Here is a 41,970-nt window from a genome sequence, read left to right as displayed (position 1 = left end):
CCGCGGAGCTGGCCCGCACCGTGCGCCTGGAGAAAAGCGCGTACGGGCACGAGGCGCTGGCCGTGGGTCGGATCGAGCTGGCCGACCCGGACGCCATGGCGCAGGCCGCCGCACTGGTCCCCGTCCCGGCCTGACCCTAGCCACCGAAGCCCCCGCCGGGACGTTCCCGGCGGGGGCTTCGCGCTGTCCGACCACCGGGCGCCAGCCGGCACTTCTCCCTGGTCACACGCCTAACAGTGACTGATGATTGGCCAGATTGGCTGAATCTCGCCGGACCCCTCTGATGCGCCTTCCCCCACGCCTGGAGAGACGATGCACTGCGCCCCCGACCCCGACCCTCTCCCCGCACTCCGCGTACTTCTCCGGGCCGCCCGGCGAGCCCGCGGGCTGTCGCAGCAGCAGGTCGCAACCGCCCTCGGTGTCGACCTGCGCACGTACCGCCGCTGGGAGACCGGCGGGCGCCGCATGCCACCCGCTCGGGTGGACGCCGTGGCTACGGTGGTGCGGATGACTCTCACGCAGCGTGACCGACTCCATCAACTCGCAGTCGGCCGATTGCCGGATCCAGAGCCCGTGCAGGCCGCCGACCCGGCCCTGGTGGACCCTCATTACCTGGCGATGATCGCCGCGCAGACCACACCGTGCTACCTGGTGACAACCGGGTGGAACCTGATCGCCGCGAACCAGGCGTTCAAACAGTTTTTCTGGTGGGTGAACTTCGACGACGTTCCGGTGAACCTGGTGCCGGCCGTGATCGCGCCGGAGGCCCAGCAGGCGCTCGCCGACTGGGAACGTTCCTGGGGCGGCCCGATCATGGCGCAGATATGGGCCGCGCACCTCGCGCATCCGCATCACCCGGTGCTGCGGCGGGAGGTGGCCCGCTTGATGGAGTCTCCAGATCCGGCGGTGCGGCGCGCGTGGGCCGCGCGGGAGCAGTACTCCGTCATCCACCCCGACACGTCGGAACGGCCGATCCGGCACCCTGCGCACGGCGGCCTTATCCGGGTCGTCATCCTGTCCAGCGTCCCGGAGAGCATGCGGGAGAGGGGATTCCGGCTGCTGGTGTGGCGGTACCTTACTTAGGAGGGCCTTAGTGGACCCTCCCGGTCATCGGGGATGCCGTGTAGGAATGGTGACCGACTCGCGAAGGGCATCTTGGTGGAGCCTCTCCAGTCGTGCCGGGGGCTCACGGAGTGCCCCCTCTCGTAGGTCCCGGCACAGGTACCGGCCCTCCCCTCTCCCAGGGGAGGGCCGGTTGTCGTTCACCCCGCCCGTGACCTGCACTTCCATCATGATCATTTAGGAGATTTTCCGGAGACCGCATCGGGTACTCCGGACGTAGCGCCAACGTAGCGCCAACGTAGAGCTGTGCACGGCGACGACAAAGGCCCACCCCGGAGGTACCTCCGACGTGGGCCTTTGCGTCTTTCGCTGCTGGTCTCACCGTGCCCCAGGCAGGATTCGAACCTGCGACACCCGCTTTAGGAGAGCGGTGCTCTATCCCCTGAGCTACTGAGGCGGAACCTGTCGGAAAGCCGGTCCGTCACCCGCCCCGGGTGGGCGGTCCTTCTCTGGCTTCCCGGCAGTTGCGGGGGTTGCGCAGGCGCTGACGCCTGTGCCACCGGCGACAGTGTAGCGGGTGGCGGATCAGCGGTGCGGCGGGACGGGGCGGCCCCTGCGGGCGGGGCTGGCCGGGTGCCCGGCCCACACGGGGCGCGCTCGCCCGTCCTGCCCCCGGGCGTTGTCAGACCCACCTGGGACGGTGTGGGTGCGGGGAATTGCCGGTTCGGTGCTTGGGGGGCGTGGTGACGGGGCGGAGTGACGACGGCTGGGCGGGCATGTGCTGGGAGAGCTGGCAGGACTACGGCGACGTTCGGCGGCGCCTCGACCTGGGAGCCGATCCGGAGGCGTTCGGAGGGGGGCGCCCCCTGCACCTGGCAGCGATGTCGGGGTCCCCGCAGGTCGTTGCGGAGCTGGCCCGGCGCGTCGCGGACGTTGACGCGCTCGAGAACGGCACGACCGCGCTGTGGGAAGCCGTCCTGTTCGACCGACCGGACAACGCGCGGGCCCTCGCCGCGGTGGGTGCCGATCCCTGGAGGCCCCTGCTCGGTGGCTGGTCGCCGGGGCGGCTCAGCCTGGCCGGACCGACGCCGGACCTGTTCCCGGTGCCTGAGGGGGGACCTCGGCTGACCGAGGAGGAGCACGCGGCGGCGCGGGAGGGCAGCCGGCTCGTCGCGGCGCTGGGGGAGTTGCACTGCGACGGCACGGGGCTCGCATGCGTGGCGGGGATCGACGCCGAGGAGGCGATACGTCGCCTGGAGGCGACACCGGCGGACAGCGAGGAGCTGGACGAGGTGCTGGAGGATCCCTATGCGTACGACATGGACGAGATATCCCACATCGTCGGTGTGACGACCGTGCCGGGGGGCTGCGTCGTCACTCAGCCGTGGGGGTACGCGCCGAAGATGCCCGGCGTGCTGGTCCGGCTGTCCGTCGGCACCGTCTGCTACGGCCTGTACGCCAACCCCAAGAGCGGTAACCAGGGCAGCGTCGTCCGCAACGGCGTGGTCGAGGGCTGGGACCTCCACCCGGGCGGCGGGCCGGACGTGGGCTTCACGCCCGAGGAGGTCCTGGTTTCCTATCTCTACCGGGGCAACGCGGTCGCCCATGCGTGCGCCTTCGCCGGGCTGCGGCTGACCGACGCGCGCGCCGTCGTCGGGCCACCCGACAGGTGGGTCGAGCTGCCGCGGCGTGAGTACTGGAGCGACTGACGCGGGAGCCACGGCGAACGGCTGTTGGTGGTGCCGGTCGTCCGCAATCCCCGGATCGGGTGGGGATGTCCGCCCGGGTGGTTCGAACTGTGCGCCATGGCGCTTCCGGCCAGCTCCGGTGGGAGAGGCACGAGGCGCTCGAACTTTTGAACGGCAGATGGCCCGTTACGTGCCACTGATCAGCACCGTTGTTCAGGCGCCTGTCCGACTCGCCGTCCAGCCAGGAGCCCTCATGCACCCGCACCCCACCGTCGTCGGCGTCCACCCGGTGTTCGAACGAACCGGCACGGTGTTCCTCGGCCCGCGGTCGCCCACCGGAGGCGGGGGGACCGGCAGCCCCGGAAAGGGGACCGGCAGCCCCGCACGCGGTTGCAGTCCCGGGACCTGGACCACGTCGGAACGCCGCTGATCCACGAACCCGACAGTTGCGCGGAGTCGGGCTGGTGGCCGTGCGCCGCTCTGTCCGAGCCGCTGGTGGACCACACCGTCGTCGCGCTGACCCGGGTCGCTGCCGAGCGCACCCACACGGAGAGGAGGTGGCCCTCGTGACGGCGGCGGGGCCCGGCGAAGGGCAGGCACGCACTCGTCAGGCCCAGCGAGGAGGACAACTCCGATGTGGACGCGCACGAAACGCACCAAGGGACACCCGAAGGGGGCACCCGACCCCCAGGAGGACGTGTCGGACTCAGAACGGCTGCTGTTCGGTGGACCCCTGCGGAACGAGGCCGGGTGGAACCAGCACGACGGCTCGTTCCTCGAACTGGGACTGCGTTCCGTGGTCGGGCAGATGCCGCGGCTGGTGGGCTCCACCATCCGGCTGGCCCACCGCGCGGACCCGCGTGCGCTGCGCGTGGTCGCGGCGGCGGAACTCACCAGCGGGGTCGTGCAGGCCGTCGGGCTGGTCGCGGTCAACCGGGTGCTCGCCCACCTCCTGGGGCCCGGAGGGACCGGTGAGCGCCTGTCGGCCGCCGTTCCCGCGCTGGCGACGGTGGCCGTCGCCGGCGTGATCGGCGCCCTGCTGCGGTCCGCCTCCACCGCCGGCACGGGTCGACTGGAGCCGAAGGTGTTCCGCGTGGCCACCGAGGAGTACCTGGAACGGGCGGCACGTGTGGAACTGGCCGCGATGGAGGACGACGAGTTCCACAAACTGCTCGACTCGGCCCAGTGGGGCGCCGAGTCCTCCCGCCAGATGATCAGGCTGTGCTCGTCGGTCATCACCGCGGTGACCGCGCTGGTAGCGGCGGCCGGCGTGCTGACCGTGCTGCACCCGGTGCTGCTCCCGCTGCTCGCCGTGATGACACTGCCGAGCGCCTGGAGCGCGCTGACCATCGCGCGCCGCCGCTACGTCTCGTTCCACACCTGGATCCAGCACGCCCGTGCCGCGAGGCTCCTGAAGCAGTTGCTGATCGACCCCCAGGCCGCGCCCGAGGTACGGGTCCACAACGTCGGTCCCTTCCTGTTGAGGCACTTCCGCACCATGGCGGAGACCGGCGAGCGGGAGCAGACCCGGCTGGCGTCCCTGGCCGCCCGCACCGGCCTCGCCGCCTCCGCCTGGACCGGCCTCGCCGCCACCGTGATGTACGGCGTGCTGGGTCTGCTGCTGTGGGCCGGCGCGATGGACCTGGCCGTGGCCGGGACCGCGGTGATCGCCGTCCGCACCGGCTCGTCCAACCTCGAGACGCTGGTCATCCACCTCAACCACCTCTACGAGGAGTCCATGTTCGTCGCCGACCTGGACCGGCTCTGTCAGGAGGCCGACCGCCGGCTCATCCCCACCACCGGTCTCCCTCTGCCACGGGAGGTGCGCGCCGTCCGTTTCGAGAACGTCACCTTCACCTACCCCGGCGCGTCGACGGGGCCGGCCCTCAACGGGGTCGACGTCACCATCCCCACGGGTCGGATCGTCGCCCTCGTCGGCAGCAACGGCAGCGGCAAGTCCACCCTCGCCAAGCTCCTGTGCGGCCTGTACGCCCCCGACACCGGTCGCATCCTCTGGGACGGCACCGACGTCACGAAGGCCGACCGCGCCGAGGTCTTCGACCGGGTCGCGGTGGTCACCCAGGACTTCTTCCGCTGGCCCTTCACCGCCCGGATCAACGTCGCGATCGGCCGTCCGGACGCCCCGCACGACGACGAGCTCCTGCACTCGGCGGCCGAGTACGCGGGTGCCGGGGAGACCATCGCGTCACTGCCGCGGGGATGGGACACCCTGCTCGCCCGGGGCTACCGGGGAGGTCACCAGGTCTCCGGCGGCCAGTGGCAGCGCCTCGGCATCGCCCGCGCCCGTCACCGTGACGCCGAGGTGCTCGTGGTGGACGAGCCCACCAGTGCCCTGGACGCCGAGGCCGAACAGCGGGTCTTCGACCGCATCCGCAACCTCGCCGCCGAGGGCCAGACGATCGTCCTGATCACCCACCGCCTGCACAGCGTCCGGCACGCCAACCACATCTACGTCATGGACCACGGCCGTATCGCCGAGCACGGGACTTTCGACGACCTCATGCGCCTGGGACACGGCCCGGGTCTCTTCCGGCGCATGTACCTGACGCAGTCCGACCAGTACCGCCTCGACGGCCACGCCGTGCCGGCACAGCACGACGGTCACGAGGTCGGCTCGGACACGGCCACGGGCGGTGAGGGCGCCGGGGTCTGACCGGTCCGGTCCCGAGCGCCGCTGGCCCGTCCACGGGGGGACGGGCCAGCGCCGGGCGTGCGGAGCGCTGGTGGGAGCGGTCAGCCGGCGAGAGCGGCGAGGGTGGCGTCGAGGTCGGTGGCGCGCGGCCGGTTGTGCGGGAGCTTGGCCAGGAGGTGGGCCATGCCGCAGGTGTTGGTGAGGGCGGAGAAGACGAGCCCGCCGGCGACCCCCGCGGACAGCAGGCGGGTCTTCGGCCAGCGCAGTCCTGCGACGAGCCCGGTCAGGACGAGGGAGCCGGCGGCGAAGCGGACCTGGCGTTCCATGGCCCAGGGCGCGCGGGAGCCCGCCGGGCGGTGGAGGTCGTGTCCGAGCTGGGTCCACGCCTGGGTGCCGCCCACCAGGGTGGCGGCGGGTACGCCGTCCCCGGTGAGGCGTTCGCACGCCTGGGCGGAACGGCCGCCTGAGGCGCACACGACGAGGAGGTCGCCGCGGGCGGCAGCGGCCCTCAGCGCGGGAAGCGCCGCCTCGAGGTGGTCCAGGGGGACGTTGTGGGCACCGGGGAGGTGCCCGGAGGCGTACTCACCGGGGGTGCGGACATCGATGATGGTCAGTTCGTGGAGGCGGGCGTGCGCCTGCTCCGGAACGAGGGAAGTGGTGGCGGCCATGCATTTTCCGTTCTGTCTCGGGTACCCCCTCCGACCAGGATACCCAGCGGGGTATGAGTGACAGGGTGGGGGAACTGCTGGTGCTGTTACCGCACCGGGCGGAGGGCGGGGGCCCGTGGCCGGTCACACCAGGGTGTCAACGAGCATGAAGGCGGCGACGGCCAGCAGCGTGCCCCCGAAGACCCGCTGGAGCAGGGCCCCGGAGACCTTGCTGGCCAGGCGTTTCCCGTCCCAGGCGGCCAGGATCGCCGCCGCGGCGAACGGAGCGATCACCGACCAGTCGAGTCCGGAGAAGGTGGCGCCCCGGGTGCTGAGGGAGGCCAGTGAGTTGGCCGTGATCACCAGCAGACTGGTGCCGATGGCGGCCTGCATGTCGAAGGCCAGCACGGTGACCAGGGCGGGGACGGCCAGGAAGCCCCCGCCGACGCCGAGCAACCCGGTCACCACTCCGAGGCCGGCGCCGACGGCTGCGGCCTTGGCCGGGTGGACCTCCGCGGCTCCCCGCCCGGCGAGCGCCCCACGGGGCCGCAGCATCCGGATCGCCGCGAGGGCGGCGAAGGCGGCGAAGGCGATGGTCAGCGCCGCCTGGGGGAGCCGGGCCGCGGCGGCCCCGGCAGCCGCGGCGGGCAGCAGGCCGGCCGCGGCGAAGAGCCCGCCGGCCTTCCAGCGGACGTGTCCGGCCCTGCCGTACGCGGACAGGGCGGTGGCGGAGGTGACGGTGACGATCAGGAGGCTCGCGGTGGTCGCCGCGGCCGGGGTGAAGTCGAGCAGGTAGATCAGCGCGGGCACGGCCAGGACGCTGCCTCCTCCGCCGAGACCGCCGAGCGCCAGGCCCACCACGGCACCGGCGACCAGGGCGAGGACCAGCGCGGTCACCCGGTGACCCCACCGGTGACCGGCGTGGCCGCCCGGGCCCGAGCGGCCAGCGGTGGGGGCGCGCCGGCCAGCCGGCGGCTCGGCGGCGGGTGGAGGCCGCCGGGCGCGCGTTGGCCGGCACGCCCGGTGGCCTCGCGGACGTCGAGCAGGACGGCCTGCCCGTGGGAGGCACGTTGGTGAGCCTGTGCCGGGCTGAGGCGCGCCCGGCCGCGACGGAGGAGCATCGGTTTGATCACCTTCGCGGGGAAGCCTTGGGGGTGGGGTTCTCCGGCCCGCCGTCGCGGTCGGAGCGGACGAGCCCTGCGGCGACGGCGGCGTCGAACTCGTCATCGATGGCGACGACCTCACGTCCGGAGGCGTCCAGCAGGGACGCGCCGATCGTCGCGCGCATGCCAGTGGTGCAGTGCACCCAGACCACTCCCGGCGGCACCTCGCCGAGGGCGCGGGGGAGTTGGTGGATCGGGACGTGCACCGAGCCCTCGACGAAGCCGCCGGCGCGTTCGGAGTCGCGCCGCACGTCGAGGACGACGATGTCGCCGTCGCGCCGTCCGGCCGCGGCCAGGTCGGCGAAGGTGGCGCGGCGGAAGGAGGCGAGTGGTTCGCCCTCCCGTACCCAGGTGGCGGGGTCGCCGGTGGCGGCCGCGGCCGGGCGGTCGATGCCCACCCGGGCCAGCTCCCGCTGGGCGCCCGCGACCTGCTCGGGGGTGTCGGCGAGCAGGGTGACGGGCTTGCCCCAGGGGATCAGCCACGCGAGGTAGGTGGCCAGTTTCCCCTCGCCCTCGACGTTGAACGTCCCGGCGACGTGCCCGTCGGCGAACGCGAGCCGGTTGCGCAGGTCCACCACCCACTCGCCGGCCGCGAGCCGGGAGGCGATCTCCTCCGCGTCCGCCCGCCGGGGCGGGGTGAGGTCCACCGGGGTGGGGCCGGCCGCGTTGGCCGGTGCCATGTACGCGTAGTAGGCGGGGACGTCGTCCAGTCCGGCGAGCAGTTCGGCGACGAAGGTGTCCGCGTCCTTGGTCAGCGCGTCGTTGTTCCGCCGTTCCGCGCCGATCGTGGTGGCGTCGCCCTCCGCCTGCGAGCTGGAGCAGAAACTGCCGAAGCCGTGGGTGGGCAGCACCGGGACCTCGTCGTCCAGTTCCTCGGCCAGCCGGTGGGCCGAGGCGTGCTGGGCGCGGGCGAGCTGCTCGGTGAGCCGCGGTTCGACCAGGTCGGGACGCCCCACCGCGCCGATCAGCAGCGAGCCACCGGTGAAGGCCGCCACTCCCCTGTCGTCCTCCTCGAGGACGTAGGAGGTGTGGTGCGGAGTGTGCCCGGGGGTGGCGATCGCCCGCAGCGCGAGGCGCTGGTCAACGGAGACGGTGTCGCCGTCCGCGACCCGAACGCACGGGAAGGTCACCGACGCACCGGCCGGCACGAGGTAGTGAGCACCGACGACGCGGGCCAGTTCCGGACCCCCGGTGATGTAGTCGTTGTGCACGTGGGTCTCGACGACGTGGCTGATCCGCACTCCCCGGCGGGCGGCGGCCGTCAGGACCTGGTCGATGTCCCGTGGTGGGTCGACCGCCACCGCGAGGCGCGGTCCCCCGGCCAGGTAGCTGCGGTTCCCCAGCCCTTCCAACTCCAGGGTGTCGATGAAGAACACGACTGCGACTCCTTAGGCAGGTTACCCCCTGGGGTATTCATTCGGCACCCTAACAGCAGGTACCGCGGGGGGTGTCTCAGGGAGTGGTGCCAACCCGGCATCGTCTCCCCCTATGCGGGTACCCAGCCCCTGCGACTGACCCGGGAGCCCAGCGTGTCCTACCACCGCACCGTCCGCCTCGACGCCGACTTCGACACCGCCGTCGCCGCCGCACGGCGGGCCCTGGCCGACCAGGGGTTCGGCGTCCTGACGGAGATCGACGTACGGGCCGTGCTGCGCGCCAAACTCGGTCACGACATGGAGGAGTACCTGATCCTCGGCGCCTGCAACCCGCTGCTCGCCCAACGGGCCATCGAAGCCGACCGCACCATCGGCCTCCTGCTGCCCTGCAACGTCATCGTGCGGCGGGACGGCGACAGCACCCTCGTCCAGGTCCTCGACCCGACCACCATGGTCACCCTCACCGGCCTGTCCGCCCTCCAGCCGGTCGCCGACGAGGCCACCGCACGCCTGGACGCCGCCCTCGCCGTCCTGGCCGCCGGGGTCTGAGCCCGTGGGGCTCCAGGACCGCCGTGGCGGGCGACGGGCGGTTTCCAGCGAGGTTCTCACGCGGGGTTCACCCTGTTCTCATCCGCCGGCGTCAGGCTCGTACCGAGGGACGGGACCGGGCAGCGGTCAGCGGTCAGCGGTCAGCGGCAGCGGTCAACGGAGCCGCGGCGGTGACGGCGGCGCCTGCCCGTCGCGCCCCGGACGCGGACAGGACGCGGTGACTTCGGGGGCGATGCGTCGGGCGGGGCCGATCCCCCGGTGGCCCCGCCCGATCCCGTGTGCGCGTCTGCCTGATGCGTCCGGGGCACCGCCCTCCCGCCGGCGACCCGGAGGGGGCGACGCCCCGGACAGCGGTACGTGCTAGGCCAGTCGGGTCAACCGGGTGCCGAACGACGGCTCGGCCAGCGCGTCACCGAGGGCCACCGGGACCGAGCGCTTGCCGAGGCCGTTGCCCACCACCAGGGTGCCGACCCGGTCGCCCTGCTCCCCCGTGCTCGGGGCCTCCCCGTCGGTGGCCCTCAGGTCGATGCTCACCCTGAGCCCCGGCCACCCGACCAGCACCAGGTCCTTGGTCGCCACCACCGGCGTGGTGCCACCGAGGCCGTCGTCCACCTCGCCGACGACCTGCCCCTTCTTGATCAACTTATGCGAGGTCAGCACCTCCTGGGCCTTGATCACCAGGGCCTGGCTGGCATTGGCCGCCTCCTGGGCGGGGATGGGGCCGCGCTGGCCGAGGACGGCGCCGACCACGAGCTGCTTGGTGCCGCCGACCTCCTTCTCCGCCGCCCAGAGCAGGTTCGCCCCGGCCGCGGTGCTGTTGCCGCTCTTCAGGCCGATCACGTTGTTCTTCAGCAGCAGCAGGTTGTGGCTGTAGATCGGGGTGTCGTACAGCGCGGGCTGGTACTGGCCCAGGCCGACGATCTGCCGCAGCACCGGGTCCTCCATCGCCACCTGCCCGAGCTTCACCTGGTCCTCGGCGGTGCTGACGGTGCTGGCGTCCAGCCCACTGGGGTCGGTGTACCTGGTGTCGTCCATCCCCAGTTCCTTGGCCGTCGCGTTCATCTTCGCGACGAACGCCGCCTCGGAACCGGCGTCCCAGACGGCCAGCCGGCGGGCGACGTTGTTGGCCGAGGCGATCAACACGTCCTGCAACGCCTCGTACAGGGGGATCTGCTGGCCCAGCTCCACCTTGACCACGGACTCGTTCTCGGCCAGTCCCGTCTCGTAGTCACTGACCGCCTTCTGGTCCATGGTGACCTTCGGTCCCTGCTGCCCCAGCTTCAGCCGGTGTTCCTTCAGCAGGACGTACGCCGTCATCACCTTGGTGACGCTCGCGATCGGCCGCGGCTCGTCACCCCCGGAGCTGCCGAAGCTGCCCAGCCCCTTGGCGCTCACCGCCGCCTGGCCCTGGTCCGGCCACGGCATCTCCGGCTTGCCGCCCTCGAACACGTACGACGGGGCGGCCGTGAGCTCCAGCGTCGGGTCCGGCAGCGGGCGCACCGCCTGGGCCACGCAGAACACGATCGCCAGCAGGAGCACCAGCGGCGTCCAGATCTTGACGCGACGCAGGGCGCTGCGCAGCGGCGTGTTCGGTGGTGGCGGGGTGTTGGTGAGGTCCGCCAGGAGCTTGAGCGGGTCGGCTGGACCGGACAGGACCGGTTGCTGGGTGGTGACGTCGGAGGCAGGGGGCCTGGGGCTGCCGTCGGTGTCCCCGGGCGGGGGTGGCAGCGGGAGCGAGCGGGCCGGGGGCGGGGCGGTGGCCGCCGATCCGGCGGGCGGCTTGGGCCTCCTCAGTTGGTGGGTGCGGGTGGAGCTGCCGGAATCGGTCCCGCCGGGGGCGGGGGAAGGCGCCGGGCCCTTGGAGAGCTGGGGGCCGCGCGCACGGGACGGGGGCGTCCCGGGTTCACCGGTCCCGGCCGGCTCACTGGTCCCGGCCGGCTCACTGGCCCCTTCGGGTCGGGAAGGCCTGGGCACCCGCAGTTCTCGGGTGGGGCCCCCGGGAACGCCTGCTGCCCGGGGCCCGGAGGGTGCCGGGGCGCCGGCGTCCTGCTCGGGGTCCTGCTCCGGGTCCTGGGGCGCCTGCTCGCGGTCCCGGTCGGCGTCCTGCCCAGGGTCCGACTCGCGGTCCTGGTCGGCGTCCTGGTCGGCCGCCTGTGGTGCGTCGGGCTCGGCAGCCGTGGCTGACGGGGCCCCGGTGTCCACGGCGGAGCGCGGCTCGGCGGCCGGGGAGGTGCCACTGTCCTCGGTGGCGCTCTCCCCGGTGGCGCTCTCCCCGGTGGCGCCCTCCTCGGGCGGGTCCTCGGAGCTGGTCGGGTTGGGGTCGGGCGGGGTCTGCCCGCTGCTGGCGGCGGGCACCGCGGTGGGGCGGTCGGGGGAATCGGACGGGGGCTCGGCGGGGGCCGGGTCCTCGGGCGAAGCCGTGGATCCCGCATCGGACGGGGTGGACCCGGTCCGGGCCGGCTTCGAAGCGGCGGACTTGGCGGCGGCGGACTTGGCCGCGGTGGCCTTGGCGGCGGGCGGCTTCGACGCGGTGGAGTTCGGGCCGTCGGGGTTGCCGGAGCCGGTCGTCCCGGGGCCCTCGGCTGCTTCCGCGTCGGTGGCGCTCGTCCCGGTTGTGGTCGGGGAGTCGGTCGCCCCGGTGCTGACGGCCTCGGACTTGGCGGTGGCCCGGGCGGCCCGTGTGCCCGCGCCCTTCGCCCCCTCGTCCTTCCGGCTCGTCCCCTTGACGGCTCGCGGGGCGGTGTCCTCCCCGGGCGTCTGGGTGCGGCCCGTCGACCCGGTGTCCCCGGTCTCGCCTTCGACCTCGGCCGGGCGGGACGCGGTGGTCTTACTGCCAGCGGCAGTCTTGGGCCTGGCTGCGGTCTTACGCGTGGCTGCGGTCTTGGAGGTGGCTGCGGTCTTGGAGGAGGTCTTGGAGGAGGTCTTGGATGTGGCGGCCTTCTTCCGGCGGGCCGGGACCCGCAGGTCCGAGGTGGCCGACCCGCCGGCGGGCGGCTGGTCGTCGGCGGTGGACCCACCCGGGGAGCCGGCCGTGGGTTCGGTTGGGGAATCGGTCGTCGAGGACCCGGTGGAGGAGCCGACGGAGGCGGGCCCGGCCGTGGACGGCCCTTCCGCGTCACCGTCGGAGGCACTCGCGCCCCCTGATGCGCCGTGGTCCTGCGACGCGCCGGTGGCGAACACCTTGCGCGGGTCGACGCCTGCGGTGTCGGCGCCCTCGTCACTGCCCGGCTCGTCAGTACCAGCCTTCCCTGCCACGTCAGCAGGGCGCGCGACTGCCGCATCAGCACCAGTGGACTTCCGGGAATCCGGCGACTCCTGGCCCCCGTCAGAAGCCGCATCTGACGTAGCGGTACTACGCCTGTCGTCTATGAGTTCCGCCTTCCCTCGGGGACTCCCGTCAGAGGTCTCCTCGGCCTCGCCCGCGTTCCGGTCGAGGGTGGTCAACTGGACTGTCGCCGTGGAGGCCGCGGCCTCGTCCGACCCGCTCCCCGCCCCGAACACCAGGCGAGGATCCACCGGTTCTGCTGCGGTTGTCTCCCCCGAGGGCTCGTCGCGCCTGGACCTGCCGGGGGACTCGTTCAACACCAATACCTCCTCCACCGCAGCGGTACGGGGCGCCATGACTGCGACGACGCCCCGTACCGACCGGTATCCCCAGAAATCCACTTATCGTTGGCGGGCTGCCGATCACCCAGCGGACCTTCCGAGACACGACCGCCCCCTGGGTAGACGACAAAGACATACCTACCGGTTCCCACCCATCTCCCCTAGGCACTCTCGACAGCGGAGTGTGAGAGGCGTCACCCTGTGACTCATCCACGCGGGGAGGCATGGATGGGCAGGAGCCGCAGAACACTTCCGGAAGAGCTTCTGCTGCTGGCACTGGACCCGGCCACGGGTACCACGGCACAGCCGCAGTCGCTCGACCTTGGCCTGGCTGGAGCGCAGCTTGTGGAGCTGGCGCTGGCCGGACGGATAGCCCCTGACGGGGATCGTATCGCCGTGGTACTGCCACGGCCGACAGGTGATCCGACTCTGGACACCGCTTTGGAACTACTGCGCCGCCGGGGCAGCCCGGTGCGGGCGGTGCACTGGATAGGCGGGCCTCGGCTGGGGCTGCGCCAGACCTACCTGGCGCACCTGGAACGCTGCGGCATGGTGCACGCCGTGCCGGGCCAGGTGTGCGGAGTGCTGCCGACGACCCGCTACCAGGCGTCGGACGACGTGGCGAGCCGCGAGATCAGGCACCGCGTGGACACCGCGATCCGCACCGGTGTACCGCCGGACCCACGGACCGCGGCCCTGGCCGCGCTGGCCCACGCCGTCGGCCTCGGCAAGCACCTCTACCCGGGCAACGAGGGCCGCTCGTCGCGTTCCCGGTTGCGGGACCTGATCAGGTACGACCCCATGGGCGGCCTGGTGGCGCACGCCGTGATGGACGTGCAGAACGGGGTCGCCGCGGCGCCTCGCCGCCAGCCCGCCGCACGCGGCTCGACCGGACGGACAGCGAGCCAGCAGGCCGGCTCAGAACAGGGCGCCCGACGTGGCATGGCCCGAGCCGGGGCACGCTGACTCAGGCCCCCGCTGTCCCCATTGCGCCGAATCGATCCACAACGGGACCCACCGGCACGAGGGACGGTGGGCTGGAAGCCGCTGCTTCCGGCCCACCGTCCCTTGCGTGTCCCCGGAGCCCGGTGCCGACCACGCACCGCCGGTTTCCCCGGCGAACAGTGATCGTGAGTGGCACGCTGCTGAACCAAGGCGGTACCGAGATGCGCCAGTCGAGGACCCGGGCCGAACCCCGGGGTCGGCGAAGACATCCGGAAAAACCTTCAACCCGGAGGTGGGTTCATCGATGGCGACCAGTGTCAATCCCACCGTTCGGCGACGCCGGCTGGGCGCGGAGCTGCGCAAGCTGCGCGAGGCCAGGGGCATGACCGCGGAGGAGGTCGCGACCAGACTCCTGGTCTCGCAGTCCAAGATCAGCCGGCTGGAGAACGGCCGGCGCAGCATCAGCCAGCGCGATGTGCGCGATCTCTGTCAGGTCTACGGCGTCGAGGACAGGCGGATCGTCGAGTCGTTGATGACCATGGCCCGGGAGTCCCGGCAACGCGGCTGGTGGCACGCGTTCGGGGACATTCCGTACAGCGTGTACATCGGACTCGAGGCGGAGGCGGCATCGATTCGTACATACCACTCCCTGGTCGTACCCGGGCTGTTGCAGACTCGGGCGTACGCGGAGGCAGTGGTGAGCGGAACCGGGCCGGAGAACACCCCCCAGCAGGTCCTCAAGCAGGTCGAGGTCCGGATGAAACGACAGGATCGGATCCGCGAGGCGGAACCGGTCCGGTTCTGGGCCGTGTTGGACGAGGCGGCGTTGCGCCGGGTGGTCGGAGATCCGCAGACGATGCGGGAGCAGCTCGAGCACCTGGTGGACCTCAGCATGCTTCCGCATCTCACGGTGCAGGTGATCCCGTTCTCCGTCGGTGCGCACCCGGGAATGACGGGGGCATTTTCTATCCTGGAGTTCCAAGAAGCTAATGATTCGGATGTTGTGTACCTCGAAGGAGTGACAAGTGATCTCTATTTGGAGCGAGAAGCGGATGTTCACCTCTATACCGTGATGTACGAGCACCTGCGCGCGGAGGCACTGAGCCCCGAGCAGTCGCGGGCGCTGATCGCCCAAGTGGCTAAGGAGTACTCACGATGATCGACAAGGCCGCGGGCCCGTTGCGGTGGCGGAAGAGCAGCCACAGCATGAACGGGGGTGAGTGCGTCGAGTTCGCCGTCCCCGGCACCTCCACTGTCGCGGTACGCGACTCGAAGGACCCACAGGGACCAAGCCTTCTGTTCTCCAGTGATGCCTGGACCGCGTTCGTCACCGAGGTGGGCCAGGGCAGGTTCGACCCGGCGTAGCGGTTCCGCCGCGGCGTGGTGGCCGTTGCACACCGGTTCCCACGACGTGGTTCAGCACGACGCACAGCACCACCGTGGAGCCCTCTCGATCGGCAGCGCGTTCCCCCCGGTCGAGGGGGCTCGACGCATGTCCGCGGGGGGCACGTTCCTCCGGCACGTCAGCGCGCGGCGGCGCCGAGCGCCCCGGGGTCGGTATGCGCGACCGCGGGCACAGCGGGGGCGTCACGGTGAGGGTGCGACCGGGGTCAGGACGGGCCCGGGGACGGTCAGGTCCCTGGGTAGCGGTCCAGCCAGCCGGCGCCGTCCACCCCGGTGCCGGTGAGCCCGGGCCCGTGCAGCGCGGCGGACTGGGTCATCTCCATGGCGAAGTCGTCGGCGAGGGTGAGGATGGTGCCGCGGCCCTCCAACTCGGCGACCCACCCCGGCGGGAGCGCGGTCTCCCCGTGCTGGACGCCGAGGAGGTTGCCGCAGACCGAGCCGGTCGAGTCGCTGTCCCCCGAGTGGTTCACGGCGAGCAGCAGCCCGTGGGCCACGTCCTCGGCGACCAGGGCGCAGTACACGCCGATGGCCAACGCCTCCTCCGCCGTCCAGCCCTGGCCCAGGGACTCCACCAGCTCGGCGGACGGGGGGCCCTGGCGGACCGCGTTCACCGCGCCCTGCAGCGCGCCGGTGGTCTCCTGGTGCCCGTCGCGCTCGGCGAGCAGGGCCAGTGCCCGCTGCACCGCCGGCTCCAGCGCCGAGCCCTGGGCCAGCGCGTGGACGACCACGGCGAAGGCGCCCGCCGCCAGGTACCCCGTGGGGTGCCCGTGGGTGTGCACCGCGCACTCCACGGCGAGTTGGAAGACCAGGCCCGGGTCCCAGCCGACGAGCAGTCCGAACGGGGCCGAGCGCATCACCGCGCCGCACCCCTTGGAGTCGGGGTTCTTCGGGTCCTGGAGCGTGCCCATCCGGTCGTCGGCGAGTCCGGACAGGCAGGCGTTGCCGGGCGCGCGCCGGGAGTACAGCCACTCCTCCCTGGCCAGCCAACCGGCGTCGGCCCGTCGTTCGTCGGGGCCCCAGTCGCGCTGGGTCGCCGCCCAGCGCAGGTGCGCGCGGTGCACGTCCGTCGGCGGGTGCCAGGCACCGGTGTCCTTGCGCACCTGGGCGCGGATCAGGCCCTCCACCGTGAACAGGGTCATCTGGGTGTCGTCCGTGACCGCCCCGCGGCGCCCGTAGGCGGGCACCAGGTCGGTGACGCCCCGTTCGCCGTACGTGGAGCGGATGCCGGCGAGCGATTCGAACTCGACGCCCGCGCCCAACGCGTCCCCGATCGCGCCGCCGAGCAGGCATCCCCGCACCCTGCTGCGGAAGTCCTGCTGCTGGACGCGTCCCCACAGTGCCGTCACGGCGTTCCCTCGTTCCCCCTTCGCGGTGGCTCGCCTCGGCGGTCCGGCGACCCGTAGCAGGGTAATCGAACACCAGGGCCTCGCCGGGGCTGCCCACCGCGATGTGCACTAGCTCTCCAGAACCGGAAGCAGCGGGGGGAGCCTGCCGTCCGAGGCCAGCGCGGCCGCCCTGCGCTCAGCCGGAACCTCGCCGTAGGTCGTGGTGCGCTGCCGGGCCGGGCGTCCCGCCGCCGCCGCGATCTCCTCGAGCTCGCTGACCGAGCGGTGGGAGCCGTAACCCGAGCCCGCCATCCGGGAGATGGTCTCCTCCATGAGCGTCCCGCCCAGGTCGTTGGCGCCGCAGCGGAGCATCTCGGCTGCCCCCTCGGTGCCGAGCTTGACCCAGCTCGTCTGGATGTTGGGGATCCTGCCGTGCAGCAGCAGCCGGGCCATGGCGGTCACCACGCGGTTCTCCCGCCGGGTCGGGCCGGGCCTGGCCAGTCCGGCGAGGTAGACGGGGGCGTTGGTGTGGACGAACGGCAGGGTGACGAACTCGGTGAACCCGGCGGCCCCCGCCTCGACGGCGGCGTCCTGGACCCGGGCCAGCACCCGCAGGTGGGCCAGCCAGTGCCGGGGCTGGTCCACGTGCCCGTACATCATGGTGGACGAGGACCTGATGCCCAGCCGGTGCGCCTGGCTGATCACTTCGATCCAGGTGGCGGCGGGCAACTTTCCCTTGGTGAGCACCCACCTGACCTCGTCGTCCAGGATCTCGGCCGCGGTCCCGGGGATGGAGTCCACCCCGGCCTGTCGGGCCTCGCTCAGCCACTGGCGGACGGAAAGCCCGGTCCTGGCCGCCCCGTTGGCCACCTCCATCGGGGAGAACGCGTGCAGGTGCAGGCCGGGGACCCGCTCCTTGATCGCCCTGGCCAGGTCGAAGTAGGCGGTGCCGGGCAGGTCGGGGTGGATTCCGCCCTGCACGCAGACCTCGGTGGCGCCCAGTTCCCAGGCCTGGGCGGCTCGCTCGGCGACCTGGTTCACGGACAGGGTGTAGGCGTCCGCGTCGGTGCGGCGCTGGGCGAACGCGCAGAACCGGCAGCCGGTGTAGCAGACGTTGGTGAAGTTGATGTTCCTGGTGACGCAGTAGGTGACGGTGTCCCCGACGGCGTCCCGGCGGACCTCGTCGGCGATCCGGCACAGGGCGTCGAGCGCGGGCCCGTCGAGGTGCAGCAGGGTGAGGGCCTCGTCGTCGTCGAGCCCGGCCGGGTCGGTGGAGGCGGTGTCCAGCGCCGCGCGGACGTCGGCCGGCAGGCGCTGCGGCACCACGCCGGCCCCGAGCGGGGCCCGGGACCCGGCCGCGACCTGTTCGCGCAGGGCGTCCCAGTCGCCGTAGACCTCGTCGAAGTCGTCCCGGCGGTCTTTCGTGCGGCCCTCGGTGTCGATGGCGACGTGCAGGTCGGTGCGGCCGGACGAACCGTACTCGTCGGGTTCCTGCCAGGGCAGTGGGGTCGGGACGCGGCCGGGCACGGCCAGCCCGGTGTCCGGGTCGGCGAGCGCGGTCACGTGCGGCACGATCCGGGGGTCGAGCCACGGCTCGCCGCGCCGGACGTACTCGGGGTAGACCGTGAGCCGTTCGGCGAGGACGAACCCGGAGTCCGCGGTGATCCGGGCCAGGTCGTCCAGGTGCGGCCAGGGGCGTTCGGGGTTGACGTGGTCCGGGGTCAGCGGGGACACACCACCCCAGTCGTCGATCCCGGCCCGGATCATCAGCGCGTGCTGGTCGCCGACGAGGTTGGGCGGGGCCTGCACGTGGGCGCCGGGGCCCAGCAGCAGGCGGGCCACGGCGACGGCCGCGGCCAGCTCCGTCAGGTCGGCGTCCGGGGCGGCGCGCATCGCCGTGTCCGGCTTGGCCCGGAAGTTCTGGACGATGACCTCCTGGATGCCGTGGTACTCGCGGGCCACCCGGCGGATGGCGAACAACGACTCGGCCCGCTCGGTGGGGGTCTCCCCGATGCCCAGCAGCACCCCGGTGGTGAACGGCACGTTGCACCGACCGGCGTCCTGGAGCACCCGCAGCCGCACCGCCGGCTCCTTGTCCGGCGAACCGTGGTGCGGGCCGCCGGGCTCCGACCACAGCCGGGTCGCGGTGGTTTCCAGCATCATGCCCATCGACGGCGCGACCGGCTTCAGTCGCTGGAGGTCGGACCAGCTCAGCACCCCCGGGTTCAGGTGCGGCAGCAGCCCGGTCTCCTCCAGCACCCGCACGGCCATCGCCCGCACGTACGCCAGGGTGTCGTCGTAGCCCTGCTCGTCCAGCCAGGCGCGGGCCTGCGGCCAGCGGTCCTCGGGCCGGTCGCCGAGCGTGAACAGCGCCTCCTTGCAGCCCAGGGCCGCTCCCTGCCGGGCGATCTGGAGCACCTGGTCGGGGGACAGGTACGGGCTGTCGTGGCCGTCCCTGCGGAGTTTCCCGGGAACGGTGGCGAAGGTGCAGTAGTGGCACCGGTCCCGGCAGAGCCGGGTCAGCGGGATGAACACCTTGCGGGAGTAGGTGATCACTCCCGGGCGCCCCGCCGCCCGCAGCCCGGCGTCCCGGACCCGGGCGGCGGCGGCGCACAGTTCGGCGAGGTCGTCGCCCCGCGCCTGGAGCAGAACGGTGGCCTCGGTGATGTCGAGGGCCACCCCGTCCCTGGCCCGGCGCAGCGCCCGGCGCATCGCGTTCGCGGTCGGACCGGCGGGCCGGTCGGGCGCCGGCGGGCTGCTACTCGTCATGGATGAGACCCCTCGGCTGGACGACTGTTCGACAGATGGTGCCGTTCGAGAATAAGTGCGCGGGTTCGTTCACGATCGTCCGCTCCGTCGCTGACACGGCGGCAGCCCGCCGGGCGCCGCCGGCCCGGTGCCGCCCTCGGACGGGGCGGTCTGAGCGCCCGAGCCCGGCCCGCCCCGGCGCACCGCCGACCACCCGTCAGAGGAACTGGGCGTAGGCGTCTAGGGTGCGCAGGACCTCGTCGGTGCCCGCGCTGGGCAACTGGGCCGTGATCTCGGCCACCCCGAGGTCGCGCAGGCGGGCCAGCTTGCCTGCGCTCGGCTGCACCGACACGGGGAGCACCTGGAGCGCCTCCGGGTCCCTGCCGGCCTCCTGCCAGACCCGGCGCAGGCGCGGCAGGGCCTCGGCGAGCCCGCCGCCACCCACCGGCATCCACCCGTCGGCGTACTCGGCGACGTGTGCGAACAGGACCGGTCCCGCGCCACCGCCCAGCAGGACCCGCGGCGGCGGACTGGGCTTGGGGTGGGCCACGCTGGGCGCGACACTCACGTGGACGCCCTGGTAACCGGTCGGCTCCGGTGCCCACAGGGCGCGCATCAGGGCCACCTTCTCCCGCACCACGTCCCGCCGCGCGGCCCAGTCCACCCCGTGGTCGTCCGCCTCCTCCCGGTTCCACCCGAAGCCCACGCCCAGGGTGAACCGGCCCCCGCTGAGCAGGTCGAGGGTGGCGACCTGCTTGGCGAGCGTGATCGGGTCGTGCTGCGCCACCAGGGTGATCCCGGTGCCCAGGTGGAGTCGTTCGGTGACCGCGGCGGCAGCGGCCAGCGCGGCGAACGGGTCGAGGGTGCGGCCGTACTCGCGGGGCAGCTCCGCCCCTCCGGGCCAGGGAGTCTCGCGGCTGACCGGGATGTGGGTGTGTTCCGGGACGTACAGCGCGTGGAAGCCGCGCTGTTCCAGCTCCCGGGCGAGCCGGGTGGGTCTGATGCTCTCGTCGGTCAGGAAGATGGACGCTCCGATCCGCACCTCGGCCTCCTCGTCGGTCCCCTACCGGGTGTTCCTCCTTCATACCGGTTTCCCACCGGATGTGGGACATGTGTGTCGGCTTTGGTCCGCGAACCGACCCTTCATCAATTTCTTGAAGACACTGGACACAAGCCTCTCCAGGCGTGTCCACTTCTTCAATGCGAAACCGGCGCCGTCGAGGGTTCGGCCGTCGGAGCGCTGACGAGCTCGGCCACTCGGCCGCACCCGAGGGGCCGGGCTCATTGCCTGAGGTCGGGGCAGCGGGTACAACGAGATTCCGCCCAGCCGACTTCGGGAGGCCCGATGAGCACGGCGGACCCCGCACCCGGCACCGACCCGGCCACGCCGGTGGGCCGCCGTGACCTGCTGCGTTCGTCCGTGGTGGGTGGTGTGGCAGCGGTGCTCACCCTGTCCCCCGTCGACTTCGCCGGGGCCGACGGCTCCGGCGGCGGGCAGGAGACCCGCGAGACCACCGGGCACCTGCCCCACGGCGTGGCCGACTGGGTCCACCTGCCGGTCCGGGTGCCACCCGGGGTGCGGCAGCTCCGCGTCTCGTACTCCTACGACCGTCCCGAGGTCCCCCCCGGCGTCCCGGGCAACGCCTGCGACATCGGGATCTTCGACCAGCGCGGCACCACGCTCGGCGGCGACGGGTTCCGCGGCTGGTCCGGAGGGGCCCGCAGCACGTTCGGCATCGGCGGTACCCAGGCGACCCCGGGCTACCTGCCGGGCCCGATCGGGGCGGGAACCTGGCACGTGGTGCTCGGCCCGTACTCGGTGGCACCGCAGGGCCTGCGCTTCCACGTGGCGATCACCCTGGGGTTCGGCCCGCCGGGACGGCCCCCCGCACCCCGCTACCCCCCGGAACGGGCCGTCGGCCGGGGTCGCTCCTGGTACCGGGGCGACGGTCACCTGCACTCCGTGCACTCCGACGGGGCCCGCACCCTCGGTGAGCTCGCCGCCGCGGCCCGCGCCGCGCGGCTCGACTTCGTCGTCTCCACCGAGCACAACACCCACACCGCGCACCCGTTCCTCGGTGACCACGCCGGGCCCGACCTGCTGGTCCTCGCCGGCGAGGAGATCACCACCCGCAACGGCCACTGCCTGGCGTACGGCACCGCCCCCGGGACCTGGGTGGACTGGCGGTACCGCGCCCGCGACGACGCGTTCCGCGGCGTGACCCGGCGGATCCACCGCGCCGGCGGACTGGTGGTGCCCGCGCACCCGTACTGCCCGTACCTCGGTTGCGCGTGGAAGTTCGGCCACCAGGAGGCCGACGCGATCGAGGTGTGGAACGGGCCGTGGGGCGCGGACGACGAGATGGCGGTCGCCGAGTGGGACGCGCTGCTGACCCGGGACCCCGGGCCCGGCCGCCGTTGGACCCCCGCGGTGGGCAACAGCGACGCCCACCGCGAACCCGACGTGGTGGGCCTGCCGCAGACCGTGGTCCTCGCCGACGACCTCGAGCGGCACGCGCTGCTGGCCGGTATCAGGGCCGGACGGTGCTGGATCGCCGAGTCCGCGGAGGTGGAGCTGTCCTTCTCCGCGACCGGGGGACGGGGCCTGCACGCCGGCATCGGCGAACGCCTGCCGACCCGCGCCGACGACGAGGTCGCCGTCCGCCTGGAGGTCAGCGGCGCCCCCGGGGCACTGGCCCGGCTGGTGACCGACGAGGGCCAGGCACTGCTCACCCCGCTGCCCGCCGCACAGCCGGCGACGGTGCTCTGGCGCACCTCGTCCTCCAGGGCCGCCTACGTCCGCGCCGAGGTCCGCCGACCGGCCGGGGACGGTGGCGCGTCCGGGCTTCCGGGCGCCATGGTCGCCATGACCAACCCGATCTTCCTGGGCGGTCAGTGACGCCGGACGTCGCCGGGGCGGTGGCCCACCCAGCCACCGCCCCGCCCCTGTCACATCACCCGGCCCAGCCCCGGGGCCGCCCGGCACGGCGCCCGCGTCAACCGACGGGGTGGTGGAGCCCCCGGAACACCGGAAGCAGGACCCGCCAGCCAAGCTCGAGGCCGTGGACCGAGGCCAGCCATCCCAGGTGCCGCTCGTCCAGACCGAGTCGGGCCGTCCTGGACAGCAGGAGCAGGGTCGTCAGCACGTCGGTGTGGGTGAACTCCGCCTCCCGAGCCTCCTGTTCCACGTAGCGCAGGTAGGCCCCCGAGGTCGGCAGCACCCCGACGGGCCGCCACTCCTCGGTGAGGCGCCCCACCGGTTCGCCGTCCACGTGGGTCCCGTCGGTCACCATCACCCTGACCCGTCCCAGGTCACCGATCTGGTACGACCAGGACGGCGTGGTCAGCAGCACCTGGGGCGCGCAGACCGCCACGGCCCGTTCCACGAGGGGCAGCGGTTCCGTTCCGCCGAGTCCCGGCACCGGGACCGCCACCATTCCGGCCAGGGCGGCCCCGTAGAAGGCCGCGGCCTGGTCGTCGCCCGGGGGGTGGGCCAGCATGACGCGGCTGCCCGGTGGCGTGGCCGCGCCGAGTCGGGTGGCCACGGCCTGGGCCCGCACCAGCAACCCCGCGTAGGTCATGGCGCTGTTCGGGTAGGGCCGGGCGTCCGGCTGTGCGGCCACCTGGCGGCGGAGCATGACGCCGAGGGTGCCGCTCGGGTGAAAGGCAGGCGGAGGAAACGCAGTGATCGGCTGCATGACTTTTCAGACAACTCTTCCGTAATCAGGCTGGTCATGAGGGCGGTGGGATTGCCTGCGGGGTGAGGCGCCGGGCGGTTCACAGGCGTACGCTCAGATCCAGCTCAATCGCGTTGACAGGGTGGGTTTGTGACACGTGCACTGGTCGGCGGGGGCCCTGCCCCCGAGGTACCGGGCGGGGCGCCGTGAGCGCGTGTGTCAGTCAGGCGGGTTCCGGCGGCGGTGCCGGGCGCGGTGGTGGGCGGACGGTCGTGGGAGGCAGGCGTGCGGAGCGTGGGCGCGGAGAGCGTGGGTGCGGGGAGCGTGGGTGCGGGGAGCGTGGACGGTGCGGGAGCCCCGCTGGGATGACACGGTCCCAGCTCTCGATGGACGATTGATGGACGACGCATTCCGAGGACTGCGATGGGACGCGAAGGATCACTGAACCTGCGTTTCGCGGTGCTGGGGCCGGTACGGGCGTGGCGCGGCGAGGTCCCGTTGAATCTCGGGGCGCCGCAACAACTCGCGGTCCTTGGGGCACTGCTGTTGCGGGGCGGCCGGACGATCACCTCGGGCGAGCTGGTGGACGCGGTCTGGGGCGACGAACCGCCCAACTCCGCCCTCGCCACGTTGCGGACGTACGCCTTCCGGCTGCGCAAGGTGCTCGGCGCCAACGCCCTGGCATCGGTCGCCGGTGGCTACGCGATGCAGATGGACTCCGGAGCCCTGGACCTGGCGGTGTGCGAACGGCTCGCGGCCGAGGCGGAGAAGCTCCGGGCCTCCGGGGAGCCGGCCCGCGCCAGGGAGTTGCTGCGCGAGGCCCTGGACGCGTTCGCCGGGGAGCCCCTGGCGGGTGTCCCCGGGCCGTACGCCGAGAGCCAGCGCAACCGGCTGAGCGAGTGGCGCCTCACCCTGCTCGAGTGGCGGCTGGAGCTGGACCTGGAGCTCGGCGGCCACGCCGAGGCGGTGTCCGAGCTGACCGCGCTGTCCGCGGAGTACCCGGTGCGGGAGCGCCTGCGGGCGCTGCTGATGCTCGCGCTGTACCGGGGCGGGCGTCAGGCCGAGGCGCTGGGCGTGTTCGCGGACACCCGCCGGTTGCTCGGCGACGAGCTCGGGGTGGATCCGGGCCCCGAACTGACCGAACTGCACCAGCGGGTGCTCGAGGCCGACCCGGCCCTGATCCCCTCCCCGCCTCCCCTGGTGGCCGTCACGTCCGCGGCCGACGACCGGGAGCGTCCCGCCCCGAGGCCGGCGCAGCTCCCCGCGCCGGTGTCCGACTTCACCGGTCGGACGGCGTTCGTCAAGGAGCTGAGCGATCAGCTCGCCAGCGCCGAGGGCGGCAGGGTGATGGCGGTGTCCGCGGTGGCCGGGATCGGCGGCGTGGGCAAGACGACGCTGGCGGTGCACGTGGCGCACGCGGCCCGCGAGCACTTCCCGGACGGCCAGTTGTACGTGGACCTGATGGGCGCCGGGCCCAGCCCGGCCGAGCCGGAGGTGGTGCTCGGCGCGTTCCTGCGCGCGCTCGGCACGCCCGACTCGGCGATCCCGGAGGGCCTGGAGGAGCGCGCGGGGCTCTACCGGTCGCTGCTCGCCGGGCGGCGGGTCCTGGCCCTGCTGGACGACGCCCGGGACAGCGCCCAGGTCCGTCGGCTGCTTCCCGGTTCTCCCGGGTGCGCCGTCCTGATCACCTCGCGCAGCAGGATGATCGACCTCGCCGGCGCGCACCTGGTCGACCTGGACGTGATGAGTCCCGACGAGGCGCTGGCCCTGTTCACGCGGATCGTCGGAGCCGACCGGGTCGGCGGGGAGCAACGGGCCGCCCTCGACGTCGTCGCCGCCTGTGGCTTCCTGCCGCTGGCCATCCGGATCGCCGCTTCCCGCCTGGCCAACCGCCGCACCTGGACGGTCGCGCTGCTGGCCTCCAAGCTGGCGGACGAGCGTCGCCGGCTCGACGAGCTGCGCGCCGGGGAGCTCGCCGTCACCGCCACCTTCGAACTCGGCTACGGCCAGCTCGAGGCGGACCAGGCACGGGCCTTCCGGCTGTTGGCGCTCTCCGAGGGCCCGGACATCTCGTTGGCCGCCGCGGCGGCCCTGCTCGACCTGGACCCCTACACCGTCGAGGAGATCCTGGAGTCCCTGGTCGACACCAGCCTGCTGGAGTCCGCGGCTCCTGGCCGCTACCGCTACCACGACCTGCTGCGGTTGTACGCCCGTTCCCGCGCGGAACAGGACCAGTCCCCGGTGGAGCGGCAGGACGCGCTGGCCCGGCTGCTGGACTTCTACCTCGCCACCGCGGCCCACACCTACCACCGGGAGAACCCGGGCGACCGCCTGCTCGACCACCTCACCCCGACCCACCACCCCGGGATCGCCTTCGACCACGACGAGGCCGCCCTGGACTGGCTGTTCACCGAGGCGCCGTGCCTGCTGGCCACCGTCTCGCACACCGCGACCGACAGCCGGTTGCTGCGTCCCGCGGTCGATCTGCTGCTCGTCGTCCAGGACCTGATGGAGTCCGGCGCCTTCGCCCGTTCCTACGAGTTGGCGACCAGGGCCGTGATCGAGGCCGCGCACCAGGTGGGGGACGCCCGCTGCGAGGCGCGGGCGCGGGCCCTGCTGGGCCAGTCCCACTGCATGTCCGGCCGCTTCGACGAGGCCAACGAGGAGGCCCGGCGCGCGCACATGCTCGGCATCACCGCCCGCGACCAGCTGATGGCCTGTTACGCGCCGAACCTCCTGGGCATCACCGCGCTGTACCAGAACCGCTTCGAGGACGCCCACGAGTGCTTCACCCTGGCCCTCAACGCCTTCCGCACCGACGGGAACCGGCTCGGCGAGGCCAGCGTGCTGAGCAACCTGTCGCGGGTGCGGCTCAGTCTGGGCCAGGCCACCAGCGCGGTGGCCGCGGCGGAGCAGGCGCTGGGGCTGCACCGGGACATCGGCGGCGCCACCCTGCGCCTGGGCAACGGGCTGTACGCCCTGGGCATGGCGCTGACCCGGGCCGGCCGGCACCAGGAGGCGCTGGCCAGGCTCACCGAGGCGCTGGAGATCCACCGGGGGGCCCGGCAGCGCCTGTGGGAAGGGATGACCGTCTTCCGGATCGCCGAGGTGCTGCTCACCGCGGGGCGTCCGGCGGACGCGGCGGCCCACGCCGAACAGGCCCTGTCCCTGCTGCGGGACATCGGTGGAGAATGGCGTCGCGCGCAGGTCCTCACCTCGCTGGGCCACGCCCTGACCAGGATCGGGCAGGCGGACCGCGCCCGTGGCTGCTGGCAGGAGGCGTACGCGCTCTACGACAGGGTCGCCGCCCCGGAGGTCGCCCAGCTACGGGCGCTGCTCGACGACGATGAGCGTGGCGCGGTGACGCTCTAGTCAGCAGTCCTGAGGACCACGTCTATCCGATGTCTATCGGCTGCTGATGCCCCGGGGGCACTGTCGTTGTCACAGATCCGCCGCTGCATCGCTCCGAGACCGCAACACCTCGGGGATCAGCAGCTCTCGGTTCGGCGTCGCGTGATTACAGTGGCGCGACCGCCGGTGGCCCGCACAGGTGACTCACGGGGGTAGCCACCGCGCGAGGCCGACGGACCCGGCGCGCCCGGGTCCTTCCGGGAGCGCAGCGACATGACCGACTGGGAGAAACCAATGAGCACACCGACTCCGGAGAGCGGCGCGGACAAGCCGGAGGCTACCGAGACCCCGCGGCCGGACAACTGGCAGCCGACCAGCGAACCGGTCAGGACCGCGAACTGGCAGCCGACTGGTGAGCCCGTCAAGCCCACCAACTGGCAGCCCACCAGCGAGCCCGCACAGGGGAACTGGCAGCCCACCGACGAGCCGAGCCAGCAGGTCTGACGAAGAACCGGTAACCGCTGGTCGAGTGTGCTCGGGGGGGCACACGGGGGAACAGCGGGGGGAATCCCCGTAGGGGAAGTGGGGCCGGCTGTGGCGGTCGGAGGGGGAGCGCCGCGGCCGGCCTCCGCGGTGTCGTGGGGAGGGGCCACGACACCCGACGGCGAGAGTTCGCCGTCAGGGGACAGTCCGGTGGCAGGGCTGTCCCCTCCACACACGCCAGCCGGCGGACCCTTCCGTGAACGTCCGCCGGCTGGCTCTCGCGTGCCACGGCCCGGGCCGGGTCCTCCACGGCGGCCGGGCCCGGCGCCGGCGCCGGCCCGACGGGGGCGCCGGGCCGACGGGGGCTTCCGCCCGACGCGCACCGAATCTGCCCAGGGAAGAATTCCTTACGGTTCGGGCCCACGCCGGGAGAGGCTCGTGCCATGAAACTTCTGGTACTCGGTGGTTCGGTGTTCCTCGGGCGGCACACGGTTGCGGCTGCTCTCGCCCGCGGTTGGGAGGTGACCACCTTCAACCGCGGGGTGACCAGCGCCGACGTGCCCGGGGTGCGGGTGGTCCGCGGTGACAGGACCGAGCCGCGGGACCTCGCCCGGCTCGCCGAGCAGGGGCCCTGGGACGCCGTGGTGGACGTCTGCGGGTTCGTCCCGCGGTACGTCGGGGCGGCGGTACGGGCGCTGTCGGCACAGGCGGGCAGCTACGTGTTCATCTCCAGTGTCTCCGCCTTCCCCGGCTGGCCCGCGGAGGCGGTGGACGAGGACTCCCCGCGGTTCGCGTGCTCCCCCGACGCCGGGCCCGAGGACGGCGACTACGGGACGCTGAAGTCGGGGTGCGAACGGGCGGTGGAGCGCGACTTCCCCGGCCGGGTGCTGATCATCAATCCCGGCCTGATCATCGGTCCGCACGAGAACGTGGGCCGGGTGCCGTACTGGCTGCGCCGCGCCGCCCGCGGCGGGGACATGCTCGCGCCCGGCCCCCGCGACCGGCCGTTGCAGTTGGTGGACGCCCGGGACATCGCCGCGTTCACCCTGGACTCCCTGGAGCGGGAGCGCACCGGGCGGTACATCACCAGCGGTGTCCGCGGGAACTGCACGTGGGGCGAGCTCGTTGACACCTGTGTGGAGTTGACCGGTTCCCTGGCGCGGCCCGTGTGGGTGGACGACGACTTCCTGCTCGGGCACGAGGTCGCCGTGTGGAGCGGGCTGCCCCTGTGGATGCCCGACCGGCCGGAGTTCGCCGCCGTGTGGGCACCGGACTCCAGCCGGGCGCTGGCCGCCGGGATGTCCTGCCGTCCGGTGGTGGAGTCGCTCCGCGACACGTGGGCGTGGCTGAGCGGCGACGACGTCCCCGAGGTGCTGCCGCGTTACCGCGGGGGCCTGCCCGACAACGGCATGGAGCCGCAACGCGAGAGGGACGTCATCGCCGCCTGGTTCGACCGTTAGGGCCGTCCGGCGGGGCCGGTGCGTCTCCGGCTCAGCTCGACGGGTACTTCGTCGCCGCCGTCACGCTGCACTCGAAGGTGGTGTACTCCTGCAGCGGGTAGTAGGACTTGGACGTCACGTTCTGGCTCGAGCCGGCGGTGAGGCTGTTCAGCGTGACCATGTCGGTGGCCAGCACGTTGCCGTTGGTGACACCGCCTTCGGTCTGCTCGACCTTCACGGTGATCGTGTAGTTGTAGGAGCCGGAGGAGGCGGAGTTGGTGACCGTCAGGTCGGAGTACAGCTCCTGGGTGTTCTCGTCGTAGTCGCACGAGGTGATGTCCACCTCGTCCAGCGCGTCGGGGTCGTCGATGGTCTCTGAGGGGGCGATGGCCGGCTCGGTGGCCGGGTCGTAGGTGGGCGGCTCGAACGTGGGCGGCTCGATGGTGGGCATGTCGATGTCGAAGTCGTCGCCGCTGCCGCCGTCGGTGGAGCCGCCAGGGAAGCCGCCCGAGGTGCTGGAGCTGTGCGAGTTGTCGTTGTCGTCGTCGCAGCCGCCGCCGCCTGACCGGCGCGCACCCGTGAGGGTGACGAGCACTATCAGGAAGACTGCGACAGCTCGGACATGGCGACGGGTCATGAGTCCCCCGCTGAAACGTTGCGAATTGTGGTCAATCATTCACCCAACGGAAATACCTGAAGTAAGGGGCTATTCCTGGGTGATGGGTGCACGACAGGCTAGCAGTCTGGCCCCTACGACGCGGACGGCCGCACGGCTGGTTCCCGACGGTCCACGGGCGGGTCGGACGGGGGCCACGCACCGCGCCCGTCCCGCCGGGAACGTTCACCGGTGGGGCCCCGGGGCGGCCGTCCACGGGGCCGTCCTCCGCTCGCGTGGCGGGTTCGGACGGGGAAGCGTAGCGTCAGACAGAGGGATACGCGGAACGTGAGGTACTTACGATGCGTAACCTTCCCGGCATGCTGCTGGCGCTCGTAGCGGCGGCGGCAGTGATCGTCAGCGCTTTCCGCCCGTGGTACGCCGGCCGTGACGGGTCGGACATCCGGGTCGGGGACCTGTTCGACACGATGACCACGGCCCGGCCCGACAACCTGATGGTGTCGCTCTTCCTGCCGCTGCTCGTCGGCGCGGTGCTGGCGGTCCTCGGAGCGCTGCTGCGCTCCCGCACGGTGCTGTTGCTGGCCGCTCTGGTGGCGCTGGCCACCGCCGCGCTGTGGGCCACCCGCCAGTCGCTCACCCCTCAGGCCCTGCGGTCCGACCTCCTCGGTGACGGGCTCGCCCTGGTCGTGGGTGGGGGCTTCGCCCTGCTCCTGGCCGCCGGCACCACCCGTCGGCGCAGGGGCGGGCGGCACAGGTACGGGGACCGGCGACTGGATGTGGCGCCCCCCATGGGCCCGGACCAGCCACCGCACGAGGGTCCCGGTGATCAGTGGCGGCACCCCGGCGACGCGGCCTGAGCACGCCCCGGGGCCAAGGGGTGCCCCGCCCGGGGTGCCGTCCGACCGGCCCCGCACGGACGCCGGCCCGACCGGGGCACTCCCCGTCGGGCCGGCGGCGTGAGCGGTGCTCAGCGAGGGAGCGGGCTCGTCACAGTCGTTCGATGATCGTGGTGTTGGCCTGGCCGCCGCCCTCGCACATGGTCTGCAGGCCCCACCGACCGCCGGTGCGCTCCAGGTGGTGCAGCAGGGTGGTCAGCAGCTTGGTGCCGCTCGCGCCGATCGGGTGCCCCAGGGCGAGCGCCCCGCCGCACGGGTTGACCTTCGCCGGGTCGGCGCCCGTCTCCCGCAGCCAGGCCAGCACGATCGAGGCGAACGCCTCGTTGAGCTCGATCGCATCGAAGTCGTCGATCGACATCCCGGTCCTGGCCAGGGCGTGGGCGGTGCCGGGGATGGGCGCGGTGAGCATCAGCACCGGGTCGTCGCCGCGGACGCTGAGGTGGTGGATGCGGGCGCGGGGGGTGAGACCGTGCTGCCGCACCGCTTCCTCGGAGGCCACCAGCACCGCGGAGGCGCCGTCGGAGATCTGCGAGGACAGCGCGGCGGTGAGCACTCCGTCGGGGGCGAGCGTCTTCAGCGACGCCATCTGTTCGAGGTTGGTGTCCCGGCGCGGTCCCTCGTCCACCGCGAGCTCGGCCAGTGGGGCGATCTCCTTGTCGAACCACCCGTTGTCCATGGCGTGGACCGCCCGCTGGTGGCTGCGGAGCGCGTACTCCTCCATCTCCGCCCGGCTGAGGTCCCACTTGCGGGCGATCAGTTCGGCGCCCCGGAACTGGCTGATCTCCTGTTCCCCGTAGCGCTTGCGCCACCCGGCGGAGCCGGAGAACGGGTCCTCGAAGCCGAAGTGCTTCCCGGCCAGCATCGCCGAGCCGATGGGGAGCTGGGACATGTTCTGCACCCCGCCGGCGACGACCAGGTCGGCGGTGCCGCTCATCACCGCCTGTGCGGCGAAGTGCACCGCCTGCTGTGACGAACCGCACTGCCGGTCGATGGTCACGCCCGGGACGTGCTCCGGGTAGCCGGCGGCCAGCCAGCAGGTGCGCGCCACGTCCCCGGCCTGGCCGCCGAGCTGGTCGATGCAGCCGAAGATCACGTCCTCGACCGCACCGGGGTCGATGCCGCTGCGCTCCACCAGCGCGGTCAGCACATGCGCCCCGAGGTCAGCCGGGTGGATGCCCGACAGCGCGCCCCGGCGCCGGCCGACGGGGGTACGGACCGCTTCGACGATGTACGCCTCGCCCATGTGTGTGCCCCTCATTACCGATGAGTAGGTGTCGGCTCCCAGTGTGCACCCGACTCATGGAAATGACGGAGCGTCAGTTGACGAACGGCTTGCGGGCGCCCGTCCACGCCCGCCCGACCGCCCGGTCCCGCCGCGGTGGTGAACCACCCCGCCCACGGCCCGGTCGCCAGGGCCGCGACCGCGGGGGCGACAGCGCGCAGCGGCCCCCGGATCGTTTCGTCCGTAAAGCCACAGACACGGCGAAACGCCCCCCGCTTCGCAACGAGTGCCCCGGACAGGAAGAATCATTGCCGTACCCCCGGGCCGGTCCGCAGTGAGACGCTGCACGGGGGACCCGACGGGGAGGTGGCACGCAACGTGGAGCAGCTTTCGCAGCACGACCCGAGACGCATCGGCCCTTTCGAGGTGCTCGGCCGTCTCGGTGCCGGCGGCATGGGGCTGGTCTATCTCGCCCGCTCGGCCTCCGGCCGGCGCGTGGCCATCAAGACCGTGCGCGCGGAACTCGCCGAGGACCAGCTCTTCCGGGTCCGGTTCACCCGGGAGGTCGAGGCGGCCCGGGCGGTCGGTGGCTTCTACACCGCGGCGGTGGTGGACGCCGATCCGCGCGCCGCGGTGCCGTGGCTGGCCACCGCCTACGTACCGGCGCCCTCCCTGGAGGAGATCATCGAGCGGTGCGGGCCGCTGCCGGTGCAGGCGGTGCGTTGGCTCGCCGCCGGCATCGCCGAGGCGCTCCAGTCCATCCACAGCGCCGGGCTGGTCCACCGGGACATGAAGCCGTCCAACGTGCTGGTCGTCGAGGACGGGCCGCGGGTGATCGACTTCGGGATCGCGAGCGGCGTCTCCAACACCCGACTGACCATGACCAACGTCGCCGTCGGCACCCCCGCCTACATGTCCCCGGAACAGGCCAGGGACAGCCGGAGCGTCACCGGCGCGAGCGACGTGTTCTCCCTCGGTTCCACCCTCGTCTACGCCGCCACCGGCCACGCCCCGTACCACGGCGCCAACCCGGTGGAGACGGTGTTCATGCTGCTGCGCGAGGGCCCGGACCTGTCCGGGCTGCCGGACGAGCTGCGGCCCCTGATCGACTCCTGTCTGAAGACCCAGCCGGAGAACCGGCCGAGCCCGGTGGACCTCCAGGCCCAGCTCGCCCCGCACCTGTTCGCCGCCGACCACGACGGGAGCGAGGCGTCGGCGTGGCTGCCCGAGCCGGTGGTGGCGCTCATCGAGTCGCGGCGGGGTCGCAGGGTCGCCGCCCAGCCCAGGGCGGACGCGGTCGGCCCGCCGCCGCCCCCGGACTCCCCGCCCGAGCCGATGCCCCCCGACCGGCTCCCCGCGGAGCCGGGCCCGCCCGCGCAGCGGTCCCCCGGCCACCGGGACCGGGGCGGCGAGCTGACCCGTGAGCACGCCCCGGTCCGGCTGCCCGGCTCCGACGTGGCGATAGGCCCCGGGCCCCGGGTCGCCGACAGCGTCGGCCACGGGGCCCCGCCGACCGCGAGCACCGACTGGGTCCGCCGCGGCGCCGCCCCGCACGGCCCGGCCCAGCGCGGTCGGCACAGCGCCGGCCCCGCCAGCCACACGCCCCGGCCCGCGGGGGCGGTACCGGCGAACCTGCCGGGCCCCGGCGAGCACCGCGGGCCCGCTGCCCCGGCCCGCTGGCGCCCCTGGCGGTTCCGCATGTCGAACGACGTGTGGGGGACCCCGATCGTCTCCGAGGGCCTGCTGTACGTCACCTCCTTCGAGGTGCACGCGCTGGACGTGGCGACCGGGCGTCGGGAGTTCCGCACCCGCGACGTCGCCTGGACCATGGCCGTGGCCCAGGGACAGCTCCTCGCCTCGGACGGGGCGAGCCTGTACGCCCTCGGCGCGTCGGACGGCAGTGACCGCTGGCGGGCCGCCCCCGACGGCTGGGTGTACTCCCTCCAGGTGGAGGCCGGATCGGTGTGCACCGGTATCCGGGGCGGTGAGGTGCAGGTGCGGGACGCCGCGACCGGGGAGCTGCGCTGGAAGAAGACGGGCGGCCAGACCACCTTCGAGTCCCCCGAGTCCGGGCCACTGGTGGTCGGGGACACGGTCTACTACTTCGGAGGGGGGCTGCTGCACGCCGTGGAGGCCCGTTCGGGGCGGCAGAAGTGGTCCTACCCGGTCGGCGAGGACTGCCCGGCCCAGCCGATCGAGGCCGACGGCTCGGTGTACCTCACCGCCGGCACCCGCGTCCTGGCGCTCAGTGCCGCCGACGGCCGGGAACGCTGGCGCTTCGACGCGCCCGCCGGGCTCTTCACCCGCCCCACCCACGTGCCCGGTTCCGGAGTGACCGGCGGCGGGGTCTACGTGGTCGACTACCTCGGCACGGTGTACGCGCTCGACCCCGCCAGCGGGCGCGACCGGTGGCGCGTGGCCACCGAGAGCCGGCAGGGCGCCGAGCCGGTCGTGGTCGTCAACGGCACCGTCCACCTGGGCAGCGGGAAGGCCCTCTACACCATGGACGCGGTCAGCGGCGCCCCCCGCTGGCGCTTCGCCGCCCAGGACGACCTGGTGGGCTCCCCGGTGATCGCCGGGGGCCGGGTGCACTTCGGTTCCAAGGACCACTGCCTCTACACGGTGGACGCCGACGGCGGCCAGCTCCGCTGGAAGCTGGAGACCGGCGGGGAGATCACCGGTTCGCCGGTGGTGGCCAACGGGGTGGTGTACGCGTGCAGCAAGGACCGGTGCGTCTACGCCCTCGACGCCGGCAAGGGGGCCCCGACCCGCGCGGCGAGCCGTGCCTGACGGTGCCGTTCCGTCCCCGCCCGGGGCCCGCCCGCCGGAGGGGCCGGAGGGGAACGACAGGCCTCGTCCCGCGCCGTGCGAGGATGGGCGCATGGCTGAGTTGTGGACGGGGCACACCGCCGAGTTGGACGCCGCGGAGCTGGCCGTGGTCCGCACCCTGTTGGACGAGGTGTTCGAGGGTGACTTCTCGGACGCGGACTGGGACCACACGTTGGGTGGCATCCACACCCTGGTCCGGCACGACGGCGAGGTGATCGGCCACGCCGCGGTGGTGCAGCGGCGGCTGCTGCACCAGGGCCGGGTACTGCGTACGGGTTATGTGGAGGGCGTCGCGGTCCACGCGGACCACCGGGGCCGGGGGCACGCCGGGAGGATGCTGGAGCAACTCGAACGGGTCATCCGGGGCGGCTACCAGGTGGGCGCGCTGAGTGCCAGTGACGACGGCGCCGGGATGTACGCGGGTCGGGGCTGGCAGCGCTGGCGGGGGACGACGTCCGCGCTCACCCCCACCGGAACGGTCAGGACCAGCGAGGACGACGACTCCGTGTTCGTGCTGCCGCTGGGTGTTCCGCTGGAGCTGACCGGCGAGCTCACCTGCGACTGGCGCGAGGGTGACCTGTGGTGACGGCTGCCGCGCCGGTCATCTCCGTTGCGGAACGCCACCCTCCCCATTTGCCGCTGCCGAATCGCGCGCTGATCACGCGCCGGTAAACTGACGGCATGACAGGACAAGTAAGAACCGTCGACGGCAGAGTAGCCGGGCGACGCGGGCAGGCGACGCGGCAGAAGCTGCTCGACTGCCTGCGGGACATGCTCAGCAGCTCTCCCTACCGGGATGTCAAGGTCATCGATGTCGCCCGGATGGCGGGCACGTCCCCAGCAACGTTCTACCAGTACTTCCCCGACGTCGAAGGCGCCGTTCTGGAGATCGCCGACGACACGGCCAAGGACAGCGCCGCGCTCAGCGGGTTCGTCACCGACCGGTCGTGGGCGGGCAGGGCCGGCTGGACCTCCGCGGAACAGTTGGTGGACGGCTTCCTCGCCTTCTGGCGCAAGCACGACGCGATCCTGCGGGTCATGGACCTCGCGGCGGCGGAGGGCGACAAGCGGTTCGCCCGGGTCCGCACCAAGGTCCTCGCCCCGGTCACCACCGCGCTCCAGGACACGATCAAGGACCTCCAGGCCAAGGGCAGGGTGGACAAGTCCATCAGCCCGGGAGCGGTCGCCGGCTCCCTGGTCTCCATGCTCGCCGCGGTCGCCAGCCACCAGAAGGCGTTCAGCGGCTGGGGCGTCAAGCAGGCGGAGATCAAACCCAACCTCGCGGTGCTGGTCCACCTCGGGGTGACCGGTCGCAAGCCGACTCGCTGACCGGCGCGGCTGTCAGCCGTCCCCCTGTCCGTACCGTCCCCCACGCCCCCGCACACCGGCCGGGCCACCGGGGGCCGCACCCCTCGCCGGGCCACCGCCGGCCCGCAACCCCTCCCCCTCAGCCCCTTCCCGGGCCCAGCCGATCCTGACTGCCCTCCGCTCGCGACGCCGGGCCCGTCCCTCCGTCCCCGGGCACCGACCAGGGAGCGCAGCAGCTCCTGGCCGCCTCCCCCAGCGCACGCCCGTCGTCCGGCCCCACTGCGACCGACGAACCGACGAGCAGACCCTCCCCAGCCCGCCCACACCGACGGCTTCCCGAGGCCGCCGTCCGTGTGCCCCCGTCCCACGCCGGTTACCGGCGACGTTGACGTTCCCCCCGCCGCAGCGGTGGCCCGGACACTGCCCGAAACCGTGGGTGCGGGCATGCTGGACGCACATGGTGTTCGACCGTGCCGGGAAGGGCGCGGCCGGCGCGTGCCTTCTCCGGTGTGAGAGGCAGCCGATCGAACGTGTGCCCCGGGGCCTTCCTGATGAGTGGCGCCGTCCGCCCGGAGGGCGCGGGTCTCAGACAGGCCCCGGGACGGCTACCCACGGCCGGAAGCGTCAAGTGGGCCTCCACCGCCTCCCGTGCGCACCGGCGGAACCTGTCCACCAGCGGTAGGCACCCGCATCGTGGTGACACCAGTTGGTGGCACCGACGGATGGTGGCACCGGTCTCGTCCTGTAGACGGCGGACGACACCGGAGGCCCGTTCGAGGAGAGAGCCACGATGCGGTTGGAGTCGCCGCCCGCACGCGCGAACCGAACCCGAGTCCGGTGTCCGCGGCGGGCGGCGAGACCCACGGCAACGCGTCTTCAACCGGCCGTCGGGCGTGTCGTCAGCCGGTCACACGAACGACCCGACCGTCCGTGCCCCGGCCGCCGAGCGCGGGTGCGGCCCGGTCCACCTCACACCAGATCCGCTTGCCGGCCCCCTCCGGTTGCCAACCCCAGCGGTCGGCGAGCCCGTCGACCAGCTCCAGGCCACGCCCGCCCATCTCGTCGCTGGCGGCGCAACGCGGCAGCGGGGGCCGGGTGCTCGCGTCGGCGACCTCCACCCGCACGGTCCCCCGGCTGGGGCCCGAGGAGCCCACGCTGAAGAGCATCCGCAGCACGGCGGGGCAGCCGGTGTGCACCACGGCGTTGGTGACCAGTTCAGAGATGATCAGAACCAGCGTTTCGACCAGCGGCTCCTCCGGGGCGACCCCGCTCTTGGCCAGCCGGGAACGCGCCCAGCGTCTGGCCCGGCCCACTTCGGCCGGGTCTGGTTCGACCGTCAACTGCACCTGAAGAACCTGCACTGCTACAACACCATCCGAACCGGCGCACACACAGCCCAACGCCCTCGCAGCGCTACCGAGAGTGACTTACGTGTCGACCAGAATGATCGACACAGAGTCACGTCGACAAGCACTTCAGTGATATTCCAGCGCAAAGGTCGAAGCATGCGGCATACTTCGCCACTTGCCGGGGTCGCCACGTTCCGCCGGCCGGTCACAGGTGTCACACCAGCGGCGTTTCTACGCAACAGAACCCCTCGCACGCGAGGGAGCGTACCCGAGTAGACCCCCGACTCCACCCGGACCGTTATCACGCTACGGACACAACGCTGCCGTCGCGCGGGCGACGGCGGGGACAGAAGGTGACCGAGTACGGTCATGCCCGTGGAGTGGTCCCTGTCGTGGGGACACCGTTGGTCCGGTCCAACGGCGTTGACCGGGTCCCCCCGCGGAGCTCCCCGCCGCCCCCTCGGTGGGGAGGGCCCTGACCGTCGTTCGCCCGACGGCGGTCAACTGGCCGCGCTGTCCAGCTCGGGGTAGACGTCGAAGAGGCTGCGCACCCCCAGGGCGGTGAAGACCCGGTTGACGTGGGTCCCCTCCGTGGACATGACGAGGCGTAGGCCACCGTTGCAGGACCGCATCAGCCGGCGGGAGGCGATCAACACCCCGATGCCACTGGAGTCGCAGAAGGTGACACCGGTCAGGTCCAGCACCACGCGGCGCTCCCCCTTGGCCACGGCCGCGTGTACCCGTTGTCGAACGGCGGGGGAGGAGACCAGGTCCATGTCGCCCTCGATCCTGAGCACCGTCCACCCGCGCCGCTCACCATCGGTCACTGTCAGCGCCACGCGGTGCTTCCCTTTCCTCCCGGCCGCCGTCAGGCCGCGGCCACCCGGTCCGACGCGCATTCACCGATCTCTCCCCAACCGAATGCGACCTTACGCTGCGCGCGCTGTCCACGACAGGGCGCGCCCCCCGGGTGCTACGTCGCGCGCCTGGGCGAACGCTCAGGGAAAGAACGCGGGATGACGGTCCGGCTCCCGTTGAACCTCCACAGGCCGGTGGGGATTCCCGAACAAAGAGGTGCCACCACTCCCCGACGAGTGGCCCCAACGGCGCGCCACGACCGGGGGCCGCCGGACCCGCCCTGCGGCGGCTCGCCGCTCAGGCGAAGACCACCGTCCTGGTGCCGTTGAGCAGCACCCGGTGCTCGCTGTGCCACTTCACCGCGCGGGCCAGCGCCTGGCACTCCACGTCCCGGCCCACGGCCACCAACTGTTCGGGGGTGGACTCGTGCCCGACCCGCTTCACCTCCTGCTCGATGATCGGGCCCTCGTCGAGTTCGGCGGTGACGTAGTGGGCGGTGGCGCCGATCAGCTTCACCCCGCGGGCGTGCGCCTGGTGGTAGGGCCTGGCGCCCTTGAAGCTGGGCAGGAACGAGTGGTGGATGTTGATGATCCGCCCGGGCAGTCGCCGACACAGGTCGTCGGAGAGCACCTGCATGTAACGGGCGAGGACCAGCAGGTCCACGTCCTCGTTCTCCACGATCTTCAGCAGCTCGGCCTCGGCCGCCGCCTTGTTCCCGCCGGTGACCGGGAGGTGGTGGAACGGGACGCCGTAGGAGCCGGCCAGTTCCCGGAAGTCGGTGTGGTTGGAGACCACGGCGACGACCTCGATGGGAAGCGCTCCGATGCTGGCGCGGAAGAGCAGGTCGTTCAGGCAGTGCCCGAACCTGCTCACCATGATCAGCACTCGCATGCGTCGTTCCGCGGGCTGGAGCTGCCAGTCCATCCGGAACGAGTCGGCGACCGCGGCGAAGCTGGCACGCAGCCGGTCCAGGGCGACCGGGCGGGACGGTTCGGCACCCGGTGGGAGGCCGCGCACCGGGCACGAGAAGTGCACCCGCATGAAGAACAGGCCCGTGTCCCGGTCCTTGAACTGCTGGCTGTCCTCGATGTTGCACCCGGTCATGAACAGGAAGCTGGACACTCCGTGCACGATCCCCTGCCGGTCGGGGCAGGACAGGGTGAGGACGAACTGCTGCTCGCTCTCCTCCGGTTGGCCCTGGTGGCCCGCCTGACCCTGCCGCTCCACCGGTCCTGACCGTCCCGCCTGGCCGGGCCGCTCCGCCTGGGCCGCCTCGTCCTGCCTGACTGCCTGGTCCGATCCCTCGGGCGACTCGCTCACGCCTGTTCCCTCTCGCTCCCTGTGGACCCTCAAGCCTCGCACATCGACGGGAGCACGGACGTGCCGTCCACAGACCGGAACGGCCCCGGGTCGGTGGGCGCCGGGCAGCCCGCGCGGCCCCGCCGGACCGGACACCGGGAGTGCGACGGGCTCAGCCGGACCGGGTGAGGATCTTCAGCGCGTCGAGGGAGCGCGGGGGCTCGTCGGGGTCGTCACCGTCCCCCGCGGCCAGCCGGAGGTGCGCCTGCCGGGCCGCGGCCACCGCGTCCGGCCAGTCCGGGTGGTCCGCGTACGCCTGGGCCGGGGCGTCCGCCCCCACCTGGTGCAGGATGCGCAGCACCCGCAGCACCGCGGCGTCCACCAGCGCGGCCTCCTCGGCATCCCGGAAGACCGTCCCGACGTACTTCTCCGCCGACCAGTTGTCCAGCCAGGTGTCCTCGACCAACCGGTAGACGGCGTCGGTCACGTCACCGTAACCGGGGCGCCCCCGCAGCCAGCACTCGCGCTGGAACGCGGTGTCACCCAGCATGTGCAGCGCGGATCGCACCTGGGCGCGCCAGCGCCACCACGGCATGTCATTGAGCGGCATACCGGCCATGGTGAACGAGCGGCTGGCTCGGCGGGAAGGGTTCTCGGAAGCTCGCACAGGTGTCGATCGTACGTTCCCGCTCCCGGGTACTCAACGTTCCGGGCCCCGCACCAGGCGTCATGCCCGTCCCGGTACGCGCGACGATCTCACCGCCGACCCCGGCCCGCGCCCGGCCCTGACTGTCAGTGGCCAGCGGCACACTGGCGGACATGCCCTCCGTTCCACCGGTCCGGCACCTGCTGCGGGCCAGGGACCTGATCGACGCCCGTTACCACGAGAGGCTGACCGTGGCTGACCTCGCCCGAGCCGCCGGGCTCTCCCGCGGGCACTTCCACCAGGCGTTCCGCCAGGCCTTCGGCGAGTCCCCCCACGCTTATCTGATCACCCGGCGACTGGAGCGCGCCGCGGCACTGCTGCGGACCACGGACCGGTCCGTCGCCGACGTCGCCCTGTCCGTCGGATGGCAGAGCATCGGGTCGTTCACCGCCAGCTTCACCCGGACCTACGGCATGTCACCGACGCACTACCGCGCCACGTTCCCGCCCGCCGCCGGCCTCGCCCTGGTCCCCTCCTGTGTACTCCGTGCGTACGGACGCCCACAACACCGGACGTTTCGAGAAGACACTGTCAGACCGGGGGACTAGCGTCGTGCTGGACTGATCACCGGTCGACGGTTCGGACGTCGGCCGGGGCCACTGAGCTGGGAGGCTCTCCGATGTACAAGATCGCGAATGTCCAGTTGTGGGTGCACGACCAGGACGAGGCACTCAGCTTCTACACCCAGAAGGTGGGGATGGAGGTCCGCGCCGACGTCACCGCCCCTGAGCTGGGCAACTTCCGTTGGCTCACCGTCTCCCCTCCCGGGCAGCCCGACGTGTCCATCGTGCTGATGGCCATCCCCGGCCCGCCGATGCTGGACCCGGCCACGGCCGAGCAGGTCAAGGACCTGATGGGCAAGGGCGTTGCGGGGGCGGTGTTCCTCACCACCGACGACTGCCAGGCCACCTACCGGGAGCTCAGCGACCGGGGCGTCGAGTTCGTCGAGAAGCCCGAGGTGCGCCCCTACGGGATCGACGCGTCGTTCCGCGACCCCTCGGGCAACCACATCCGACTCGTCCAGCTCAACGAGTCCGGCATGTGACCACCCCCAAGGGCTCGGGGGGGTCACACGCCGTGGGGCAGCGGGACGGCGCCGCTCACAACTCGTTGTTCTGACGCTCCGTCAGGTCGTATTCCCTGGCGATGGCGTTCCACAACTCGGCGGCCCGCTTCTTGGCGTCGGTGGCCTTCCCACTCTCCCGGTCGCCGGCCTGCCGCTCGTTGGTCACCTTCGCCCGCCCCTTCTTGCAGCCGCCCTTGCCGGCGACCTGGTCGGCCCAGGCGGCGTAGTGGTTGTCAGCGGACGCCGACGACTTCCACGCCTCGTTCAGCGCCGACGTGAGCTTGGCGTGGTCCGGCAGCTTGTCCACCGACAGCTCACCGAGCCTGGTCACCAGGTCGTTGCGCTGGTTGGCCGCGTCGCGCAGTGACTTGGCCGCACCGTCGAGGTTCTTGCAGGAGCTGATCTCGTTCACCGCGGTGATCACCGCGGAGCGGCTGTTGTTGCTCTCCGCGAGCAACGCGTCCAGGTCCTTGGCCTGCTGCTCCGCCGGATCGACCTGCGGGGCCTGCGAGGTCGGGGCCTTGGAGGCGGAAGTGGCGCTCTCGCTGCTCCCCGGCGTGACCGGGTCCTCCTTCTTGTCGTCCCCGCCGCTGAGCACGGCGCCGCCGATCAGGCCGGCCACCGCACAGCAGGCGACCACGATCCCAACCACGGCGGGACGGGACAGTCCGCGGCGCTCGGGGCCCGGGTCGCCCATCGTGGCCATCCGGGGCGACGGCTCAGGCGGAGACCAGCCCGTCGCCGCGGCCGGCTCGGGCCCCCCCGGTTGCCGCGCCGCCGCCTGGTGCCCCGGGTGGTGGTGTCCACCGGGCTGGTGCGGCGCCGGCTGCGCGTAGGACTGCGGCTGGTGGGTCGGGGGCTGGTGGGTCGGGGGCTGGTGGGACGGCGGGGGCGACCAGGCGGCCGGGCCGGGAGGTCCCGCCGGCTGGGCCCCGTGAGCGGGCGTCGACGGGTGGGGCGGCGGGTCGTCCACCACCACGGGCGGAAGCACCCGGGTGGCCTCCGCCCCCGGTGGCTCCTCGGACGGGAAGGGCGACTGCTGCTGGTCGCCGTACGCCCCTGACGGTGCCCCGGGACGGATGGTGAACGGCGAACCGGGCGCGTCCGGTGCCTGCGGCTGACCCTGGTGCGGCGGTTGTCCCGGTGGCGGCGGCTGTTGCGGCGCCGGGTCCTGCTGCGGGGGAACCTGGATCTGCGGGAGCTGCCTGGTCTCCTCCTGGCCTCCGGGTTCCTGTGGCTCCTGCGTGCCGCCGGACGCCTGGGGGTTCAGCCCCACCGGGAACATGACCTGGGTCTCGGCGTCGACAGGAGGACCGCCCTGCGGCTGTTGCGGGGCACCCCACGGCTGTCCCTGTTGTGGTGCCACCGACGGTCCCTCGGGAACCGGCTGCGCCTGCGGCTCGGGCGCCCGCCAGGGCTCCGCGGGCGGGGACACCGGAGGCTGCACGGGCGGCTGGGCCACGGGAGGCGGCGCCTGCGGCTGCTGCGGAGGAGCGGGGGGCGGATAGCCGTAACCACCCGGCGCCTGGGCATGCGGCTGCGGCGGCGGAGCCGCAGGCGGGTAACCGTACCCACCCGGGGCCTGCGGCTGCTGCGGCGGCGGAGCCGGGGGCGGGTAACCGTAACCACCGGGGGCCTGCGGCTGCTGCGGAGGAGCCGCAGGCGGATAACCGTAACCACCCGGCGCCTGAGCATGCGGCTGCGG

General features: G+C 72.7%; 33 protein-coding genes and 1 tRNA gene. 17 read left to right on the top strand and 17 right to left on the bottom strand.

Annotated elements, in window-relative coordinates; all coding sequences use genetic code 11:
* Positions 1-312 precede the first annotated feature (312 nt).
* Positions 313-1,083, top strand: a complete 771-nt coding sequence (locus A3IG_RS32010) for a helix-turn-helix domain-containing protein (RefSeq protein ID WP_018385166.1) — start codon at positions 313-315, stop codon at positions 1,081-1,083.
* Positions 1,084-1,446: 363 nt separating this feature from the next.
* On the opposite strand, the gene A3IG_RS0118940 is transcribed toward A3IG_RS32010, so the two are convergent.
* Positions 1,447-1,519: transfer RNA gene (locus A3IG_RS0118940), tRNA-Arg, on the bottom strand.
* 283 nt (positions 1,520-1,802) lie between these two features.
* Here A3IG_RS0118940 and A3IG_RS0118935 point away from each other — a divergent pair.
* Both A3IG_RS0118935 and A3IG_RS0118925 read left to right on the top strand, forming a co-directional pair.
* Positions 1,803-2,771: an ankyrin repeat domain-containing protein gene (locus tag A3IG_RS0118935; protein WP_018385165.1), complete on the top strand. Its 969-nt coding sequence runs from the start codon at positions 1,803-1,805 to the stop codon at positions 2,769-2,771.
* Positions 2,772-3,384: 613 nt separating this feature from the next.
* Complete coding sequence (locus A3IG_RS0118925; protein ID WP_018385163.1) at positions 3,385-5,424, top strand: ABC transporter ATP-binding protein; 2,040 nt, start codon at positions 3,385-3,387, stop codon at positions 5,422-5,424.
* An 80-nt stretch (positions 5,425-5,504) separates the two neighbouring features.
* On the opposite strand, the gene A3IG_RS0118920 is transcribed toward A3IG_RS0118925, so the two are convergent.
* From A3IG_RS0118920 to A3IG_RS30385, 4 genes are all read right to left on the bottom strand, one after another.
* Positions 5,505-6,071: a rhodanese-like domain-containing protein gene (locus tag A3IG_RS0118920; protein WP_018385162.1), complete on the bottom strand. Its 567-nt coding sequence runs from the start codon at positions 6,069-6,071 to the stop codon at positions 5,505-5,507.
* Positions 6,072-6,194: 123 nt separating this feature from the next.
* The gene (locus tag A3IG_RS0118915) at positions 6,195-6,947 is read right to left on the bottom strand and encodes a sulfite exporter TauE/SafE family protein (RefSeq protein WP_018385161.1); all 753 of its coding nucleotides are present in this window, start codon (positions 6,945-6,947) and stop codon (positions 6,195-6,197) included.
* The gene (locus A3IG_RS30390; RefSeq protein WP_018385160.1) at positions 6,944-7,171 is read right to left on the bottom strand and encodes a hypothetical protein; all 228 of its coding nucleotides are present in this window, start codon (positions 7,169-7,171) and stop codon (positions 6,944-6,946) included. Before A3IG_RS30390 ends, A3IG_RS0118915 begins: the two co-directional genes overlap by 4 nt.
* An 8-nt stretch (positions 7,172-7,179) precedes the next feature.
* Entirely contained in the window at positions 7,180-8,589 is a 1,410-nt protein-coding gene (locus A3IG_RS30385) for an MBL fold metallo-hydrolase (RefSeq protein ID WP_018385159.1), read from the bottom strand.
* A 153-nt stretch (positions 8,590-8,742) separates the two neighbouring features.
* Between A3IG_RS30385 and A3IG_RS0118900 the strand changes: the two genes are divergently transcribed.
* Positions 8,743-9,138, top strand: coding sequence for a DUF302 domain-containing protein (locus tag A3IG_RS0118900; protein WP_018385158.1), 396 nt, complete (start codon positions 8,743-8,745; stop codon positions 9,136-9,138).
* Between the two features lie 360 nt (positions 9,139-9,498).
* Here A3IG_RS0118900 and A3IG_RS35740 read toward each other — a convergent pair whose 3' ends face one another.
* Positions 9,499-12,393, bottom strand: a complete 2,895-nt coding sequence (locus A3IG_RS35740; RefSeq protein ID WP_051087555.1) for a serine hydrolase — start codon at positions 12,391-12,393, stop codon at positions 9,499-9,501.
* 579 nt (positions 12,394-12,972) lie between these two features.
* Between A3IG_RS35740 and A3IG_RS30375 the strand changes: the two genes are divergently transcribed.
* The 3 genes from A3IG_RS30375 to A3IG_RS0118880 all read left to right on the top strand — a co-directional run bounded on the left by A3IG_RS30375 (position 12,973) and on the right by A3IG_RS0118880 (position 15,054).
* Entirely contained in the window at positions 12,973-13,710 is a 738-nt protein-coding gene (locus tag A3IG_RS30375; protein ID WP_026220415.1) for a GOLPH3/VPS74 family protein, read from the top strand.
* Between the two features lie 283 nt (positions 13,711-13,993).
* Positions 13,994-14,848 (top strand): helix-turn-helix domain-containing protein, encoded by an 855-nt coding sequence (locus tag A3IG_RS0118885; protein WP_018385156.1) that lies wholly within the window; start codon positions 13,994-13,996, stop codon positions 14,846-14,848.
* Positions 14,845-15,054: a DUF397 domain-containing protein gene (locus tag A3IG_RS0118880; protein ID WP_018385155.1), complete on the top strand. Its 210-nt coding sequence runs from the start codon at positions 14,845-14,847 to the stop codon at positions 15,052-15,054. Before A3IG_RS0118885 ends, A3IG_RS0118880 begins: the two co-directional genes overlap by 4 nt.
* 266 nt (positions 15,055-15,320) lie before the next feature.
* Here the strand turns inward: A3IG_RS0118880 and A3IG_RS0118875 are convergent, their stop codons facing one another.
* From A3IG_RS0118875 to A3IG_RS0118865, 3 genes are all read right to left on the bottom strand, one after another.
* A complete protein-coding gene (locus tag A3IG_RS0118875; protein WP_018385154.1) occupies positions 15,321-16,439 on the bottom strand; it encodes an ADP-ribosylglycohydrolase family protein in 1,119 nt (372 codons plus the stop codon).
* 108 nt (positions 16,440-16,547) lie between these two features.
* Positions 16,548-19,187: a bifunctional FO biosynthesis protein CofGH gene (locus A3IG_RS0118870; RefSeq protein WP_078500669.1), complete on the bottom strand. Its 2,640-nt coding sequence runs from the start codon at positions 19,185-19,187 to the stop codon at positions 16,548-16,550.
* A gap of 196 nt (positions 19,188-19,383) precedes the next feature.
* Positions 19,384-20,208, bottom strand: coding sequence for an LLM class F420-dependent oxidoreductase (locus A3IG_RS0118865; protein WP_018385152.1), 825 nt, complete (start codon positions 20,206-20,208; stop codon positions 19,384-19,386).
* A gap of 303 nt (positions 20,209-20,511) precedes the next feature.
* On the opposite strand from A3IG_RS0118865, the gene A3IG_RS0118860 reads away from it, so the two are divergent.
* Positions 20,512-22,065: a CehA/McbA family metallohydrolase gene (locus A3IG_RS0118860; protein WP_018385151.1), complete on the top strand. Its 1,554-nt coding sequence runs from the start codon at positions 20,512-20,514 to the stop codon at positions 22,063-22,065.
* Positions 22,066-22,162: 97 nt separating this feature from the next.
* Here the strand turns inward: A3IG_RS0118860 and A3IG_RS30370 are convergent, their stop codons facing one another.
* A complete protein-coding gene (locus tag A3IG_RS30370; RefSeq protein WP_018385150.1) occupies positions 22,163-22,804 on the bottom strand; it encodes an AMP-binding protein in 642 nt (213 codons plus the stop codon).
* A gap of 462 nt (positions 22,805-23,266) precedes the next feature.
* Between A3IG_RS30370 and A3IG_RS0118850 the strand changes: the two genes are divergently transcribed.
* The 3 genes from A3IG_RS0118850 (at position 23,267) to A3IG_RS0118840 (ending at position 28,137) form a co-directional block, all read left to right on the top strand.
* Complete coding sequence (locus tag A3IG_RS0118850; RefSeq protein ID WP_018385149.1) at positions 23,267-26,215, top strand: AfsR/SARP family transcriptional regulator; 2,949 nt, start codon at positions 23,267-23,269, stop codon at positions 26,213-26,215.
* Positions 26,216-26,488: 273 nt separating this feature from the next.
* The gene (locus A3IG_RS0118845) at positions 26,489-26,698 is read left to right on the top strand and encodes a hypothetical protein (protein ID WP_018385148.1); all 210 of its coding nucleotides are present in this window, start codon (positions 26,489-26,491) and stop codon (positions 26,696-26,698) included.
* A 422-nt stretch (positions 26,699-27,120) separates the two neighbouring features.
* A complete protein-coding gene (locus A3IG_RS0118840; protein WP_018385147.1) occupies positions 27,121-28,137 on the top strand; it encodes an NAD-dependent epimerase/dehydratase family protein in 1,017 nt (338 codons plus the stop codon).
* Between the two features lie 31 nt (positions 28,138-28,168).
* Here the strand turns inward: A3IG_RS0118840 and A3IG_RS0118835 are convergent, their stop codons facing one another.
* Entirely contained in the window at positions 28,169-28,711 is a 543-nt protein-coding gene (locus tag A3IG_RS0118835) for a hypothetical protein (RefSeq protein WP_018385146.1), read from the bottom strand.
* 362 nt (positions 28,712-29,073) lie between these two features.
* Between A3IG_RS0118835 and A3IG_RS30365 the strand changes: the two genes are divergently transcribed.
* Entirely contained in the window at positions 29,074-29,589 is a 516-nt protein-coding gene (locus A3IG_RS30365; RefSeq protein WP_157862253.1) for a hypothetical protein, read from the top strand.
* A gap of 130 nt (positions 29,590-29,719) precedes the next feature.
* Here the strand turns inward: A3IG_RS30365 and A3IG_RS0118825 are convergent, their stop codons facing one another.
* Positions 29,720-30,871, bottom strand: coding sequence for an acetyl-CoA C-acetyltransferase (locus A3IG_RS0118825; RefSeq protein ID WP_018385144.1), 1,152 nt, complete (start codon positions 30,869-30,871; stop codon positions 29,720-29,722).
* 357 nt (positions 30,872-31,228) lie between these two features.
* Here A3IG_RS0118825 and A3IG_RS0118820 point away from each other — a divergent pair, with 357 nt between their 5' ends.
* From A3IG_RS0118820 to A3IG_RS0118810, 3 genes are all read left to right on the top strand, one after another.
* A complete protein-coding gene (locus A3IG_RS0118820; protein WP_018385143.1) occupies positions 31,229-33,640 on the top strand; it encodes a serine/threonine-protein kinase in 2,412 nt (803 codons plus the stop codon).
* A gap of 91 nt (positions 33,641-33,731) precedes the next feature.
* A complete protein-coding gene (locus A3IG_RS0118815; RefSeq protein WP_018385142.1) occupies positions 33,732-34,265 on the top strand; it encodes a GNAT family N-acetyltransferase in 534 nt (177 codons plus the stop codon).
* 95 nt (positions 34,266-34,360) lie between these two features.
* Positions 34,361-35,008 (top strand): TetR family transcriptional regulator, encoded by a 648-nt coding sequence (locus tag A3IG_RS0118810; RefSeq protein WP_026220412.1) that lies wholly within the window; start codon positions 34,361-34,363, stop codon positions 35,006-35,008.
* 878 nt (positions 35,009-35,886) lie between these two features.
* Here A3IG_RS0118810 and A3IG_RS0118805 read toward each other — a convergent pair.
* The 4 genes from A3IG_RS0118805 to A3IG_RS0118790 all read right to left on the bottom strand — a co-directional run bounded on the left by A3IG_RS0118805 (position 35,887) and on the right by A3IG_RS0118790 (position 39,103).
* The gene (locus tag A3IG_RS0118805; RefSeq protein WP_018385140.1) at positions 35,887-36,348 is read right to left on the bottom strand and encodes an ATP-binding protein; all 462 of its coding nucleotides are present in this window, start codon (positions 36,346-36,348) and stop codon (positions 35,887-35,889) included.
* 488 nt (positions 36,349-36,836) lie between these two features.
* On the bottom strand, positions 36,837-37,175 hold the full coding sequence (locus A3IG_RS0118800; protein ID WP_018385139.1) for an STAS domain-containing protein: 339 nt from the start codon (positions 37,173-37,175) through the stop codon (positions 36,837-36,839).
* Between the two features lie 316 nt (positions 37,176-37,491).
* On the bottom strand, positions 37,492-38,421 hold the full coding sequence (gene purU, locus A3IG_RS0118795; RefSeq protein WP_026220411.1) for a formyltetrahydrofolate deformylase: 930 nt from the start codon (positions 38,419-38,421) through the stop codon (positions 37,492-37,494).
* Positions 38,422-38,665: 244 nt separating this feature from the next.
* The gene (locus tag A3IG_RS0118790) at positions 38,666-39,103 is read right to left on the bottom strand and encodes an SCO4402 family protein (RefSeq protein ID WP_244885047.1); all 438 of its coding nucleotides are present in this window, start codon (positions 39,101-39,103) and stop codon (positions 38,666-38,668) included.
* Positions 39,104-39,312: 209 nt separating this feature from the next.
* Here A3IG_RS0118790 and A3IG_RS0118785 point away from each other — a divergent pair, with 209 nt between their 5' ends.
* Positions 39,313-39,747 carry a helix-turn-helix transcriptional regulator gene (locus tag A3IG_RS0118785; RefSeq protein WP_040911874.1) on the top strand — a complete coding sequence of 145 codons (435 nt, stop codon included), beginning with the start codon at positions 39,313-39,315 and terminating at the stop codon, positions 39,745-39,747.
* A 71-nt stretch (positions 39,748-39,818) separates the two neighbouring features.
* The gene (locus tag A3IG_RS0118780) at positions 39,819-40,244 is read left to right on the top strand and encodes a VOC family protein (protein WP_018385135.1); all 426 of its coding nucleotides are present in this window, start codon (positions 39,819-39,821) and stop codon (positions 40,242-40,244) included.
* 55 nt (positions 40,245-40,299) lie between these two features.
* On the opposite strand, the gene A3IG_RS32000 is transcribed toward A3IG_RS0118780, so the two are convergent.
* Entirely contained in the window at positions 40,300-41,631 is a 1,332-nt protein-coding gene (locus A3IG_RS32000) for a hypothetical protein (RefSeq protein ID WP_157862254.1), read from the bottom strand.
* Positions 41,632-41,970 lie beyond the last annotated feature (339 nt).

Origin of the sequence: Wenjunlia vitaminophila DSM 41686, assembly GCF_000380165.1 — a bacterium.
Classification (GTDB): domain Bacteria; phylum Actinomycetota; class Actinomycetes; order Streptomycetales; family Streptomycetaceae; genus Wenjunlia; species Wenjunlia vitaminophila.
This window is presented reverse-complemented; position numbering and strand designations above follow the sequence as displayed.

What these genes read in the sequence shown, in the direction of transcription:
- A3IG_RS30390 (WP_018385160.1), bottom strand. Translation starts at nt 7,171, where the DNA reads ATGCTCCTCCGTCGCGGCCGGGCGCGCCTCAGCCCGGCACAGGCTCAC.
- A3IG_RS0118840 (WP_018385147.1), top strand. Translation starts at nt 27,121, where the DNA reads ATGAAACTTCTGGTACTCGGTGGTTCGGTGTTCCTCGGGCGGCACACG.
- A3IG_RS0118925 (WP_018385163.1), top strand. Translation starts at nt 3,385, where the DNA reads ATGTGGACGCGCACGAAACGCACCAAGGGACACCCGAAGGGGGCACCC.
- A3IG_RS0118870 (WP_078500669.1), bottom strand. Translation starts at nt 19,187, where the DNA reads ATGACGAGTAGCAGCCCGCCGGCGCCCGACCGGCCCGCCGGTCCGACC.
- A3IG_RS30370 (WP_018385150.1), bottom strand. Translation starts at nt 22,804, where the DNA reads ATGCTCCGCCGCCAGGTGGCCGCACAGCCGGACGCCCGGCCCTACCCG.
- A3IG_RS0118885 (WP_018385156.1), top strand. Translation starts at nt 13,994, where the DNA reads ATGGCGACCAGTGTCAATCCCACCGTTCGGCGACGCCGGCTGGGCGCG.
- A3IG_RS0118860 (WP_018385151.1), top strand. Translation starts at nt 20,512, where the DNA reads ATGAGCACGGCGGACCCCGCACCCGGCACCGACCCGGCCACGCCGGTG.
- A3IG_RS32010 (WP_018385166.1), top strand. Translation starts at nt 313, where the DNA reads ATGCACTGCGCCCCCGACCCCGACCCTCTCCCCGCACTCCGCGTACTT.
- A3IG_RS30375 (WP_026220415.1), top strand. Translation starts at nt 12,973, where the DNA reads ATGGGCAGGAGCCGCAGAACACTTCCGGAAGAGCTTCTGCTGCTGGCA.
- A3IG_RS0118845 (WP_018385148.1), top strand. Translation starts at nt 26,489, where the DNA reads ATGAGCACACCGACTCCGGAGAGCGGCGCGGACAAGCCGGAGGCTACC.
- A3IG_RS0118825 (WP_018385144.1), bottom strand. Translation starts at nt 30,871, where the DNA reads ATGGGCGAGGCGTACATCGTCGAAGCGGTCCGTACCCCCGTCGGCCGG.
- A3IG_RS0118790 (WP_244885047.1), bottom strand. Translation starts at nt 39,103, where the DNA reads ATGCCGCTCAATGACATGCCGTGGTGGCGCTGGCGCGCCCAGGTGCGA.
- A3IG_RS0118880 (WP_018385155.1), top strand. Translation starts at nt 14,845, where the DNA reads ATGATCGACAAGGCCGCGGGCCCGTTGCGGTGGCGGAAGAGCAGCCAC.
- A3IG_RS30365 (WP_157862253.1), top strand. Translation starts at nt 29,074, where the DNA reads ATGCGTAACCTTCCCGGCATGCTGCTGGCGCTCGTAGCGGCGGCGGCA.
- A3IG_RS0118785 (WP_040911874.1), top strand. Translation starts at nt 39,313, where the DNA reads ATGCCCTCCGTTCCACCGGTCCGGCACCTGCTGCGGGCCAGGGACCTG.
- A3IG_RS0118920 (WP_018385162.1), bottom strand. Translation starts at nt 6,071, where the DNA reads ATGGCCGCCACCACTTCCCTCGTTCCGGAGCAGGCGCACGCCCGCCTC.
- A3IG_RS0118850 (WP_018385149.1), top strand. Translation starts at nt 23,267, where the DNA reads ATGGGACGCGAAGGATCACTGAACCTGCGTTTCGCGGTGCTGGGGCCG.
- A3IG_RS0118780 (WP_018385135.1), top strand. Translation starts at nt 39,819, where the DNA reads ATGTACAAGATCGCGAATGTCCAGTTGTGGGTGCACGACCAGGACGAG.
- A3IG_RS0118810 (WP_026220412.1), top strand. Translation starts at nt 34,361, where the DNA reads ATGACAGGACAAGTAAGAACCGTCGACGGCAGAGTAGCCGGGCGACGC.
- A3IG_RS0118815 (WP_018385142.1), top strand. Translation starts at nt 33,732, where the DNA reads ATGGCTGAGTTGTGGACGGGGCACACCGCCGAGTTGGACGCCGCGGAG.